The sequence below is a fragment of the Chromobacterium sp. INPA-IVC genome, from assembly GCF_059047085.1.
This window is the reverse complement of the sequence record NZ_JBTNLS010000006.1, coordinates 318,734-374,201: the sequence shown is the minus strand read 5'-3', so window position 1 is coordinate 374,201 and position 55,468 is coordinate 318,734. Positions and strand designations below refer to the sequence as shown.

At 62.8% G+C, this 55,468-nt stretch carries 55 protein-coding genes (2 of these 55 cut by a window edge); 23 read left to right on the top strand and 32 right to left on the bottom strand.

Features of this window, described 5'->3' with window-relative positions; translation table 11 throughout:
• Positions 1 to 749 carry the 5' portion of an MFS transporter gene (locus tag ACX17K_RS13535; protein ID WP_493775196.1) on the bottom strand. It extends 625 nt beyond the left edge of the window, so 749 of the gene's 1,374 nt are visible here — the first part of the coding sequence; it begins with the start codon at positions 747 to 749; the stop codon falls past the left edge of the window.
• A 104-nt stretch (positions 750 to 853) separates the two neighbouring features.
• On the opposite strand from ACX17K_RS13535, the gene ACX17K_RS13530 reads away from it, so the two are divergent.
• A complete protein-coding gene (locus ACX17K_RS13530) occupies positions 854 to 1,804 on the top strand; it encodes a LysR family transcriptional regulator (protein ID WP_493775195.1) in 951 nt (316 codons plus the stop codon).
• A complete protein-coding gene (locus ACX17K_RS13525; RefSeq protein WP_493775194.1) occupies positions 1,801 to 3,216 on the top strand; it encodes a cryptochrome/photolyase family protein in 1,416 nt (471 codons plus the stop codon). Before ACX17K_RS13530 ends, ACX17K_RS13525 begins: the two co-directional genes overlap by 4 nt.
• Here ACX17K_RS13525 and ACX17K_RS13520 read toward each other — a convergent pair.
• Entirely contained in the window at positions 3,206 to 4,030 is an 825-nt protein-coding gene (locus ACX17K_RS13520) for an AraC family transcriptional regulator (RefSeq protein WP_493775193.1), read from the bottom strand. The two genes, ACX17K_RS13525 and ACX17K_RS13520, sit on opposite strands and share 11 nt — an antisense overlap.
• Positions 4,031 to 4,126: 96 nt before the next feature.
• On the opposite strand from ACX17K_RS13520, the gene ACX17K_RS13515 reads away from it, so the two are divergent.
• From ACX17K_RS13515 to ACX17K_RS13500, 4 genes are all read left to right on the top strand, one after another.
• Positions 4,127 to 5,023, top strand: coding sequence for a DMT family transporter (locus tag ACX17K_RS13515; protein ID WP_493775192.1), 897 nt, complete (start codon positions 4,127 to 4,129; stop codon positions 5,021 to 5,023).
• 567 nt (positions 5,024 to 5,590) lie between these two features.
• Positions 5,591 to 7,237 carry an Nramp family divalent metal transporter gene (locus tag ACX17K_RS13510; protein ID WP_493775191.1) on the top strand — a complete coding sequence of 549 codons (1,647 nt, stop codon included), beginning with the start codon at positions 5,591 to 5,593 and terminating at the stop codon, positions 7,235 to 7,237.
• Between the two features lie 136 nt (positions 7,238 to 7,373).
• Positions 7,374 to 8,102, top strand: coding sequence for an MgtC/SapB family protein (locus tag ACX17K_RS13505; RefSeq protein ID WP_493775190.1), 729 nt, complete (start codon positions 7,374 to 7,376; stop codon positions 8,100 to 8,102).
• 233 nt (positions 8,103 to 8,335) lie between these two features.
• Positions 8,336 to 9,862 carry a fumarate hydratase gene (locus ACX17K_RS13500; RefSeq protein WP_493775189.1) on the top strand — a complete coding sequence of 509 codons (1,527 nt, stop codon included), beginning with the start codon at positions 8,336 to 8,338 and terminating at the stop codon, positions 9,860 to 9,862.
• A 49-nt stretch (positions 9,863 to 9,911) separates the two neighbouring features.
• Here ACX17K_RS13500 and ACX17K_RS13495 read toward each other — a convergent pair whose 3' ends face one another.
• Positions 9,912 to 11,762, bottom strand: coding sequence for a hypothetical protein (locus ACX17K_RS13495; RefSeq protein ID WP_493775188.1), 1,851 nt, complete (start codon positions 11,760 to 11,762; stop codon positions 9,912 to 9,914).
• 245 nt (positions 11,763 to 12,007) lie between these two features.
• Between ACX17K_RS13495 and ACX17K_RS13490 the strand changes: the two genes are divergently transcribed.
• Positions 12,008 to 12,778, top strand: a complete 771-nt coding sequence (locus tag ACX17K_RS13490; protein ID WP_493775187.1) for a class I SAM-dependent methyltransferase — start codon at positions 12,008 to 12,010, stop codon at positions 12,776 to 12,778.
• A gap of 61 nt (positions 12,779 to 12,839) precedes the next feature.
• Here the strand turns inward: ACX17K_RS13490 and ACX17K_RS13485 are convergent, their stop codons facing one another.
• From ACX17K_RS13485 to ACX17K_RS13470, 4 genes are read right to left on the bottom strand one after another with little or no spacing between them, the layout of a single operon-like run.
• Positions 12,840 to 13,253, bottom strand: a complete 414-nt coding sequence (locus tag ACX17K_RS13485) for a DUF2721 domain-containing protein (RefSeq protein WP_046157175.1) — start codon at positions 13,251 to 13,253, stop codon at positions 12,840 to 12,842.
• Positions 13,253 to 13,876, bottom strand: a complete 624-nt coding sequence (locus ACX17K_RS13480) for a L,D-transpeptidase family protein (RefSeq protein ID WP_493775186.1) — start codon at positions 13,874 to 13,876, stop codon at positions 13,253 to 13,255. Before ACX17K_RS13480 ends, ACX17K_RS13485 begins: the two co-directional genes overlap by 1 nt.
• 1 nt (position 13,877) lies before the next feature.
• The gene (gene tadA, locus ACX17K_RS13475; RefSeq protein ID WP_493775185.1) at positions 13,878 to 14,612 is read right to left on the bottom strand and encodes a tRNA adenosine(34) deaminase TadA; all 735 of its coding nucleotides are present in this window, start codon (positions 14,610 to 14,612) and stop codon (positions 13,878 to 13,880) included.
• On the bottom strand, positions 14,609 to 14,926 hold the full coding sequence (locus tag ACX17K_RS13470; RefSeq protein WP_493775184.1) for a hypothetical protein: 318 nt from the start codon (positions 14,924 to 14,926) through the stop codon (positions 14,609 to 14,611). The genes tadA and ACX17K_RS13470 overlap by 4 nt, the downstream gene beginning before the upstream one ends.
• A 94-nt stretch (positions 14,927 to 15,020) precedes the next feature.
• On the opposite strand from ACX17K_RS13470, the gene ACX17K_RS13465 reads away from it, so the two are divergent.
• On the top strand, positions 15,021 to 15,866 hold the full coding sequence (locus ACX17K_RS13465; RefSeq protein WP_493775183.1) for a hypothetical protein: 846 nt from the start codon (positions 15,021 to 15,023) through the stop codon (positions 15,864 to 15,866).
• A gap of 19 nt (positions 15,867 to 15,885) precedes the next feature.
• Here ACX17K_RS13465 and ACX17K_RS13460 read toward each other — a convergent pair whose 3' ends face one another.
• The 5 genes from ACX17K_RS13460 to ACX17K_RS13440 form a co-directional block, all read right to left on the bottom strand.
• A complete protein-coding gene (locus ACX17K_RS13460) occupies positions 15,886 to 16,155 on the bottom strand; it encodes a hypothetical protein (protein ID WP_343479634.1) in 270 nt (89 codons plus the stop codon).
• Positions 16,152 to 16,544, bottom strand: a complete 393-nt coding sequence (locus tag ACX17K_RS13455) for a phage holin family protein (RefSeq protein WP_493775182.1) — start codon at positions 16,542 to 16,544, stop codon at positions 16,152 to 16,154. Before ACX17K_RS13455 ends, ACX17K_RS13460 begins: the two co-directional genes overlap by 4 nt.
• A gap of 5 nt (positions 16,545 to 16,549) precedes the next feature.
• The gene (locus tag ACX17K_RS13450) at positions 16,550 to 16,864 is read right to left on the bottom strand and encodes an ElaB/YgaM/YqjD family protein (protein ID WP_021477747.1); all 315 of its coding nucleotides are present in this window, start codon (positions 16,862 to 16,864) and stop codon (positions 16,550 to 16,552) included.
• A gap of 117 nt (positions 16,865 to 16,981) precedes the next feature.
• Positions 16,982 to 18,286 (bottom strand): MFS transporter, encoded by a 1,305-nt coding sequence (locus ACX17K_RS13445; protein ID WP_493775181.1) that lies wholly within the window; start codon positions 18,284 to 18,286, stop codon positions 16,982 to 16,984.
• Between the two features lie 132 nt (positions 18,287 to 18,418).
• Positions 18,419 to 19,360, bottom strand: a complete 942-nt coding sequence (locus tag ACX17K_RS13440; RefSeq protein ID WP_493775180.1) for a LysR family transcriptional regulator — start codon at positions 19,358 to 19,360, stop codon at positions 18,419 to 18,421.
• Positions 19,361 to 19,500: 140 nt separating this feature from the next.
• Here ACX17K_RS13440 and ACX17K_RS13435 point away from each other — a divergent pair, with 140 nt between their 5' ends.
• Positions 19,501 to 21,000: an MFS transporter gene (locus tag ACX17K_RS13435; protein WP_493775179.1), complete on the top strand. Its 1,500-nt coding sequence runs from the start codon at positions 19,501 to 19,503 to the stop codon at positions 20,998 to 21,000.
• A gap of 42 nt (positions 21,001 to 21,042) precedes the next feature.
• Here ACX17K_RS13435 and ACX17K_RS13430 read toward each other — a convergent pair whose 3' ends face one another.
• The 6 genes from ACX17K_RS13430 to smpB form a co-directional block, all read right to left on the bottom strand.
• Positions 21,043 to 22,350: a sensor domain-containing diguanylate cyclase gene (locus ACX17K_RS13430; RefSeq protein ID WP_493775178.1), complete on the bottom strand. Its 1,308-nt coding sequence runs from the start codon at positions 22,348 to 22,350 to the stop codon at positions 21,043 to 21,045.
• A 2-nt stretch (positions 22,351 to 22,352) separates the two neighbouring features.
• A complete protein-coding gene (locus ACX17K_RS13425) occupies positions 22,353 to 23,270 on the bottom strand; it encodes a hypothetical protein (RefSeq protein ID WP_493775177.1) in 918 nt (305 codons plus the stop codon).
• A gap of 21 nt (positions 23,271 to 23,291) precedes the next feature.
• Positions 23,292 to 24,782 (bottom strand): 3-hydroxybutyrate oligomer hydrolase family protein, encoded by a 1,491-nt coding sequence (locus ACX17K_RS13420; RefSeq protein ID WP_493775176.1) that lies wholly within the window; start codon positions 24,780 to 24,782, stop codon positions 23,292 to 23,294.
• A 301-nt stretch (positions 24,783 to 25,083) separates the two neighbouring features.
• Positions 25,084 to 26,667 (bottom strand): glutamine-hydrolyzing GMP synthase, encoded by a 1,584-nt coding sequence (gene guaA / locus ACX17K_RS13415; protein WP_493775232.1) that lies wholly within the window; start codon positions 26,665 to 26,667, stop codon positions 25,084 to 25,086.
• Positions 26,668 to 26,739: 72 nt separating this feature from the next.
• A complete protein-coding gene (locus ACX17K_RS13410) occupies positions 26,740 to 27,093 on the bottom strand; it encodes a hypothetical protein (RefSeq protein WP_046157163.1) in 354 nt (117 codons plus the stop codon).
• On the bottom strand, positions 27,090 to 27,566 hold the full coding sequence (gene smpB, locus ACX17K_RS13405) for an SsrA-binding protein SmpB (RefSeq protein ID WP_268750400.1): 477 nt from the start codon (positions 27,564 to 27,566) through the stop codon (positions 27,090 to 27,092). The genes ACX17K_RS13410 and smpB overlap by 4 nt, the downstream gene beginning before the upstream one ends.
• Positions 27,567 to 27,743: 177 nt before the next feature.
• Here smpB and ACX17K_RS13400 point away from each other — a divergent pair, with 177 nt between their 5' ends.
• Positions 27,744 to 28,181: a type II toxin-antitoxin system RatA family toxin gene (locus tag ACX17K_RS13400; RefSeq protein WP_493775175.1), complete on the top strand. Its 438-nt coding sequence runs from the start codon at positions 27,744 to 27,746 to the stop codon at positions 28,179 to 28,181.
• 1 nt (position 28,182) lies between these two features.
• Positions 28,183 to 28,476 (top strand): RnfH family protein, encoded by a 294-nt coding sequence (locus ACX17K_RS13395; RefSeq protein WP_493775231.1) that lies wholly within the window; start codon positions 28,183 to 28,185, stop codon positions 28,474 to 28,476.
• Positions 28,477 to 28,542: 66 nt separating this feature from the next.
• Here the strand turns inward: ACX17K_RS13395 and ACX17K_RS13390 are convergent, their stop codons facing one another.
• From ACX17K_RS13390 to pyrG, 4 genes are all read right to left on the bottom strand, one after another.
• On the bottom strand, positions 28,543 to 30,315 hold the full coding sequence (locus tag ACX17K_RS13390) for a GGDEF domain-containing protein (protein WP_493775174.1): 1,773 nt from the start codon (positions 30,313 to 30,315) through the stop codon (positions 28,543 to 28,545).
• A 63-nt stretch (positions 30,316 to 30,378) separates the two neighbouring features.
• Positions 30,379 to 30,681 carry a cell division protein FtsB gene (ftsB, locus tag ACX17K_RS13385; RefSeq protein ID WP_493775173.1) on the bottom strand — a complete coding sequence of 101 codons (303 nt, stop codon included), beginning with the start codon at positions 30,679 to 30,681 and terminating at the stop codon, positions 30,379 to 30,381.
• Between the two features lie 4 nt (positions 30,682 to 30,685).
• Positions 30,686 to 31,969, bottom strand: a complete 1,284-nt coding sequence (eno, locus tag ACX17K_RS13380) for a phosphopyruvate hydratase (RefSeq protein ID WP_021477761.1) — start codon at positions 31,967 to 31,969, stop codon at positions 30,686 to 30,688.
• A gap of 156 nt (positions 31,970 to 32,125) precedes the next feature.
• Positions 32,126 to 33,766, bottom strand: a complete 1,641-nt coding sequence (gene pyrG / locus ACX17K_RS13375; protein ID WP_231152305.1) for a CTP synthase — start codon at positions 33,764 to 33,766, stop codon at positions 32,126 to 32,128.
• 280 nt (positions 33,767 to 34,046) lie between these two features.
• Here pyrG and rpmB point away from each other — a divergent pair, with 280 nt between their 5' ends.
• The gene (rpmB, locus tag ACX17K_RS13370) at positions 34,047 to 34,280 is read left to right on the top strand and encodes a 50S ribosomal protein L28 (protein ID WP_011137003.1); all 234 of its coding nucleotides are present in this window, start codon (positions 34,047 to 34,049) and stop codon (positions 34,278 to 34,280) included.
• Positions 34,281 to 34,314: 34 nt separating this feature from the next.
• Positions 34,315 to 34,470, top strand: a complete 156-nt coding sequence (gene rpmG / locus ACX17K_RS13365; RefSeq protein WP_017506994.1) for a 50S ribosomal protein L33 — start codon at positions 34,315 to 34,317, stop codon at positions 34,468 to 34,470.
• A gap of 139 nt (positions 34,471 to 34,609) precedes the next feature.
• Here rpmG and ACX17K_RS13360 read toward each other — a convergent pair whose 3' ends face one another.
• The 9 genes from ACX17K_RS13360 to ACX17K_RS13320 are packed head-to-tail and all read right to left on the bottom strand — an operon-like array spanning position 34,610 to position 43,017.
• Positions 34,610 to 35,491: a uracil-DNA glycosylase gene (locus ACX17K_RS13360; protein ID WP_493775172.1), complete on the bottom strand. Its 882-nt coding sequence runs from the start codon at positions 35,489 to 35,491 to the stop codon at positions 34,610 to 34,612.
• Entirely contained in the window at positions 35,488 to 35,931 is a 444-nt protein-coding gene (gene rimI, locus ACX17K_RS13355; protein ID WP_493775171.1) for a ribosomal protein S18-alanine N-acetyltransferase, read from the bottom strand. Before rimI ends, ACX17K_RS13360 begins: the two co-directional genes overlap by 4 nt.
• Positions 35,928 to 36,599, bottom strand: a complete 672-nt coding sequence (tsaB, locus tag ACX17K_RS13350) for a tRNA (adenosine(37)-N6)-threonylcarbamoyltransferase complex dimerization subunit type 1 TsaB (RefSeq protein ID WP_493775170.1) — start codon at positions 36,597 to 36,599, stop codon at positions 35,928 to 35,930. The genes rimI and tsaB overlap by 4 nt, the downstream gene beginning before the upstream one ends.
• Before the next feature lie 31 nt (positions 36,600 to 36,630).
• Positions 36,631 to 37,854, bottom strand: coding sequence for an EAL and HDOD domain-containing protein (locus tag ACX17K_RS13345; RefSeq protein WP_493775169.1), 1,224 nt, complete (start codon positions 37,852 to 37,854; stop codon positions 36,631 to 36,633).
• 16 nt (positions 37,855 to 37,870) lie between these two features.
• The gene (locus ACX17K_RS13340) at positions 37,871 to 39,784 is read right to left on the bottom strand and encodes a chemotaxis protein CheA (protein ID WP_493775168.1); all 1,914 of its coding nucleotides are present in this window, start codon (positions 39,782 to 39,784) and stop codon (positions 37,871 to 37,873) included.
• A gap of 42 nt (positions 39,785 to 39,826) precedes the next feature.
• A complete protein-coding gene (gene cheZ, locus ACX17K_RS13335; RefSeq protein WP_493775167.1) occupies positions 39,827 to 40,585 on the bottom strand; it encodes a protein phosphatase CheZ in 759 nt (252 codons plus the stop codon).
• Positions 40,586 to 40,635: 50 nt separating this feature from the next.
• Positions 40,636 to 41,031 carry a chemotaxis response regulator CheY gene (gene cheY / locus ACX17K_RS13330; RefSeq protein ID WP_021478560.1) on the bottom strand — a complete coding sequence of 132 codons (396 nt, stop codon included), beginning with the start codon at positions 41,029 to 41,031 and terminating at the stop codon, positions 40,636 to 40,638.
• Between the two features lie 51 nt (positions 41,032 to 41,082).
• Entirely contained in the window at positions 41,083 to 42,024 is a 942-nt protein-coding gene (locus tag ACX17K_RS13325) for a chemotaxis protein (protein WP_021478561.1), read from the bottom strand.
• Positions 42,025 to 42,063: 39 nt separating this feature from the next.
• Positions 42,064 to 43,017, bottom strand: a complete 954-nt coding sequence (locus tag ACX17K_RS13320) for a chemotaxis protein (protein WP_021478562.1) — start codon at positions 43,015 to 43,017, stop codon at positions 42,064 to 42,066.
• Between the two features lie 177 nt (positions 43,018 to 43,194).
• On the opposite strand from ACX17K_RS13320, the gene ACX17K_RS13315 reads away from it, so the two are divergent.
• The 9 genes from ACX17K_RS13315 to cheD all read left to right on the top strand — a co-directional run bounded on the left by ACX17K_RS13315 (position 43,195) and on the right by cheD (position 54,675).
• Positions 43,195 to 44,352 carry a sensor histidine kinase gene (locus ACX17K_RS13315; RefSeq protein ID WP_493775166.1) on the top strand — a complete coding sequence of 386 codons (1,158 nt, stop codon included), beginning with the start codon at positions 43,195 to 43,197 and terminating at the stop codon, positions 44,350 to 44,352.
• On the top strand, positions 44,289 to 44,732 hold the full coding sequence (locus ACX17K_RS13310) for an STAS domain-containing protein (protein ID WP_493775165.1): 444 nt from the start codon (positions 44,289 to 44,291) through the stop codon (positions 44,730 to 44,732). The genes ACX17K_RS13315 and ACX17K_RS13310 overlap by 64 nt, the downstream gene beginning before the upstream one ends.
• Positions 44,733 to 45,256: 524 nt before the next feature.
• Complete coding sequence (locus ACX17K_RS13305; protein WP_166437942.1) at positions 45,257 to 45,622, top strand: response regulator; 366 nt, start codon at positions 45,257 to 45,259, stop codon at positions 45,620 to 45,622.
• Positions 45,623 to 45,649: 27 nt separating this feature from the next.
• Positions 45,650 to 47,905, top strand: a complete 2,256-nt coding sequence (locus ACX17K_RS13300) for a chemotaxis protein CheW (RefSeq protein WP_493775164.1) — start codon at positions 45,650 to 45,652, stop codon at positions 47,903 to 47,905.
• Between the two features lie 16 nt (positions 47,906 to 47,921).
• On the top strand, positions 47,922 to 48,422 hold the full coding sequence (locus tag ACX17K_RS13295) for a chemotaxis protein CheW (protein WP_231152271.1): 501 nt from the start codon (positions 47,922 to 47,924) through the stop codon (positions 48,420 to 48,422).
• A gap of 27 nt (positions 48,423 to 48,449) precedes the next feature.
• Positions 48,450 to 52,079 (top strand): methyl-accepting chemotaxis protein, encoded by a 3,630-nt coding sequence (locus ACX17K_RS13290; RefSeq protein ID WP_493775163.1) that lies wholly within the window; start codon positions 48,450 to 48,452, stop codon positions 52,077 to 52,079.
• A 60-nt stretch (positions 52,080 to 52,139) separates the two neighbouring features.
• Entirely contained in the window at positions 52,140 to 52,994 is an 855-nt protein-coding gene (locus ACX17K_RS13285) for a CheR family methyltransferase (RefSeq protein ID WP_493775162.1), read from the top strand.
• On the top strand, positions 52,991 to 54,067 hold the full coding sequence (locus ACX17K_RS13280; RefSeq protein ID WP_493775161.1) for a protein-glutamate methylesterase/protein-glutamine glutaminase: 1,077 nt from the start codon (positions 52,991 to 52,993) through the stop codon (positions 54,065 to 54,067). The genes ACX17K_RS13285 and ACX17K_RS13280 overlap by 4 nt, the downstream gene beginning before the upstream one ends.
• The gene (gene cheD / locus ACX17K_RS13275) at positions 54,064 to 54,675 is read left to right on the top strand and encodes a chemoreceptor glutamine deamidase CheD (protein WP_493775160.1); all 612 of its coding nucleotides are present in this window, start codon (positions 54,064 to 54,066) and stop codon (positions 54,673 to 54,675) included. Before ACX17K_RS13280 ends, cheD begins: the two co-directional genes overlap by 4 nt.
• A gap of 67 nt (positions 54,676 to 54,742) precedes the next feature.
• Here cheD and fdxA read toward each other — a convergent pair whose 3' ends face one another.
• A complete protein-coding gene (fdxA, locus tag ACX17K_RS13270) occupies positions 54,743 to 55,066 on the bottom strand; it encodes a ferredoxin FdxA (protein ID WP_021478572.1) in 324 nt (107 codons plus the stop codon).
• 92 nt (positions 55,067 to 55,158) lie between these two features.
• Between fdxA and gluQRS the strand changes: the two genes are divergently transcribed.
• A protein-coding gene (gluQRS, locus tag ACX17K_RS13265; protein ID WP_493775159.1) for a tRNA glutamyl-Q(34) synthetase GluQRS crosses the window boundary here: on the top strand, positions 55,159 to 55,468 show its 5' end (the start). The gene runs 587 nt beyond the window's last position; 310 of the gene's 897 nt are visible here — the first part of the coding sequence; the start codon lies at positions 55,159 to 55,161; its stop codon lies beyond the right edge, outside the window.

The window sequence follows — 55,468 nt, the reverse complement described above, 5'->3', positions numbered from 1 at the left end:
AAAGCGGGCAGCAGGATGGCGGTCGCGAGTAGCGCATAGTCCACGTATTCGACTCTCGCCGCGTGTTCGCCGAGCAAGGTCAAGGCCAGAGCCAGGCTGCTCATCGCCGCCGTGCCCAGCAGCGCCGCCAGCCAGGGCAATGCTTGCGGAGCGCGACGGGCCGATCGCTCGTCCAGCCAGCGGCGGGCGCCCGCCATGCAGAGCAGGGCGATGGGCAGGTTGATGAAAAACACCAGCCGCCAGGAGGTGGCGACAAGCAAGCCGCCCAGCGCGACGCCCGCGACCAGGCCGGATGCGCCGACCGCGCCCCAGATGGCCAGCGCGCGCGTTCTTGGGGCGCCTTCGGCGAAGTTGAGCGAAATCAGCGCGATCAATGACGGCTGCAAAGCGGCGGCGGCCAAGCCCTGCAGGCCGCGCGCGGCCAGCAGAGGCGCGGCTGAAGCGGCAAGTCCGCCAAGCAAGGAAGCCGCGCCGAACAAGCCGCTGGCCCAGACGAAAACGCGAACCGGGCCGTAGCGGTCGCTCAAGCGGCCGCCCAGCAGCAAGAAGCCGGCGAACAGCAGCGCATAGGCCGACATCACCCATTGCGCCTCATTGGCGGCCAATTGCAATTGACGCGCCAGCGTCGGCAGCGCGACATACACGATGGAGTAGTCGAGCGCGATCATGAACTGGGTAAGCGATAGGGCGGCCAGTCCCCAGGCTGAAGAATGGGGAGGCGTTGCAGGCAGCGACAGGGAGCGGTCCATGATGGATATCCGTAATGTGGGAATGGCTGCACTGTATATTGTGTTTTATTGACTGATAATCCTGCTTTATGGAAACTGATAGTAGAGATTAAGTGGACAATTAAATGGAGCATTTCGCCGCGATACCCGTATTCGTCGCCGTGGTGGAGGCAGGCAGCTTTTCCGCCGCCGCAGCCAAGCTGGGCTTGACCAAATCCGCCGTCAGCAAGCGGGTGCAGCAATTGGAGGCGGGCTTGAATGTGCGGCTGCTGCAGCGCACGACCCGCAGCCTGAGCCTGACCGAGGCGGGAGAGCGCTATTACGACAGCGTGCGCCACGCGCTGGCCCTCGCCGTCGAGGCGGAGGAGGCGGCGGCCGGCCTGCAAAGCCAGGCCGCCGGTTTACTGCGCGTCAGCGCGCCGATGGCTTTCGGCCGGCTGCACCTATCGCCGCTGGTGCCGGAGTTTCTGCGCCGCCATCCCGGCATCGAGCTTGATCTGGCGATGGACGACCGCATGGTTGACCTGGTGGCCGATGGTTACGATCTGGCTGTGCGCATCGGCAATCTGCCGGACAACAGCATGGTGGCCCGCCGTCTAGCGCCGTGCCGGGTGTGGATGTGCGCGTCGCCGGACTATTTGGCGCAATTCGGCGAGCCTGGGCACCCGGCGGAGTTGGCCAACCATAACTGCATCGCCTATTCCTATTATCGCGGCGGCGCCAGCTGGCTGTTCCAGGGAGCGCAAGGCGAGATCCGCGTCCAGCCGCGCGGCAATTACCAGGTCAATAACAGCGAGGCGCGACGCGACGCGCTGCTGGCCGGCCTGGGCATCTGTGAAATGCCCACCTTCATCGTCGGGCCGGATCTGGCGGCAGGAAGGCTCAAGGCGGTGCTGACGGATTATCCTTTGCCCCGCCACGCCATCCATGCGGTGTATCCCGAGCGGCGGCGTCTGCCGGCCAAGGCGCGGGTCTTCATCGATTTTCTCGAAGAGAAGCTGGGCGGCGATCTGCCCTTGTGGGATCGCGGCCTGCCCGCATCTTTGCTGGCATTGCCAAATGGGAAACCGCTATGAGCAAGACTATAGGCAAAGCACTGGTCTGGCTGCGCCGTGACCTGCGGCTGGATGACCACGCCGCCTTCTACCACGCGCTGAAGCGCAGCGAGGCTGTGCTGCCGGTGTTCGTGTTCGATAGCTCGATACTGGACGCCTTGCCGCGCGACGACCGGCGCGTGGATTTCATCTGGCAGAGCGCGGCGGCGTTGAAGGCCGAGCTGAACCAGCTGGGCGGCGACCTGCTGGTTCGACAGGGGCTGCCTGTCGACGAGATTCCGCGGCTGGCGGCGGAGCTGGGCGCCGACGCGGTGTTCTGCAACCGCGACTACGAGCCGGCCGCCCGCGAGCGCGACGCCGAGGTGGCGCGGCGGCTGTCCGAGCGCGGCATCGCCTTCCACGACAGCAAAGATCAGGTGATTTTCGAGACCGACGAAGTCTTGACCGGCGCGGGCAAGCCGTTCTCGGTGTTCACGCCGTACAAGAACGCCTGGCTGAAGAAGCTGACGCCGTTCCACCTGCAGGCCTATCCGGCGCGGCGCTATCTGGACGCCTTGATGCCGCGCCGGCCGGAGGCGATGCCGTCGCTGGCCGGCATCGGCTTTGCTTCCAGCGATCTGGCCAGCCTGCCCATCCAGGCTGGCGCGACCGGGGCCGAGGCGCTGTTCGCCGATTTCGCCGGCCGCATCGAGCGCTACAAGACCCAGCGCGACTTTCCCGGCGTCAAGGGCGTGTCCTATCTCAGCGTCCATTTGCGCTTCGGCACCATTTCCATCCGTCAGCTGGCCGCCTATGCCTGGCACGATGGCGGCGAGGGCGCGATGACCTGGCTGAGCGAGCTGATCTGGCGCGACTTCTACCAGCAAGTGCTGTGGCATCGGCCGGATGTGGTGGAGCGCGCGTTCAAGCCGGAGTACGACGCGCTGCCTTTCCCCAATGACTCTGAATGGTTCGATGCCTGGCGCGAGGGCCGCACCGGCTACCCGCTGGTGGACGCGGCGATGCGCCAGCTGAACCGCAGCGGCTACATGCATAACCGCTTGCGGATGGTGGCGGCCAGCTTCCTGGTCAAGGATCTGCTGATCGACTGGCGCTGGGGCGAGCGTTATTTCGCCGAGAAACTGCTGGATTTCGATCTGGCGGCCAACAACGGCGGCTGGCAGTGGGCGGCCAGCACCGGCTGCGACGCCCAGCCTTACTTCCGCATCTTCAATCCGGTCAGCCAGAGCGAGAAGTTCGACCCGGACGGCCGCTTCATCCGCCGCTACGTGCCGGAGCTGGCGCGGCTGCCGGACAAGCTGATCCACGCGCCGTGGCTGGCCAAGCCGGAGCAACTGGCGGACGCAGGCGTGAAGCTTGGGCGCGACTACCCGCTGCCGGCGGTCGACCACGCGGTTCAGCGCGAGCTGGCGCTGGCCTTGTTCAAGCGTTGAATTCGTCCGGCCAGCCGCCGCTTTCCAGCAATTGGCGGCGGTAGCGCTCCGGTGAGTCGCCCAGCTGTTTCTGGAACATCGCGATGAAGGCCGACGGCGTGGCGTAGCCGAGACGCGCCGAGATGTTCTGCACGCTGTCGCCCTGTTTGAGTCCGGACAGCGCTTCCAGCAGGCGCGCCCGGCCGCGCCATTGGCCGAAGCTCATGCCCAGCTCGCGCTGGAACAGCCGCGCCAGCGTGCGCTCGGTGCTGAACACGCGCTCCGCCCAAGCCTTCAACGGCGTGGCGTCGGCCGGGTCCTGGCGGATCGCGTCCAGTATCGGCTGCAGCAGGCGCTGCCGGCTGTCGGGCAGGTAGCTGGCTTCGCGGCCGGATTGCAGGATGCGCTGGCACAGCAGCTCGGCCTGGCGAATGTCCCATGGCTCGGCCGGCACGGTGATCTGGCGCTGGCTGAAATCGTCCAGCAACGCCCGCACCAGCGGAGTCTGCTCCAGCAGGCAGGTGGAGGACGGCAACTGAGCGGCCACCCCGTCTCCGACGTAGATCGAGGTGTAGTGCATCGCCTGGTGGATGTAGGCGGCGTGCGGCTCGGCCGGCGGCGTCCAGAGCAGGTATTGCGCGGTGGCCACCACGCGTCGGTCGTCCAGCAGCAGTTCCATCATGCCCAGATTGATGCGGCTGAGCTGGCCCCAGCGGTGGCGATGGCGGGCGAACTCGCTCTTCGGCGTGAAGCGGTGGTAGCGGAATATCAGCGGCGCCGGCTCCAGCAGGCTCTGATCGCTGGCGAAGTAGCCGTCGTGGTTGTCGGCGTCCATATTGTCCGGTTTGCCCCAGTGATTTGTCCGTTTTGAATTATATGCTCCATAACGGACGAATCTAGAATGGATGGGATAAAGTCGAAGGAGGCTGTGATGGCCATGCTGTTTCCCCTGCTGGCGGTGCTGATCTGGGCCGCCAACACCATTGTTTCCAAGGCCGCCGCCCAAGTGCTGGACCCGGCTGCGATTTCCATTTACCGCTGGCTGCTGGCGGCGCTGGTGCTGACGCCGTTTTGCCTGCCCGCGCTGCGCCGCCGCGCCGCCGAGCTGAAGCCCTGGCTGGGCAAGCTGCTGGCGCTGGCGATGCTGGGCATGGTGATGTTCCAGTGCCTGGCCTACTACGCGGCGCACAGCACCAGCGCCACCAATATGGGCGTGATCACCGCGCTGGTGCCCTTGCTGGGCCTGTTGCTGAATGCCGCGGTGTTTCGCCAGAAGGTGAGCGGCCTGGCCTGGCTGGGCGTGGCGGTGTCGCTGTCCGGCGTGGTTTACCTGCTGGGCAAGGGCGATCCGACGAGCCTGCTGGCCAATGGCGTCAATACCGGCGACGCGTTGATTTTGGCCGGCGCCGCATCCTACGCGCTGTACGGCATCCTGCTGCGGCGCTGGGCGCCGCCGTTCGGCGCCTGGCTGAATCTGTATCTGCAGGCCAGCCTGGCGGTATTGCTGCTGCTGCCGTTGACGCTGACCGCGCAGAGCATGGCCATTCCGGCCAAGGGCATCGGCCTGGTGCTGTTCGCCGGCATTGGTTCTTCGCTGCTGGCGGCCTATCTGTGGATGCGCGGCATCCAGAGGCTGGGCAGCGAGCGCACCGCCATTTTCATGAACCTGCTGCCGCTGTTCACTGCGGTGCTGGCCAGCGTTTTGCTGGGCGAAACCATCCATCACTACCACTGGCTGGGCGGCGGCCTGATCCTGCTGGGCGTGGCGCTGGGGCAGGGCATGCTGAAGCTGGGCAGCGCGAAAAAGATGGCTTTTGTAAATAAATAACACAATCCATTAACAAAAATTTACCTGAGCGATGTGGCGTTTTATTGCGCTTATAGTGCGAGAGCGAAGGTAAATCCGTGTGTCGGATCGATGGCCGGCCATGTCGTGGCAGATAGCTGCGCATGGCCGTGTTGCGGCGCAAAAAGGCGTTGTCATGAGGCTATTGACGTTTATTTCGCGCCAGGATTACCATCGCGGCGTTTTCATAACTGGGGGCTGATGCCTTGGAAAGTTGCAGTAGTAGTTGGTTATCCACCGGGTCGTGCTGACCGGCAAAGGCATCGTCACCATTTCATTGGCCGCTGTCCTGCCGCGAGGCTAGACAGTGCGCATCCCAGGCTCGGCCACTCCGCCGCGGCCGCGTGCTTACCCCATATACCGTTACTGCTGATGACCGCGTACCGAACCCTGTCGGACGCCTAAATCAGGTTTGCGCATCTTCGCGTTTGCATACGCCCGGCGTTTGTCCGTCAGGCCGACGCAGCCGCGCTCATGCCCGCATGCCTTCGTTTGCTTGAAAAACGACGGGCGGTCCCCGCTTGCGCCGCCTGTTCGGAGACGATGACAATGACTAATAACGTCAAGAACGAAGCTGTACTCGACAGCGCCCACGTCGGAGACATCCGCGGCGCTTTCGGAACCATCCGCCATGGCGACGTGGCCGCCCGCAACAGCGTCTGGCAGCGGCTGCGCACGCTGCTGGCCATCCTGGGCCCCGGCCTGATCGTGATGGTCGGCGACAATGACGCCGGCGCCTTCAGCACTTATGCCCAAGCGGGCCAGAACTATGGCACCTCGCTGCTGTGGACGCTGATCTTGCTGATCCCGGTGCTGTACGTGAACCAGGAAATGGTGCTGCGCCTGGGCGCCGTCACCGGCGTCGGCCATGCCCGGCTGATCCTGGAGCGCTTCGGCAAATTCTGGGGCGCGTTCAGCGCCATCGACCTGTTCCTGCTGAACGCGCTGACCATCGTCACCGAATTCATCGGCATCACGCTGGCGCTGCAATATCTAGGGCTGCCCAAGGAGTGGGGCGTGGTCGCCGCCGCCTTGTTGGTGATGGCGGCCGCCAGTACCGGCGATTTCCGCCGCTTCGAGCGCTTCTCGATGATTCTGGTGGTGTTCAGCCTGCTCTTGGTGCCGGTGTTCATGATGGTGCACCCGCCGATGGAGCAGATCGGCCATGACTTGTTCGTGCCGGGCATGCCGGCGGGCGGCAAGCTGTCCGACGTGATGCTGCTGATCATCGGCATCGTCGGCACCACCGTGGCGCCGTGGCAGCTGTTCTTCCAGCAAAGCTACGTGATCGACAAGCGCATCACGCCGCGCTTCATCAAGTACGAGCGCGCCGATCTGTGGCTGGGCATCGTGCTGGTGCTGATCGGCGCCATCGCCATCATCGGCATGGCCGCCGCGCTGTTCGCCGGCAAGCCGGAATTCGGCAATTTCCAGGACGCCGGCGCGGTCGCTGCGGGCCTGGGGAAATACCACAGCCATCTGGCCGGCGTGCTGTTCGCGGTCGCGCTGATCGACGCCAGCCTGATCGGTGCCAGCGCGGTGTCGTTGTCCACCGCCTACGCGCTGGCCGACGTGCTGAACATGAAGCACTCGCTGCACCGAAAGCCGTCCGACGCCCGCGCCTTCTACCTGGTGTACTTCCTGCTGATCGCCGGGGCCGCCGCGCTGGTGCTGATTCCGGGTGTGCCGCTGGGCTTGCTGACCAACGCGGTGCAAACGCTGGCCGGCGTGTTGCTGCCGTCCGCCTCGGTCTTCCTGCTGCTGCTGTGCAACGACAAGGAAGTGCTGGGCCCATGGGTGAACGGCCGCTGGACCAATCTGTTCACCGGCCTGGTGGCGGCGGTGCTGGTGCTGTTGTCGGTGATCCTGACCGCTTCGGTGCTGTGGCCGGACATCTCCAGCCAGACCATCGTCAATGTACTGGTCGGCGGTGGCATCGTCGGGGGCATCGTGGTGATCGCCGCGCATGTCGTCAAGCTGCGCCGCGACGCCGAAACCGGCGCCGATCTGGCGGAAGAGGCCAAGCCGACCAAGCTGTACATGCACACCTGGCGCATGCCGCCGCTGGCTCAGTTGAAGCCGATGGTGCTATCGCGCAGCAACCGCATGTGGATGGCCGTGTTGCGCGGCTATCTGGTGGTGGCTGTCATCATGGTGGTGTACAAGGTGACGCAGGTCGCCTTGCTCGGCCACTGAGCGGCGGGTTAAGGTGGGGCCGGTGCCGCGTAAAAGCGGCGCCGGCTTTTGCCCTATTAGGGACCGGTGCATGGTGGCTTTCACGGAAAACCACCATGCATGTTCCTTATAAGAAACCGGATAACAAGGAGGACGCATGCATTACAACCTGCACAATATGTTCGAGCTGGATTGGTTCGGCTTGCTGCACTCGCTGATCTGCCTGGCGATGGCTTTCGTCTGCGGCACCGTGATCGGCCTGGAGCGTCAATACCGCCAGCGCACGGCCGGCTTGCGGACCAACGCGCTGGTGGCGGTCAGCGCCGCGGCTTTCGTCAATATGGCCTTGCAACTGGATGGCTCCGGCAGCGCGTCGAGGGTGGTGGCTTATGTGGTTTCGGGCGTCGGTTTCCTCGGCGCCGGGACCATCATGAAAGAGGGCTTGAATGTGCGCGGCCTGAACACCGCCGCCACGCTGTGGGGCTCGGCCGCCACCGGCGCTTGCGCCGGCGCCGGCATGCTGGGCCAGGCCATCCTGACCACGGTGTTCGTGCTGGCGGTGAACACGCTGCTGCGACCGGTGGTCAATTCCATCAACCGCCGTCCGATAGATGACGACGCCAGCGAAGTCACTTACCAGCTGTGCGTGATCTCCACCCGCGAAGAGCAGAAGCAGGCGCTGGCCCAAGTGGGCCAACTGCTGGAAAAGGCCAATTATCCGGTGGGGGATCTGGATGTCGAAGCCTTCGGCGACGATGAGGTGGAGATGACTGCCACTTTGTTGGCCACTTCGGTGGATTCGGACGAGCTGGACCGCATCGCCGCCGAGTTGGCGGCCAAGTCCTATATCAGCCAGGCTTACTGGAACACCAGCACCAGCGAGTGACGCAAGTTTTTTGGCATGAGCCGCCGCGGCCTTTGACCGCCGGCGGCTTTTTTGCGTCCGATGTCGGGCGGGATAGCCGGCCGCGCGCCTTGTCCGGGGTCAAAGTTCATGACAGACGGTGTTACAATCAACATTAGGTTTTTAGTTGCCGCAGGGCGTAGCCAGAATGAGGCGCCGGCGGCGGGGTAATCCACGGGCGGCCCCACCGGCGCCCGGTTTCTCGAGACAGCCTTATGACCATCATCCGCCAGGAAGACTTCATCCAGAGCATTGCCGATGCCTTCCAGTACATCAGTTGCTACCACCCTAAAGATTATATCGACGCGCTGTACCAGGCTTACCTGAACGAGGAGAGCGCCGCCGCCAAGGACGCGATGGCGCAGATCCTGGTCAACAGCCGCATGTGCGCCGAAGGCCGCCGCCCGATCTGCCAGGATACCGGCATCGCCGTGGTGTTCCTGAAAGTGGGCATGAAAGTGCAGTGGGACGCCCAGCTCAGCGTGCAGGAGATGGTCAACGAGGGCGTGCGCCGCGCCTACAACCATCCGGACAACAAGCTGCGCGCGTCCGTGCTGCTGGACCCGGCCGGCAAACGCCAGAACTCCAAGGACAACACGCCGGCCGTGGTGCACTTCGAGATCGTCGAAGGCGACCAGGTGGACGTGATCTGCGCGGCCAAGGGCGGCGGTTCCGAGAACAAGTCCAAGATGGTGATGCTCAACCCGTCGGACTCCATCGTCGACTGGGTGCTGAAAACGGTGCCGACCATGGGCGCCGGTTGGTGTCCGCCGGGCATCCTCGGCCTGGGCATCGGCGGTACGCCGGAAAAGGCGATGCTGCTGGCGAAAGAGTCGCTGATGGACCACGTCGACATCCACGAACTGAAGGCCAAGGCCGCTGCAGGCGAGGAGTTGTCCCGCGTCGAAGCGCTGCGTCTGGAGCTGTTCGAGAAGGTCAACGCGCTGGGCATCGGCGCGCAGGGCCTGGGCGGCCTGACCACGGTGCTGGACGTCAAGATCCTGGATTACCCGACCCACGCGGCATCCCTGCCGGTGGCGATGATCCCGAACTGCGCCGCTACCCGCCACATCCATTTCCACCTGGACGGCAACGGTCCGGCGCATCTGGAAACGCCTAGCCTGGAAGACTGGCCGGACATCACTTACGACCCGTCCAACGGCAAGCGCGTCGACCTGGACAAAATCACCAAGGAAGAAGTGGCCAGCTGGCAGCCGGGCGATGTGCTGCTGCTGAACGGCAAGATACTGACCGGCCGCGACGCCGCCCACAAGCGCATGGTGGACATGTTGAACAAGGGTGAGAAGCTGCCGGTGGACTTCACCAACCGCTTCATCTACTACGTCGGCCCGGTGGATCCGGTGCGCGAGGAAGTTGTCGGTCCGGCCGGCCCGACCACCGCCACCCGCATGGACAAGTTCACCCGCCAGATGCTGGAGCAGACCGGCTTGCTCGGCATGATAGGCAAGGCCGAGCGCGGCCCGGCGGCGATCGAGGCGATCAAGGACAACAAGGCGGTTTACCTGATGGCCGTCGGCGGTTCGGCCTACCTGGTATCCAAGGCGATCAAGGCGTCCAAGGTGGTGGGCTTCGCCGACCTGGGCATGGAGGCGATCTACGAATTCGAGGTCAAGGACATGCCGGTGACGGTGGCGGTGGATTCCTGTGGCACCTCGGTGCATAACACCGGCCCGGCGGAATGGCGGGTGAAAATCGGCAAGATTCCTGTCTCCATTGCTTGAGGCGTTTGATTGGAAAAACAGCCCGCGTTGCAAAACGCGGGCTGTTTTTTTACTTAGCTAGCCATAAGCTGGGAATGAAGTACAGTCCGGCTGCGCCTATGTAGCCGCAAGAATAGGAGTTGGGGGGGGAGGATGCATCGAATGGCGAGCCATTCGGGCAAGTGCTCCAGTTTTTTCCGTCTAGACTATATCTATTATTTACACCATTGTTATTGTACGTGAGATCTCCGGGGGCTGTAGTGAGTTTTATTCCGTCTTCGGTGTTGCTTTTCAGTACTAGCCAGTATATTTTCCCCTTTTCCAGCTTTATCCCATTGCTTCCCAAATAGAATTGAGGGCTGCTTTGAATAAAGCTTTTTTTGATTTCATTTTTTACCGATGGAGTGGGAGTTTCCCCAAATAAATTGATCTTGGAGTTGCTTGAAACAAGCTCTTGGCCAGGGGCTCCATTTGCATCGCTATAGATGGAGACGTTGAAGTCGCTTGCTTCTACAGCTTCCATTCCTAGGTATTTGGCATTGAAATCATAGTCTGACTTGAAGACTGTTGCCGCATATTTAAGACCAGTGCTTATAATGAAGTTTGGGCTCGTTGGCGATGACGAGTTGGTATTGTCGTACATCAATTGGGTTGCCTTGCTAGCAACTTTCCATAAGGTTCGTGTGCTGCCGGCTTGCAAGGTCGATTCGGTGATTTTGCCAAAGAATGGAGCGCTTGCCTGAATTTCAAACGTATCCCCGTCTTTTGCTGTAGTTGTGGATGAGGATATCGTTCCATTCTTAATCAGCGTAGTGCCGCCAGTTAAATTGACGGGAATGAATTTTCCTGCTCCAATTCCAGATATCTTGATCGAATTGCTTTTGTATACAGTTGTTGGGTCGGCATCCTGAATATCATTGAACCCGATGCCGGCAACTGGAACCAGCCGCCTTGGCAGTATGCCGCTATTGTCCTTGTCGACCCACTCTTCAAATTTGGGCGCGACCACCTTGATGCCGCGGCCGGCGTAATAGGTCTCAACGTTTCTTCTGATTGAATCCAGATCGATCTGAGTCGCGGCCAGTTTGAGTTGGTCATATAACGGTTGAGAGGAAAGCTTGCCTGTGCTGACCAACTCGCTGGCGATCGTGCTGATCAAATGGGATAGCTCCGCAGTTTCTGCCGACGGGTGAGACCAGCCATCAGGACCGGGCACCTTGTCGCGGTTTTGGGCAACTTTGGACAAGATGGCCGAGGTCGCCAACAGTATGGAATCCTGATCTGCCGTTCCATTGATGCGCATGTCAAACAGCGAGCCCAGATTATCCACTTTGCCGGCATCAATGCCGAATACCGCCAGCACTTCATTGCGAGATTGGCTGTAGGCGGTTTGATAGTCGCTGCCGCTAGCCATCAAGGTTTTCAGGCGAGGGGCTTGCAGCGTGGTCAGCAGGTTGATGGTCAGCGACTTGGATATGCTGAGGTCGGCCACAGCGTTCAGTGTGACTGGAGCGGTCGATAGTGTGCCGCTCAGTTCATTCATGTAATAACCGCTACCGGTCAGTTCGACCAGCTTGCTGTCCACGGAGCCAGGGATGCTGAAATTGCCCAGATCGTCGCTGGTCTGGGTCATATAGACCTTTCCGGTGGGGGATAGCTTGTCGTTCAGTTCGGAAATCCAGATCTGGGAGCCGAAGATGAACGGGCCTTTTTGAACCTGGCCGGCGACGCGGTATTGACTGGCCTGACCGCCTCCTTGGGATGGAGCGGAGCTGCTGCCGGAACCGCCGCCGCAGGCTGCCAGAATGCTGGCGGTCATGATTGGAAGGATTTTGCGTGCAAGTCTTGTCATGTGCGCACTTTCTTTCTGCGTTTCACGGAAAAATGCCGATATTGAAGGTATTTTTAATTTAAATGGCATTTATTATGCCATATTTAATTTTTTTTGGTCTATTTAGAACAAATAGCTTGCTGGCGAGTAAAAGATTCTGCTTGGGTGGCAAGTTAAGAGGATGGGATGGCGAGCGTGGTGTTGCATACAAGCGGCACAGATAGATCGTCTGCAGCATATTTTCGTTTTTTATCTTGCAAATCTTTGACTTACGGCATAAATACTGAAAATGTTCACGGCATTGTTTTAGTGTTTCTACCTAGCGAGTAATGAATATGGAACTCGGTTCCGTCGCCACCTTCGATCTGTACCCGGACCTGTATGCGCGCTTTCGCCCATCCTATCCGGAGGAACTGTACGATTGGCTGCTGCAACTGTGTCCGGGGCGCGGGCGCGCCTGGGACTGCGCGACCGGCAGCGGCCAGACCGCGGTGAGGCTGGGGGAGAGTTTCTCGCGCGTCGACGCCACCGACATCAGCTCGTCGCAGCTGTCGGCGGCCGAGCCGCATAATCAGGTGTATTACCGCGAGTGCCCGGCCGAGGTCACGCCATTCGACGACGATTGCTTCGACCTGATCTGCGTGTCGCAGGCGCTGCACTGGTTCCATCTGCCGTCGTTCTGGCCGGAGATGCAGAGGGTGCTGAAGCCGGGCGGCGTTTTCGCCGCCTGGGGCTACCATCATTGCGTGGTGTCGCCGGAGATCGACCGCGCCTGCAGCGTGCTGTGGTCGATCATCGAGCCGTTCTGGTCCAGCCGCTGCCAGCTGCTGTGGGACGACTTCCGCGGCAGCGGCTGCCCGTTGCCGCTGTTGAAAGCGCCCAGCTTCACCATCAGCAGCGACTGGACGCTGGATCATTTCCTGGGCTTTCTCAACACCACCTCGGCCAGCAAGCTGTGCAAGCAGGCGCTGGGCGAGAGCATCCTCGACGATTCCTGTCAGCGCATCACCCGGGCCTGGGGGCCGCGGAGCCAGGTGCGGCGCGTCGATCTGCCGCTGCACTTGATGGTGGCGCGCAAGGATGGCGCGGCTGGCCTGATCGGCTGAGCGAGTTCAATGGACGTAAAAAAGCGCCCGATCGCGGGCGCTTTTTCGTTTGCGGCGGGGGTCAGTGGCGGCGGTCGTATTCCGCCTGCAGGTCGGACAGCAGGATGTTGAGCGCGTCAGACGAACGCACCAGTTCCAGCAGCGACACCGCCAGCGAGGCGATCATGCACAGCAGGCTGGCGCCGAAGGTGACTTCCCCGGTCGCCTGCCAGCCGGTATAGATCTGGAACATCGCCACCGTGCACAGGAACAGGCTGGCGATGCCCATGAACTGCATCCACTTGATCAGCGTGATCCGGGTGCGCAGGTTGCCGATCTGGCGCAGGATTTTCGGGTCTTGGCTGTCGCGGTATTCCTCGTACAGGTTGCGGATGATGCCCGCCAGGCCGAGAAAGCGGTTGGTATAGGCCAAGAGCAGCAGCGAGACGGCGGGAAACAGCAGGGCCGGGGTGGCCAGGTTCAGTGCGGAGTGCATCAGGAGTTCTCGTCTATCCATACGTCGGTGCCGTTGGGCGCGGCATCGAACAATTCAATCACATCGCGGTTTTTCATGCGGACGCAGCCCAGCGAGCTGGGCCGGCCCCATGGTACATGATCGCCGGCGCCGTGGATGTAGATGGCGCGCTCGTAGCTGTCGACATTGCCGCCCTGGTTGAGGCCGGGTTCCTGGCCGCACAGCCACAGGATGCGGGTGAGGATCCAGTCCTTGTTCGGGTATTGCGCGTGCAGCTCGGGCGTGTATTTCCACGGCGTCACCTGGCGGCGGAAGATGATGGTGTTCTCCTCCGCGCCGCCGCCCAGCTTTTCGCACACGGCGTGCCAGCCGCGCGGCGTCTGGTAGCTGCCGCTGGTTTCGCCTACGCCGTTCTTCGCCGTCGACACCACGTATTCCTTCTGGACCCGTCCCCAATCGTCGAGCAGGCGCAGCGTCTGCGACTTGACGCCCACCCAGATCCAGGGCGAGCCGTAATGGCGGGGATTGGGATAGGTGGCTTGCAGCGGGCCTTCGGTCTGCGCCTGTAGGATAAACGCCGCGTCGTCGGCGGCCAGGCAGGGCTGTGCCAGGCAGGCCAGCAGGATGGCGAGTCTCGCGCGCATTTCATTCCTCCCCGGCGGATCGGCGCCGCTGGCGGAAGAAGGCGGACAACTGCTCCGCGCAAGCTTCCGCCTCCACGCCGCCGAACACCGCCGCATGGTGGTTGAGCCGGGCGTCGGCGAATAGATCGACCGTACTGCCAGCCGCGCCGGTTTTGGCGTCGGCGGCGCCGTAGATCACGCGGGCGATGCGCGCGTGCAGGATGGCGCCGCTGCACATCGGGCAGGGTTCCAGCGTCACGTACAGGTCGCAGCCGTCCAGCCGGTAGTTGCCCAGGCGCGCGGCGGCGTCGCGCAGCGCCTGCATTTCGGCATGCGCCGACGGATCGTGCCGGCCTATCGGCTGATTGTAGCCGCGGCCTATGATCTCGCCGTCCTTTACCACCAGCGCCCCCACCGGCACCTCGCCTTCGGCGGATGCTTGTTCGGCCAGCGCCCTGGCCATGCCCATGTAACGCCGGCGTTCTTCCCCGCGCGGGGGCAGGGCCACCGGGGGGTGGTCGGACAGCTGGCGCAGCAACGCAGCCTTGTCGCCTTCTGCCAGCTCCTGCCAATGCACGCCGCGGGCGGCGGCCTCCAGCGCGAACAGCAGACGGCGGGTCGCGGTGTGGCCTGCCGCTTTCAGCTGCAGAAAGGCGGTAACGGCGCCGCGAGCGAGCAGCTGCTGACGGGTATGGATGTCCAGCTCGGCCAGCCAGGCGATGGCGGCGGGAGGCAGCGGGGGGGAGGTGAGCGTCACGGGATCAGGCGGAGCGAGGGTTGCGGCAATACCGTCATTATCGCGTGTTTCCCGCCGTGAACCAAACCAGGGGGATAGCATCCAGGCCCGGTTCCGCTGAAATCATGCAGAGAAGGAGTTTTTATGCGCTTGTGGCTGATATTGGCATAAAGAAATCGCCGATGCTGACGATATGATTGGAAAACACCAGAAAGTCCGCCCATGTCCGTGATCTCATCTCCGCCAAGCTCCAGCATCTGGCGGCAAAGCCTTTCTCCGTCAGCGCTGTCCAATGGCGCGAGCCAGCCTTCTTCCCCCGCTTCTTCCGCCGTCAATGGCGACGCCGATGCGCAAAACCCGCTGCAGCCCAAGCTGCCGGATCCGCGCAGCGAGCTGCAAAAATCGTTGAACCAGGGTTTGCAGGACTATATGCAGAAGCTGAAAGTGGATCTGAACCGCCCGGCGAAGCGTCAGAGCAGCGAGGCCGACGCCATGCAGAAAGCCGTGCTCAAGCAGCGGGTGGAGGGGCTGCGCCGGATGATGATGATGTCGCACGACAAGGGCAGCTTGCGGGCGCTGGCTTCCGAGCTGGCTCGCTTGGCCAAGGAGTTGAAGGACTTGGTGGCGAGCATGAGCCAGAACGCGGCCGATAGCCAGATGACGGTGAGTGTCGGCGGCGATCAGGCGGCAGGCGATGCGGCATCGCCGGGGAGCGGCGCGGACGGAGTCGAGGGCGGGGGCGGCGTGGCATCGTCGTCTGCCGGAGAGGCGACATCTTCTGATGCGGGAGGGGACGCATCCTCCGGGACCGATGCGGCATCGACTGCGGCTGCCGCGCCGGACGCGAGCGGGACCGCCGCATCGGCGCAGCAGACAGGCAACGGCCAGAGCGCGGCAGATAGCCAGGCAAGCGATGCGAGCGCGAAGGAGCAAGGCGGTGGCGCCCAGCCTGGAGGCGACAGCCAGGCCCAGGCCGTCGATCCCCGCGCGGCGCAGCAGAGCTCGCAGTCTGGCGGAAAGGGCAATCAGGGGGTGGGGGACCCGGATATTCAGGAAATGGTGTTGACGCTGAAAATGGTCAAGGAGTTCATCAAGCAGCAGATGCAGCAGATGAAAGACAAGCGGGAAACGCAGGATGATGTGCAGAGCGCGGAAAAGGCGCTGGGCGATGTCGACAAGATACTCAAGGGCGGGCCCGAGGCGGCGGAGGCGATGGGGGAGCAGATGAACGTCAACATCAGCGATGTCGCCAGCAACATCAATGTGACCGCCTGAGTCTCGGACGTGGCGGGCTTCAGCGCGCGAAGGCGCGCCGGACAAGCCGCCAGACTACCCATAGCCGGGCGCCGCCTTGCAGCCAGCGGCGCAGGCGCGGATTCGGCAACAATTTGCCCAGCGTTTCCAGCGTCGAACCGAACCAGCCTTCGCGCCACAAGGAGAAGCCTGAGCCGGCCAGCCGCATCGGCTGGAGCAGCCTTTCCTTCTCCAGCTTCAGTTTGATGCGCAGGGCTTCGCCCTTCATCACCAGCAGCTGTTTCTTCAGTTCCCGGTCCTGCGGCGTCACGCGCGCTCCCCGCCAGGGCCCAAGGCTGTCCAGTCTTTCCGGATTTCCTCTAGAGTGGTTGAGAACGGCGCGGATTGCCGCCTCAGGCGCCGGCGCAAGCCCAGCAGCAGCGCGATGCCGCCGCCGCACAACAGCAGGGCGAGGCCGGCCATGACGGCGATCCGCCACTCCTGCGGCGTCAGGGCCCACAGAGCCAGCACGGCGGCGATCAGGCCGCAACCCAGCAGAACCAAGCCCAGCATGCCCTGCAGCAGATTGCCGACGATCTCGTCCTTCAGCTCCTGGGCTTCCAGCGTCAGCAGCTCGGCGCGAGTCAGGAACAGCGACGCCAAGCCGCCCGCGAACGAGCGCAGGGTGCCGGGGCGGGGGGCTTGGGCGGGATCGGACATGGGGCTCAGCGACGGGAGACCAGCATGCCCAGCAGGAAGGCGACGCCGGCGGCGATGCCGATCGATTTCCATGGATTGTCGTGGACGTACTGGTCGGTGGCCTTGGCGGCTTCCTTGGCCTTGCCTACCACGGCGACTTCGGCGTCGCGCAGCTTGGCCTTGGCGGTGCCCAGCTTGTCGGAGAGGCGCTTGCGCAGCTCCTTGGCGTGCTGGCTGCCATCATCGACGGTAGAGTTGATCAATTCCTCGGTGCTGTTCAGCACTTGGCGCACATCATCCAGCAATTGCTCTTTTTCCTTGGCGCTAGCGGCGGTGGACATGACTACCTCCTGGCGAATATTGAAAATAAAGCGATCCGGCGCGACGCGGCATGGCCCGCCGCGCCGAAGTCCAAGCTAACAGGCCGGCGTGGCCGAGTCAAACCGCCGCGCGGCGGTCTACCCATGTTGGTAGAGCGCGTCGTCCAGCGAAGGTTCCTGCGGGCTTTGGGCCGCGCGGACGCAGAGCAGTCCGGTCAGCGCCATCGCCGCGCAGTAGAACACGCAGATCCATGGGCTCCACGGAATGGCGGCGATCAGCAGCAGCGGGGTGGCGCTGGCCCAGACTGAATAAGCGACGTTGTAGGTGAAGGAGATGCCGGATACCCTGACCTCGGCCGGGAACATGGCCACCATGATGGACGGCACCACGCCGACGATGCCGCAGCACAGGCCGGCGAAGGCGTAGGCGAGGCCCGGCCAGCCCCAGCCGGCGATCAGGTCGGCGTACAGCGCGGCGATGCCTACCGGCAGCAGCAGGCTGTAGAGAATCAGGCTGCGGCGCTGGCCGATGCGGTCGCATATGTGGCCGGCGATCACGCAGCCGATGTTGAGAAACACGATGCCCACGCTGCTGAGCGCGAACGCGCGGTCGGCGTGCATGCCGAAGCGTTGCTGCAGCAAGGTGGGCGTCACCACCACCAGCACCACCACCGCTGAAGTGAGCACGCAGGTCAGCACCGCTGCCGGCAGCAGGGTGTGTTTGTGACGGCGCAGCACATCGACCAGCGGATACGCGGCGCGTTCGTCCTGGCGCTCGCGCATCGACAGGAACACCGGCGTTTCGCTCAGCCAGCGCCGCAGCCAGACGCCCAGCAGGCCGAACGGCCCGCCCAGCAGGAAGGGGATGCGCCAGCCGTAGTCCAGCATTTCCTGCGGCGTGAACACGCGCGCCAGCAGCGTGGCGGTCAGCGCGCCCAACAGATAGCCGAAGGTCAGGCCGGCCTGCAGCACGCCCAGCGCGTAGCCGCGGCGGCCGCGCGGCGCGTGTTCGGCGACGAAGGACCAGGCGCTGGGCACTTCGCCGCCCACCGCCGCGCCTTGCAGGATGCGCAGCGACAACAGCAATAGCGGCGCCAGGATGCCGATGTCGGCATAAGTGGGCATCAGGCCGATCAGCAGACAGGGGCCGGCCATCATCAGGATGGTCAGGCTGAACACGCGTTTGCGGCCCAGGCGGTCGGCGAAGTGGGCCATCAGGATGCCGCCCAGCGGCCGAGCCAGATAACCGGTGGCGAAGATGCCGAAGGTTTGCAGCAGCCTCAGCCATTCCGGCATGTCGGGCGGGAAGAACAGTTTGCTCAGCGTGGTGGCGAAGAAGGCGAAGATGATGAAATCGTAGATTTCCAGCGCGCCGCCCAGCGCGGCCAGGCCCAGGGTCTGGTAGTCGGCGCGGGTGAGCGGGGTGGATCGGGAGTCAGTCATGGATCAATCACGGAGTGCTTGGGATGCCTGTTCGGCGGCATCGCTATGGTAAAGAGCGAGCCAGGCCTTGGCCGGAGGCTCGTTCGCGCATGGCCGCCAGTTTAGCGCGGGAATCGCATCCTGCGGGAATAATCATATTCTGTTTGCATTTTTCGTCCGAGTAAAATCAGGTTCATCCCGCAGGGCGGGCAGCAGGTGTTCCGCGATGAAGTCGATGAACACCCGCTGTTTGGGCGGCAGATGGCGGCTGGCGGGCCAGACGGCGGTGAACTTGCCCTGTTCCGTCGCGCAATCTTCCAGCACGGTCTGCAGGCGGCCATCCGCCAATTCGCGGCGGATCGCGAAGTCGGGCAGCCAGGCGATGCCCAGGCCGTCGCAGGCGGCGGCGATCAGCGCTTCTATGCTGTTGCAGCTGAGAAAGGCGTTCGGCCGAGGCGATCCAGGAGGCGCGCGCAATACCCAGGGCTGCAATTGTCCGTTGTAGGGAAAGCGATAGCGCAGGCAGGGGTGGGCCTGCAAGTCGTCTGGCCGCTGCGGCGCGCCGCGTTGGCGGAAATAGGCGGGCGAGCCCACCAGCGCGAAGCGGAACGGCCCCAGTAGCCGCGCCTGCAGCCTGGAGTCGTCCAGTTCGCCGCTGCGCACCGCCACGTCGACGCCTTCCGCCACCAGGTCCACCATGCGGTCGCTGAAGTCCAGTTCCAGCGAGATTTCAGGATAACGGGCATGGAATTCGGGCAGCAGCGGCGACAGCATGCGGTGGCCGATCAGCGGCAAGCTGACTTTCAGGCGGCCGCGCGGCGCGGCGGCGCTATGCGCAAGTTCCGCCGAGGCCTCGTCCAGTTCCGCCAGGATGCGGCGGCTGCGTTCGAACAGCAACAGCCCTTCCTGAGTCAGGTGGATGCGGCGGGTGCTGCGGTGGAATAGCCGCGCCGAGAGCTTGTCCTCCAGCCGGCTGACGCTTTTGCTGACGGCCGAGGCCGAAATGCCCAAGCGCTCGCCGGCGGCGACGAAGCTGCCCAGCTCCGCCGCGCGGACGAAGGCCAGCAGGCCGCTCAAGCTGTCCATGCCGTTCATGCCGCGCCTCCTTTACTGACAAAATTTCATTAATAAGATGACATTGTGCCTGTTTTCCCATGTAATTGCCCTGCCTATCATTTGCCGGATCAAAAACCGCGCTTGGCGATGGCCGCGCGCTGGATGTAAAGGAGAGGCGAATGCAAAGGAAGCAAATGGAATGGCACGGCGGGAAATGGTCGGTGCTGGCGGCGGTATGTCTGGCCGCGCTGGCGTTGCCGTGGAGTTTTGTCGGCGGCGCGGTGGCGACGCCGGCTATCGGACGGGCTTTGGGCGGCAGTCCGCAGGCGCTGGGCTGGGTGACCAGCGCCTTCATGCTGAGTTTCGGCAGCTGCCTGATGGCCGCCGGCGCGCTGGCCGATCAGTATGGCCGCAAACGCCTGTTCGGCGTCGGCATCGGCTTGTTCGCGGCGTCGTCGCTGGCCATCAGCCTGGCGCCGGACTTGTGGTGGCTGAATGGCTTGCGCGCCGCGCAGGGGCTGGCCGCCGCCGCGGCGATGGCCGGCGGTTCGGCGGCATTGGCGCAGGAATACGAGGGGGAGGCGAGGACGCGCGCTTTCAGCCTGCTGGGCACGACTTTCGGCCTGGGACTGGCCTTCGGCCCCCTGTTGTCCGGCTGCCTGATCCAATGGCTGAGCTGGCGCGCCATCTTCGCCTGCGGCGCGGCTATCGGCGCGGCGGCGCTGTTGCTGGCGCTGCCGCGCATGCGCGAATCGCGCGATCCGGATGCGGCGGGGCTGGACTGGCTTGGCGCAGCCAGCTTCACAGCGATGCTGGCCTTGTTCACGACGGCGCTGCTGCAGGGACCGCAGCTGGGGTGGCGCAGCCTGCCGGTGCTGGCGTTGCTGGCCGGTTCGTTGGTCTTGCTGCTGGCTTTCATCTGGATCGAGCAGAGCGTCGCGCGGCCGATGCTGGATCTGTCGCTGTTCCGTTATCCCGCCTTTGTCGGCGTGCAATGCCTGCCGCTGGCCACCAGTTACTGCTATGTGGCATTGCTGGTGCTGCTGCCCTTGCGCTTCATCGGCGTCGATGGGCAAGGGGAGGCCGAGGCGGGCTTGTGGATGCTGGCGCTGTCGGCGCCGATGCTGGCGATGCCGTCTCTGGCCGTATGGCTGACGCGCTGGCGTTCCGCCGCATCTATTTCAGCAGCGGGCCTGCTGATTGCGGCGGTTGGCCTGGCTTGCCTCAGCCAGGCCCCGGCAGGCTCGTCTTTCATGCTGCTGGCGCTGCTATTGATCGGCAGCGGCAGCGGACTGCCTTGGGGGCTGATGGATGGCTTGTCGGTCAGCGTGGTGCCGAAGGAGCGCGCCGGCATGGCCAGCGGCATCTTCAGCACCACGCGAGTGGCGGGCGAGGGCATGGCGCTGGCGGCCATCGGCGCATTGATGGCCGGTTTCACCGCCAAGGCGCTGGCTGACGTTGGTCTGGGCGCATCGATGGCCGCCGCGCAGCGGCTGGCCTCCGGCAACCTGGCCCAGGCTCACGCCTTGCTGCCGATGGCGGATATCGGCAAGCTGGCGCAAGCGTATCACTGGGCTTTCCAGCAATTGCTGCATCTATTGATCGCCTTGACGCTGTTGTCGGCGTTGATGGTGCTGGCTTTATTGAGGCGCGGGAGCGGAAAGGCGCGTTTGGCCTAGAGGAGTGGGCAATGAAAAACGCCCCCCGAATTTCCTTCAGGCTCAGCTGACGATATCCGGGGCTTCCGCACAGACTCTGTTGCGCCCGCCCTCCTTGGCCTGATACAGGGCTTCATCTGCCCGCTGCACCAGATCGTCCGCTGTTTCTCCCTCGCGCAGAACCGCGACGCCGAAGCTGCTGGTCTTGCTGCCAATCTCGGCGAAGGTGTGCGCTTGCACACTGGCGCGCAAGTGCTCGGCCAGGCGCAAGGCCTGTTCCAGGGTGGTCTGAGGGCAAAGAATCAGGAACTCTTCGCCACCCCAACGGCCCACGGTGTCGGTCGCTCGCACCGCGCGGCTCAAGATGCCGGTGAATTCCCGAAGCAGGGCGTCCCCAACCAGATGCCCGCGGCTGTCGTTGACCGACTTGAATTTGTCGATGTCGGCCAGGATCACGGCAAGCGGGCGACTATCCAGATCGGCCAGCGCCATGGCGCTCTTGAAAACCTCGTCCAGGCCCCGGCGGTTGACCGCGCCGGTCAGCTTGTCGGTTATGGCCAACTGGGCTAGCTGCCGATGAGCTTCGAGCAGCTCGGCTGTTCGCTGCGCGACCTCCTGGCTCAGAATCTCGTTGTGGCGCACCTGGAATTCGTGCGCCGTTTGGAGTCGGCCATAGGCATCGTTGAGCCTGTCGACCAGCACGCTCAGCTCATCCTGCGGCCCCCGCGGGCCCCGGCGCAGCACAAAGGGAGTGAAACTCTTCCCGGGTTCGAAGGACTTGGCGAACTCCGCCATCTGCGTCAAATGTCGTGTGATCATCCATGAGATCAGCAAGAGAATGCTGATCGAAGTCACCAGCGACTTGCCGCTCTGCGTCGCCAGCACAATGCCAATGCGATCAAGGGTGCGGCTATAGAGGGTGTGCAGATTGGGCGCAATGTAGATCTTGCCAACGACCACCCCGTTGCGTTGCAAGACGTACTCGAAGCGCCTCTCCGCGTCAGCATCAACCTGTCCGGTCGTCAGCACGGCCGATTGGCTGGGGCCGTAGTGGATCGTGGCGCCAGCGACCCAGGGGGAATGACCGATGCCGTCGAGCTGCACCTGCATGCCGGCGACGTTGAAGTTCCAGGCCGCATCGGCAAGGCCTGGCAACTGGCTCTGCTCGATGTAGCGCATGCCCTGCTCGAGTTCGGACACATCGCGTCGGTAGTCGAAGAACAACTGTACCGAGGTCGCGATCAGCGCCGCCGTCGTGCTGATGCAGAGGATCCAGATCAGCATGCGCAGCGCCAGTCCGCGCGGCGCAATGAAAATCAAAAAGAAATTGCGCAATCGGGCGCTATCCCTGGCCTGGCGATTCGCATCCATGCTTAGTTGGCCTGCCTGCGGAACGGCGAATAGCGGGCGTAGACTTCCTCGTAGCGTTTGGCGGCTTCCGGATCAAGCAAACGGGCTTCCGCCTCTATCCACGGAGGACGCTTGCCAGCCTTGGCAACGATCTCATTGACCCGTTTGACTATCTTTCGTCCCCACGGTCCCTTGGTGCAAGCCGCATACCCGAGCGTGTATTGAGGGTGGCCAGCGATGGGGAAGTAAACAAATTTGACTGATGCGGGCAGTTTCAAATGCCTGGCGAACCAATAGACCTCGTCCGGATAGGCGATGATGTAGTCCACCCACCCGCTGGCCAACTGGCTGAAAGGCGCTACGTCGTCGGCACTGGTCTGAAGGATGTTCTTTTGTCCGGCCGCCGCCGTGAAAGCTGACAGAACTACAGGCGGGTAGCCCCGCATCTCTTGGCGGACGGTAGTCAATGACAGGTCATGCATCAGCCGGGCGATGTCCATGGCCCCGTCAGCATTGCGATAGGCGGTCAGGCGGGCCGCCCGATCCGATCTCATAACGACGTAATACGGCAGCACGAATTCGACCGGCTTGCTGAATTCCATATACGCTTCGCGCTCGATCGTCTTGAGCAGGCTAGGCTGGCAAACGTGCTGGCCCTGCTTCATCAGGCCGGAGACGCGCGCCAGGCTGGCGCGTTCGATCACGCTGTTGTACTCGGGCGTGCGCTCAATGAAATATCGCAGAAACACGTCAGCGTAGCCCTGGCCCTTGTCGGGGCCGTCGGTGATGGTGACCGGTGGATTGCCCGGCATTTGCCATCTGATGGTGTTGTCGTCGGCCCGAGCGTTGGCGCTCATCATCAGATGGCACAGCGCCATCCCTGCGCCAACGAGCGTCCAGGAAGAGGCGGTCTTCATCTTCCCGACGGTGGCTTGCAACATTTCCGTATCCCTTTCAATACACTAGCGATCGCGCCTGTGGTTCCTGGCCGGCTCGATGGGTTCCAGCAAATTCGGGCAGTGTCCCAGCTGTGCTGGCGCATCGCTGATCGCCCCGCCGCGAGCGACGCACTGGTCGGGCGGGAGCGGCGTTTTCTGTTCGACAAAGCGGACAAGCAGATCGAAGGCATGCTGCGCGTGCGGCTCGATCAACTCAAGCTGAGGGAAGAGGGTGGCGTAGCTCTCGACGTGATTGCCGTTCTGGATTTCGTAGAGCCGATAGGCTTGGGCGTGCTCGCCGCCTTCCGCGGCAACCTGCCGCGCATAGGCTCGCGCATGGTGGTCGATGGGCAGCAACGCATCCATGGTGCCGGCGACCGTGATCAGCGGACGCTTGATCTTGCCGTCGGTGGCGATGGCCGCCACATTGTTTCCGACCGTCGAGGCGGACAGCCGCGCCAAGTAGTTGTACCTGCCGGGCCCGGCGCCATAGGTGTCGTAGCCAGGATCCAGGCGCTTTTGCCATTGGCACTGCGTGGGCTTCCAGAATGAGTCGGCGTGCTTGCTCCATAGCGAGACCGGGCCGTTTTCCGTGTCTTGGACGAGATCGGGCGGATAGCCGGCCGCAAGGATGTTCAACGCGGCGGTGCTCGTCGGGGAGAAGTCTGAGGCGAGATAGTCGGGGTAGTTGAGGATCGCCGGGGGCAAGTCAGTCAGCAGGCTTGGCCCGCGGAGATCGACGAAAGTGCCTGCCCACTCCACGCCGCCGTCGAAGTATTCCGGCGCGGTTTCGATCGCGCGGCGCACTTGATAGCCGCCGTTTGACGTGCCGACCGCATAGGTATAGCGCGGCTTGCGGCCATACTGCGCCTCTACGCCGCGGCGCGCCAAGTCAGAGGCCATCACCATGAAGTCACGCCAGCGGGTGAATTCCTGGCCAGGATCGTCGTCGTAGTAATGGACATAGCTTGGCTTATCCGGAGGGCCGGTTCGGCAGGCCAGCGGATCCTCCGCTGTGCTCGCGTACGCGCTGAGCACGCCCTTGTTTTGCGACGCATAGGCATAGCCCTTCTGCAGCACGTAATCGCTCCAGACGAAGTCGCCGTTGAACTCGCTGCGAGCGCCGGAAGCGCCGGCCACGACAAGGCGGCCGTTCCAGTCCTTGGGCAGCCGCAGCAGGAAGCGCGCCTGCCCCAGCGGATCCTTGGCGAAGCGGGCCTGAATCTGCACACCGGGGACCGCCTTCTTGATTGGCGGCCTGCTGGCGGCATCCGCCACGAGTATGTCGCGGTCGGCCTGCGGCATGAACGCCAAGTGCGGCAGGCCGGGCAGCGAGTCGTTGGCCGGAGTGGTGTTGGGATTGCGGGTTGTCAGATCGGGGCTTTCGACGCAACTGGCGTCGGCGAGTTGCGAGTCCAATTTCCGGAGCAGGCGTTCGCAGGCGCTCCGCTCATCAGCAGCGGCCGCGCCAGAAAGGATCAGCAGGGCAAGGACAGCGGCCGTCGATTTCCACATGACTCGTTTCCTTGGTTTGATGTTTCAGTAGCCGGCTTGGCCGTAATCGCTCGGCAACCCAACAGGCACGCAATGCCATTGGTGATGCAGAATAACTGAATCGTTTGTCCTTTCCTAGACGCCTCACGAGCCTCACGCCAGGTCCTGCAAGGAGGCGTCATGAGCAAACCGCAGTCTCCCCCGACTCAAGCGTGTCTGGAGAAGCGGGGACGATTCAGATATTGCCAAACGGAAAAACAAAAAAGCCCGCAATCATGCGGGCTTGTGTGTGTTTTGGCGCCTGTAGGCGCCAGACGTCAGATCATTCCCACTCAATCGTCGCCGGCGGCTTGCCGCTCACATCGTAGACCACGCGGTTGATGCCGCGCACTTCGTTGATGATGCGGTTGGACGCGCGGCCCAGCAGGCTGTACGGCAGCTCGGCCCAGTGGGCGGTCATGAAGTCGCTGGTCACCACGGCGCGCAGCGCGACGACGTAATCGTAAGTGCGGCCGTCGCCCATCACGCCGACGGATTTCACCGGCAGGAACACGGCGAAGGCCTGGCTGGTCAGCTCGTACCAGTTCTTGCCGGTCTTCTCGTCCACGGTGTTGCGCAGCTCTTCGATGAAGATGGCGTCGGCCTGGCGCAGCAGGTCGGCGTATTCCTTCTTCACTTCGCCGAGGATGCGCACGCCCAGGCCCGGGCCCGGGAAGGGGTGGCGGTAGACCATGTCGTGCGGCAGGCCGAGCGCCACGCCCAGCTGGCGCACTTCGTCCTTGAACAGCTCGCGCAGCGGCTCGAGCAGCTTCAGGTTCATGTCTTCCGGCAGGCCGCCCACATTGTGGTGGCTCTTGATGGTGTGCGCCTTCTTGGTCTTGGCGCCGGCCGATTCGATCACGTCCGGGTAGATGGTGCCCTGGGCCAGCCACTTGGCGTTGGTCAGCTTGCCGGATTCGCGGTCGAAGACTTCGATGAATTCGGCGCCGATGATCTTGCGCTTCTTCTCCGGGTCGGACTCGCCGGCCAGCTTGGTCATGAAGTCGGCCTCGGCCTGCACATGGACCACCTTGACGCCCAGGTTCTGGGCGAACATTTCCATCACCATCTTGCCTTCGTTCAGGCGCAGCAGGCCGTGGTCGACGAAGACGCAGGTCAGTTGGTCGCCGATGGCGCGATGGATCAGGGCGGCGGCCACGGAGGAGTCCACGCCGCCGGACAGGCCAAGGATGACTTCTTCGTCGCCGACTTGGTCGCGGATCTTCTTCACCGCTTCGTCGATGTAGTTGGGCATGGTCCAGCTGGGTTTGCAGCCGGCCACGTGCAGCACGAAGCGGTGGATCATCTCGGTGCCGCGCTTGGTGTGGGTGACTTCCGGGTGGAACTGCACGCCGTAGAAGCCGCGGGTCTCGTCGGCCATCGCCGCGTACGGGCAGGACGGGGTTTCGGCGATCACCTGGAAGCCGGCCGGCAGCGCGGTGACTTTGTCGCCGTGGCTCATCCAGACGTCGAGGAAGCCGTTGCCGGCGTCGTCGATCTGGTCTTGCAGGCCTTCCAGCAGCTTGGAGTGGTGGCGGGCCTTGATCTGGGCGTAGCCGAACTCGCGCTTGTCGCCGCTTTCCACCTTGCCGCCCAGGGTCTGGGCCATGAACTGCATGCCGTAGCAGATGCCCAGCACCGGCACGCCCAGCTCGAACAGCTTGGGGTCGGCCTGGTAGTCGGATTCGTACACCGAGTTCGGGCCGCCGGACAGGATGATGGCCTTGGGCGCGAAGGCCTTGATCTCTTCGATGGGCATGTCGAAAGAATGAAGCTCACAGTAAACGTGAGCTTCGCGTACGCGGCGGGCGATCAGCTGGGTGACCTGGGAGCCGAAGTCGAGAATGAGGATCTTGTCCATGCCTATCCTTGAAAAGTAATGCAGGCCGTTAAGGCCATTATCGTCAATGCTAAAAATAATTCCGTGGTTTCCGGGCGCTCAGTCTTCGCTGGGCGGCAGCCGGCGCGGCGGTTCCGAGCGCTCCGGCACGCGGTCGCTGCGGGCGGCCAGCAGCAACACGCCCATCAGCACCATGCCCAGCGCCACGAAGTGGGTGGCGCGCAGGCCGAGCTGGTCTATCGCGTAGACGCTGGCGCCGGCATAGGCCAGCATCGGGCTGGTGACCAGCGTGGACTTGTTGAAACCGTCCAGCGCGAATAGCAACACGCCCGCCGCGAACAGCAGCAGGGCGAGCAGGGTGGAGGTGTTGGGCAGCAGGGCGGTGCTTTTCAGCAGCCATACGCTGCCGACGCAGATCAGGGCGATGGGCAGGGCGGCGCCGCGCTTCATCATGCCGCGCCTCGCTGATTCTTCATCACGCGCTGCTTCTCGCGCTGCCATTCGCGGTCTTTTTCGGTGTCGCGCTTGTCATGCAGCTTCTTGCCTTTGGCCAGGCCGACTTCGGCCTTCACATTGCCTTTGGCGTAGTGCAGATCCAGCGCCATCATGGTGTAGCCGGCGCGTTCCACCTTGCCGATGAAGCGGTTGATCTGTTCTTGCGACATCAGCAGCTTGCGCGGACGCACCGGGTCCGGGTTGACGTGGGTGGAGGCGGATTGCAGCGGAGTGATGTGGCAGCCGATCAGCCAGAAGGCGCCGTTTTTCCAGTCGACGTAGCTTTCCTTCAACTGGACGCGGCCGGCGCGGATGGCCTTGACTTCCCACCCTTCCAGCACAAGCCCGGCCTCGAGTTTTTCCTCGATGAAGTAGTCGTGGAAAGCCTTGCGGTTCTGGATGATGCTCATGTGTGGCGGGTTCCTTTGAATCCGGCATTGTATCAGAAGCCGGGCCGCAACCAAAATCGTGTCTTTTCAGTGGCTTGATGTGAAAGGACTTGGCCGCGGGCGCGTCGTGAAGCCCGGACGGGCGGCAGTAGGCGCTTTTTGCTAGAATTGCGGCTTGATTGTCAGTTTCGAGACCCCGGCCGCGCCGGGTTTTTGCCGATGCAGCTTGTCGAAAAGAGCGTCCTGGTGGCGCATACCCCGGCGCAGATGTACGCGCTGGTGGACGATATCGAACACTACAGCCGTTTCCTTCCCTGGTGCGGCAAGGCCGAGGTGCTGTCGCGCGATGGCGGCCAGGTGGTGGCCAGCCTGCATATCGATTACCTGAAGGTGCGCCAGCACTTCACCACCCGCAACCATAACGCCGAGAACGAATCGATTCGGATGGAGCTGGTGGATGGGCCGTTCGAATCGCTGGAAGGCGTGTGGCGCTTCAAGCCGCTTGGGGAGTTCGGTTGCAAGATCGAGTTCAGCCTGCGCTACCAGTTCTCCAGCCGCATTCTGGAAAAGCTGATCGGGCCGGTGTTCGGCCATATTTCCGGCACCTTGGTGGATGCCTTCATCAAGGAAGCGGACAGGATCTACGGCGATGACTGAGATGCTGAGCGTGGAAGTGGCTTATGCCAGGCCGGATCGGCAATGGCTGGTGGCGGTGAGCGTGCCGGCCGGGACGTCCGCGTTGGATGCGGTGCGCGCGTCAGGCATCTTGGAGGCGTGCACGGAGCTGGACGAGGCGGCGCTGAAGCTGGGCGTGTTCGGCAAGGCCGTCAAGCCTGATGCCGTCTTGCGCGAGAATGATCGGGTGGAGGTTTACCGACCGTTGCTGGCCGATCCCAAAGAGGTGCGCAGGCAGCGCGCCGAGGCGGGCAAGAAGATGAAGAAGGGCGGTTGAGCCCGGCGGACGGAAATAAAAAAGGATGGCCTGGACGCCATCCTTTTTTTATTGGCCAGCGGTTGGTCAGCCTGGCATGTCCTCGGCCGAACAGACGCGGTTCTTGCCGTTGATCTTGGCCTGGTACATCGCGTGGTCGGCGCGTTCCAGCACGTCGGCCTCCTGCTCGCCCAGGTGCCAGCGGGCGACGCCGGCGCTGAAGGTGATCAAGAGCTTGTCGTTGTTGGCCAGGAAGAAGGTTTTGGTCAGCTCGCGCTGCAGCCGCTGCACGGCTTGCACCGCTTCGGTTTCCGGCGTATCCGGCATCAGGATCACGAATTCCTCGCCGCCGAAGCGGGCGACGATGTCTGCAGGACGCAAGGTGAGCTTGATGGTGTCCACCAGATATTTCAGCGCGTCGTCGCCGGCCAGATGGCCGTAGCGGTCGTTCAATTGCTTGAAGTTGTCGACGTCGATCAGCGCGACCGACAGCGGCGCGGCGGTGCGTTCGGCGCGGCCGATTTCGCGCTGGAAGTACTCGGCCAGGCCGCGGCGGTTGTAGGCGCCGGTCAACTGGTCTTCCTTCACCTTGGCGCTGGCGGCCTCCAGCGCGGTTTCCAGCTCGCTGATGCGGTGCTCGGCCGCTTCCACCTGCTCCTTGGCGGAGACCAGCTCGTCGCGGGAGCGGGTCAGATCCAGCTGCATGATGGATGTGTCCTCCATCAGCGAGCCGATGATGCCGCTCAGTTCGTCGACATCGGGCATCTGTTTCAGCTTCTCGCTGTGGGCCTGGATCTTGCCGTGGAATTCGTCGGTGCTGTCGGTCATCATCGCCAGCCGGCTGACGAAGCGGTCCAGCAAGGCCCGCAGCGAACTCGCGGCTTCGTCCAGCGAGGTTTTCAGCATGCCCTGCTTGCGGATCACCTCTTTCAGGCTGGTTTCCAGCTGGTAGATCTGCTGCATCGACAGCGGCTCGTGCGACAGGATTTCCTGCAGCGAACCGACTTGGCCGAGCAGATATTCGTCGGAGCGATTCAGCTCGGCGACGTTGTCCAGCATCAGCTTGAGCAGGTTGGCGAGGCCGGTGGCCAGGCGCCCCTCCTGCTGGGATTGCAGTTCCAGCTTGATCATGAATGCCCTGAGCTTGGGCATGAATACGTTCAGGCTGGCGTCGTCGGCGATGCCGTCCAGCTCCTGCAGCAGCGTCTCCAGGCCGTCCACCAGATCGGGGTAGTCGGCCAGGCGTGGCTCCAGGCCATGCTTGAGCGCGAAGGACAGCGTGCGTTGCCATGCTTGCCAGCTGCTTGTGGTCTCGGCGGGCTGCTCGTTGCCATCCTGCGAGGGCTGGGGGTCTGGCGGGGGAAGGTCTCGGCTGGACGGCGCGGCGTTCCAGTTTTGCAGCAGGGCGACCAGTTTCTGATTGAGTTCTTCGGGCTGGTTGCCGTAATTGATCAGCACCCGCTCCAGCGTGCTTTGCTTGTGATGCTGGGGGAGGTCGGGCTGGCGCAGATCCCAGCTCTTGACCAGGGTCTGGATCAGCTGGCCCCAGCTTTGCGTCAGCTGTTGCGCGGAGAAGATGCCGCGCAGGAAATCGATGATCAGCTGGGGCGCTTGCTCCCAGCGGTTTTCATCCAGCACCTGGCGCAGGCGGGTCAGGGTGACCTTGGCCTGGACATTGTCCTGGGGCAGCGTTTCCAGAGCCCGCAACAGCAACACGGCCAGTTTGTTGTCGCGCCCGATGGGGGTTTGCGTCAACTCATGGTAGACCCGCTCGAAGTTTTCAGGTGTCGGAAGCAGCTTGCGCATGGACAGCTGCTTCAGGGTTTCTCTTGCCACTTCGATGGGATTCTGTGTCGTCATTGCCCAAACCTTGGTGCTTTTAAGGCGGCCTGCCATCATCGGTCGTCAGTGGGTGAGTGTACGTTATCGACGGTTCGCCGGAGAGGGCGACTTGCTGGGGTCCAGCAACTGGAAAAACACCTCGCCGTTGCGAATCATGCCAAGTTCGTTCCTAGCTCTTTCCTCGATCGCGTCACTGCCTTGTTTCAGATCGCGTACTTCTGCATCCAGGGCGGCGTTGCGGGCGACCAGCTTTTGGGTGGTCGCCCGTTGTTCCTGCAGCTGCTTGTCCAGCTGCCAGACCCTGAGCCAACTGCCCTTGCCGAACCAAAGCGGCCATTGCAGGGCGAGGATCACGGTTACCAGGGTCACGGTCAGCCAGCGCATGCAATTACTTCAGATGGTAAAAAGCGGCACGGCCGGGGTAGTGGGCGGCGTCGCCCAGTTCTTCCTCGATGCGCAGCAGTTGGTTGTACTTGGCCATGCGGTCCGAGCGCGACAGCGAGCCGGTCTTGATCTGCATGCAGTTGGTGGCGACTGCGAGGTCGGCAATGGTGCTGTCCTCGGTTTCGCCGGAGCGGTGGCTCATAACGCAGGTATAGCGGGAACGCTTGGCCAGATCAACTGCTTTCAGGGTTTCCGACAGCGTGCCGATCTGGTTCACCTTCACCAGCAGCGAGTTGGCTACGCCCTTGGCGATGCCGTCCGCCAGGATTTTGGGGTTGGTGACGAATACGTCGTCGCCGACGATCTGCACTGTCTGGCCCAGGCGTTCGGTCAGCAGTTTCCAGCCAGCCCAGTCCTGTTCCGCCATGCCGTCTTCGATCGAGATGATCGGGTACTTGTCAGCCAGGTTTTCCAGGTAGTCGGCGAACTCTTCCGAGCTCAGCGACAGTTTTTCCGCGGTGAGATGGTACTTGCCGTCGCGGAAGAATTCCGAAGCTGCGCAGTCCAGCGCGATCATCACGTCCTGGCCGGCCACGTAGCCTGCCGCGTCGACGGCTTCCAGGATCAGCTTGATCGCGTCTTCGTGGCTTTCCAGGTTCGGGGCGAAGCCGCCTTCGTCGCCGACGGTGGTGGCGTAGCCGTGGCGGTCGCAGATCTTCTTCAGATGATGGAAGATCTCGGCGCCCATGCGCAGCGCTTCGCGGAAGGTTTGCGCGCCCACCGGGATGATCATGAATTCCTGGATATCCAGGGTGTTGTTGGCGTGTTCGCCGCCGTTGATGACGTTCATCATCGGCACCGGCAGCGCCATCGGGCCGGCGCCGCCCAGGTAGCGGTACAGCGGCAGGCCGGCGTCTTCGGCGGCGGCGCGGGCCACGGCCATGGAGACGGCCAGCATGGCGTTGGCGCCGAGGCGGGACTTGGTCTCGGTGCCGTCGAGTTCGATCAGGGTTTTGTCGATGAAGGTCTGGTCGGAGGCGTCCAGGCCGATGATGGCTTCGCAAATCTCGGTGTTGATGTTGTCAACGGCCTTCAGCACGCCCTTGCCCAGGTAGCGGCTCTTGTCGCCATCGCGCAGTTCCAGGGCTTCCCGGGTGCCGGTGGAGGCGCCGGACGGCACCGCCGCGCGGCCCATGACGCCGGATTCCAGCAGCACGTCCGCTTCCACGGTCGGATTGCCGCGGGAGTCCAGGATTTCGCGAGCTACCACGTCAACGATCGAACTCATTGTCTTTCCCTTCATAGCTTTCAGTTGAACTTGCAGAGGGCGGCCCGCCCGACGGATCGGGCGGACATTACCAGCTGTGTATTACAGCGAGCGCTCAGCTTGGGATTGTGCCGCGCACGCTCGTCCGGCGCATTGAGCGTGGTCAGCAACTGCCAATCAGTTGGCTTGCTTGTCGGCCTGGTGAGCCAGCGCGGCCTTCACGTAGGCGATGAACAGCGGGTGGCCGTCACGCGGAGTGGAGGTGAATTCCGGGTGGAACTGACAGGCGAAGAACCAGCGGTGGCCCGTCAGCTCGATGGTCTCGACCAGCTTTTCATGGCCGGCGGAGCGGCCGCTGATGGTCAGGCCAGCCTGTTCCAGGCGCTGGATGTAGTAGTTGTTGACCTCGTAGCGGTGGCGGTGGCGCTCGGTGATTTCGGCGCTGCCGTACACGCGCGCGGCCAGGGAGCCGTCAACCAGGTCGCACTGCTGGCCGCCCAGGCGCATGGTGCCGCCCATATTGGAGTTCTCGTCGCGTTTTTCGATCTTGCCGTCGTGGTTCACCCACTCGTCGATCAGCGCCACCACCGGGAAGTTGGTGTCGAGGTCGAACTCGGTGGAGTTGGCGCCGGCCATGCCGGCCACGTCGCGCGCGTATTCGATCAGCGCGATCTGCATGCCCAGGCAGATGCCCAGGTAGGGGATGTCGTTCTCGCGGGCGAACTTCACCGCCTTGATCTTGCCTTCCACGCCGCGCTTGCCGAAGCCGCCCGGGACCAGGATGGCGTCCATGTCGCGCAGCGATTCGGCGCCGTCGCGCTCGATCTCTTCCGAGTCGACGTAGATGATGTCGACCTTGGTGCGGGTGTGGATGCCGGCATGCTTCAGCGCTTCGGTCAGCGACTTGTACGACTCGGTCAGGTCCACATACTTGCCCACCATTGCGATCTTGATCGCGTGGTCAGGCTTTTCGATCGCGTCGATGATGCCTTCCCAGGCGGACAGGTCGGCCTTGGGCAGATCCAGTTGCAGCTGTTCGGCGATGATGTCGTCGATGCCTTGGCCGTGCAGCATGGCCGGCACTTTGTAGATGGAGTCGGAGTCGTAGCAGCCGATCACCGCGTTCTCTTCCACATTGCAGAACAGCGCGATCTTGCGTTTTTCGTCTTCCGGCAGCTCGCGGTCCATCCGGCACAGCAGGATATCCGGCTGGATGCCGATCTCGCGCAGCTCTTTCACCGAGTGCTGGGTAGGCTTGGTCTTGATTTCGCCGGCGGTGGCGATGTAGGGCACGTAGGACAGATGCACGTACAGCGTGTTCTTGCGGCCGTGGTTGGAGCGCATCTGGCGGATGGCTTCCAGGAAGGGCAGCGATTCGATGTCGCCCACGGTGCCGCCGATCTCGACGATGGCGACGTCGGCGTCAGCCGCGCCTTCGCCCATCTTCAGCTTGATTTCGTCGGTGATGTGCGGGATCACCTGGACGGTGCCGCCCAGGTAGTCGCCGCGGCGTTCCTTGGTGATGACCGATTCGTACACCTGGCCAGTGGTGAAGTTGTTGCTCTTCTTCATCTTGGCGTGGATGAAGCGTTCGTAATGGCCGAGGTCGAGGTCGGTTTCCGCGCCGTCTTCGGTGACGAACACTTCGCCGTGCTGGAAGGGGCTCATGGTGCCCGGGTCGACATTGATGTAGGGGTCGAGCTTCAGCATGGTGACTTTCAGCCCGCGGGATTCGAGGATCGCGGCGATGGACGCAGCGGCAATGCCCTTGCCCAGGGAGGACACCACGCCACCGGTTACGAAGATGTACTTGGTCATGAGATTACGGCTCTGTGGGAATCCGGGATTTTACCCTGAAATCGAACGAAGTTGAATCACTTGCTGCATCTTGTTGCCGCCCTCGGTCGGCGCAGAATGCAACACTCACTATAGACACACGGCGATAAAGCTCGCGCGGCTGTGGTGAATCCGTTACAATGCCCGCCGACTGTTTCATTATGAGAGAGCGCCCGTCAACGCGTCGGGTGCTCGTTCCGCTTGAATTACTGGCTTTTTATATGTTATAAAGCCAGCTTTTACCGGTTTTGGGAGTTTAACCATGGCGCGTGTTTGCAAAGTCACCGGCAAGCGTCCGATGACCGGGAACAACGTTTCCCACGCCAATAACAAGACTAAACGTCGTTTCCTGCCGAACCTGCAATATCGCAAGTTCTGGGTGGAAAGCGAAAACCGCTGGGTGCGCCTGCGCGTATCCAACGCTGCACTGCGTACCATCGACAAGGTGGGCATTGATGTAGTGCTGGCTGATCTGCGCGCTCGCGGCGAGATCTAAGCGGTCAACCAGATAAAGCACTGAGGTATACATCATGCGCGATAAGATCAAGCTGGAATCCACTGCTGGTACCGGCCACTTCTACACCACCACCAAGAACAAGCGCACCATGCCGGAAAAGATGGAGATCAAGAAGTTTGATCCCGTCGCCCGCAAGCACGTTCTGTACAAGGAAACCAAGCTGAAATAAGCTGGTTTTCTGGTTGGTAAAGAGCCCTTCTCTGGTGCACGGAGAAGGGTTTTTTGTTTGTCCAGCCGGCGGTTTTGCCGGCAGTGCGCGAAAAAAGCCAGTCATGCGACTGGCTTTTTTCATTGGGCAGCGGGTTTTGTCAGGATTCGGCCTGGCGGAAGATTTTTCTCGCCAACAGCAGATCCTGCCAGGCCTTGGCCTTGTCCGGCTGGTTGCGCAGCAGGTAGGCGGGGTGGTAGCTGACCACCAGCGGCACGCCCTGGTAACGATGCGTCTTGCCGCGCAACCGGCCGATGGAGTCCTCGGTTTCCAGCAGCGTCTGGGCGGCGAACCGGCCCAGCGCGATGATCAGCGTCGGCTGGATATGACGGATCTGTTGCAGCAAATAGCCGTTGCAAGCGGCGATTTCGTCCGGGGCTGGATTGCGGTTGCCCGGCGGGCGGCATTTGAGCACGTTGGCGATATAGACGTCCTGGTCACGGTCCAGCCCGGCCGCGGATAGCATGTTGTCCAGCAGCTGGCCTGCGCGGCCGACGAAGGGCAGGCCCTGGCGGTCTTCGTTCTCACCCGGCGCTTCGCCTATCAGCATCCAGCGCGCCTGGGGATTGCCGCGGCCGAATACCGTCTGTGTGCGGGTTTCGCACAGGCGGCACTCCTGGCAGTCGGCCACTTTGCGTTGCAGCAGGGGCCAGTCCACCAGGGCGAGTTCGGCGCTCACCTCGGCGCGCAGCGGCTCGGCGGTGGGCGTGGGTTCGACGGACTTCGGGATGGTGGACGCCGGAGCGGGAGCCTGCGCTGCGATCTGCGGCGCTGCCGGCGGCGCAATCAATTCTGCGCGGTGTGCCGGAAGGGATTCGGACGGGACCGCTGCCATGGCCATGGCGGGTGGCTCGGTTTGTGCGGCGTCTGTTTGCAGCGACTGGCGCAGCAGTTGCGCCGGGTGCTGCTCGAACCATCCTGCGCGGGGTTGCCAGGCCGGTCCCAGGCCCATTTCCTGTTGCTGCAGGCTGGCGCGGCTCATAGCGATGCCTCCATCAGGATCGCGTGCTCGCGGCCGCCGCTGACGGGGTAGTAGTTCTTGCGCAGCCCGCACTGGCGGAAGCCGCAGCGCTGGTAGAGCTTGCGGGCCGGCGCATTGCTTTCCCGTACCTCCAGAAACAGCCTGTGGCAGCAATCGTCGCGCAGATTCTGCAGCATGGACTGCATCAGTTGCAGTCCAAAGCCTCGGCCCTGGTGTTCTTTGGCGATGACGATGTTGAGGATTTCCGCCTCGTCCAGCACGCGCATGATCAGCGCGAAGCCCATCAGCGAGCCGTCGTCGCCGAACAGGCCGTAGCAGGGGTAGCCGGCGGCCAGGCTGTCCCGGTACAGGCCGACTCGCCACGGGTGCGGCGTCGCCTGTTGTTCCAGGTCGGCCAGCTGCTGCGGATCCGTGGGGCGGAAGAGGCGGACCGTATTCATCGGTTGCGCGCCTGCTGTTGTTCGATCGAAGTCAGCGCCACCTTGTTGCGCACGTAGAGCAGCTCGGCCTCGCGCGGATGGCGGGCGGGGTAGCGGCCGCTTTCCGCCAGCCGGATATAGGCGGCGGCGTGGGGGCGGGGATGGGGCGACAGCGGCAGGCGCTCCCGGGCGTCGGCCAGCAGCTGGGGGTAGTTGTCGAAGCCGTCGCCGGCAAGCATGGCGACGTTTTCGGGCAGCGACACGTCTTCGGGCGAGACGACAGCGATCGGGCTGAGCCGCTCCCAGTCAGATCCGACGCGGTAGAGCGCGCTGTATACCTGCTGCATGCGGGCGTCGAAGCAGACCTGCACCAGTCCTTCGCCGGCCTGCCAGGCCAGATTGTCCAGCGTGGGGATGGCGGTGACGGACAGGTCGGCGGAGTAGGCCAGGCCCTGGGCGACGCCGCAGGCGATGCGCAGGCCGGTGAACGAGCCCGGACCCTGTCCGAATACGATGCCGTCCAGCGACGACAGCGCGACGCCGGCTTCGGCGAGCAGGCGCGACACCTCCGGCAGCGTGCGCTCGGCGTGCTTTTGCGCGACGCATTCGTGGAAGACCAGCGTTTCCGTTTCCAGGCTCAGCGCCAGGGAAAGATAGGTGGTGGAGGTGTCTAGGGCTAACAGTTTCATTGGGCTTGATGCAACCTTGCAAGGCTGGGAATTATAAGCCCAGTTCCTCGACCCAGGCGAGCGCGGAGATGTGGGCCTGGTTCAGCTGTTCGCTGGACAGGCCCAGCTGGTCGCATAATTGCGGCACGCCGTCCAGTTCCCCGTCCTCGCAGGCGCGGGCCAGCTTAAGGTAGAGGCTGATCGCGCCGCGCTCGTGAAGCAGGGCGTCCATGACTTGAAGCGGAAGCTGCAGGTGCTCGATGATCTTGTCCATCGGCATGTCGAACAGCACGTCCAGCAAGCTGAACAGGCCGACGATGAATAGGTTGTCGTTGACGTCGTGGCGCTCGCCCAGCTCGACGCCCAGCAGCTCCATGAAGCGGCCGCGGGTGATGGCGGTCTTTTGCAGGGCTGGCGGGGCGTTGTTGTCGTCGGAGGCGGTCACCAGCAGCAAGGTCAGCCAGCGGTAGAGCTTCTGGTAACCCAGAACGGTCACGGCATGAGAAAAGGAGCTGATCGTGGTATTGAGGCCGGCGGCGGCGGAGTTGACATAGCGCAGCAGCTTGTAGGATAGCGCGACGTCGCGTTTGAGCACCTGTTCGATGTCGCGGATGTCGGCGTCTATGCGCAGCAGGTTCAGCAGCTCCAGCGTGTTGCTGAAGGCGGGATGGATCACTTTCGCCGCCAGCGTTTCGGGACGGGCGAAGTAATAGCCTTGAAAGCCGTCCATGCCCAGCTCTTTGCACAGATGGAACTGGGCGTGGGTTTCCACTCGTTCGGCGATGCGGATCAGCGGATAGCTGCGCAGGCGCGCGGCCAGCATCTGGAAGCGGGTGGTGTCCTGGCTCTGAATATCCAGCTTGACGTAGTTGGCGAGCTCCAGAAAAGCGGCGGCCGGGGATTCGAAGCTGAAATCGTCCAGCGCGATGCCGAAGCCCATCGAGCGCAGATGGCGCGCGCGGGACAGCAGCTCATTGCTGGGAACGATGCGGGGCGACAGATCCAGAATGATGCGGCGAGGCGGCAGCAGCTCCAGAAAGTCGCTATTGAGCATGGCTTCGCCGACGTTGATGAAGGCCAGCTTGTTGCCGATCAGCCAGCTGGTGCCCATATTGTTGAGCGTGTTGACCAGCACGTCGGTGTCGGCCTGGAGCTCTGTGTGGCGGCCGACGCCGACGGCATCCCCGTTGGGACGAAAAAGCAGCTCATAACCTATGAGCTGCTGGTTGCGGTTCAGTACCGGCTGCCTTCCGATGAAGGCGGTGTTGGTGGTCATCACTGCACCCTGTGTTTTAGGTGGCAATCATATCCGTCGTCCGCGCCTGGGTATTGTTGTTCTCGCTGGAGGCGAGAAGATCTTCCATGTCGAGCACCAGCACGACGGAGCCGTCGCCGGACAGGGTGGCGCCGGCCACGCCTTTCGGGCGGATATTCTGCAACGGCTTGATCACCACGTCGTCACGGCCGACAAAAGAGTCGATTGCCAGAATGAAGGATTTTTCCGCGGACTGCATTAGCACGCCGAAGTAAGGTTTCTGGGTGGGCTCCCAGCTCAGCAGGCTGGCCAGCGTTTTCAACGGCAGGATTTCGTCGCGCACCACGATGGTGGGCTTGCCCGACACTTCCTGGATCGCATTGCCGTCGATGGTGATGATTTCGCGAACCATCGCCAGCGGCACGGCGAACGGCTGGTTGCAGGCGCGGACCACCAGCACGGGCAGGATGGCCAGCGTCAGCGGCAGCGAGATGCTGATGCGGGTGCCTTCGCCCGCCGCCGAGCTGATGTCGATCCGGCCATTCAGTTTCTGGATGTTGGTGCGGACCACGTCCATGCCGACGCCGCGGCCGGATACGCTGGAAATCTGGTCCTTGGTGGAGAAGCCGGGCAGGAATATCAGCTGCAGGCACTGCTTCTCGTCCAGGGTGTTGGCGGTCTCCTGATCGATCAGCCCCTTCTCGATTGCCTTGCGGCGCAACGCGTCCGGGTTCATGCCCTTGCCGTCGTCGGTGATCTCGATCAGGATGTGGTCGCCCACTTGTTCTGCGGTCAGTTGAACCAGAGCTTGCGGCTTTTTGCCGGAGGCGATGCGGTCTTCCGGCGATTCGATGCCATGGTCGACCGCGTTGCGGACCAAGTGGACCAGCGGATCATTCAGATCCTCGATCATGGTCTTGTCGAGCTCGGTTTCCTCGCCGGACAACACCAGCTCTACCTCTTTGCCCAGTTGGCGGGCCAAGTCGCGCGCCAAGCGCGGGTATTTCTGGAATAGGCGGCCGATCGGCTGCATGCGGGTCTTCATCACCGCGTTCTGCAGGTCTCCGACCAGAAGGTCCAGCTGGCTGATGGCTTCGTCCAGCGAGCGCAGCGTGTTGGTGTCGCGGTTGCCTTGCAAAATCTCAGTGCGCAGCGTGGTCAGGCGGTTTTTGGTCAGGCCGATTTCGCCGGACAGGTTCAGCACCATGTCCAGGCGCACGGTATCGATGCGGATGGTGTTTTCCTGCGGGCCGCTGGCGGCCGGGCCGCCGCCGGTTTTGGCGGGGGCGGGCTTGGGCGCGGGTTTTGCGACCGCAGGCGGCTGGGCTGCGGGCGCCGGAGCCGCTGCGGCCGGGGCGGCCGGGGCGGCCGGGGCGGCCGGGGCGGCGGCAGGCGCCGGGGCAGCGGGTGCCGCTGCAGGAGCGGCGGAGGCTGGAGCCACGGCCTGATACAGTTGATTCCAGTCGGGACCGTTGCCGGCGGGGGGCGCAGCGGCCGGGGCGGCAGCGGCAGGGGGCGCGACGGCGGCGGGTTCGGCCGGGGCTTCCGCCGCGAGCGGTTGGCCGGCCAGCGCGGCGTCAAGCGCGGCGAGCACGCGGGCGTCCGCGTCGCCGGGCATCAAGCCTTGGCCCAGCGTGCCGAACATGTCGCGGACAATGCCGGTGGCGTCGAGAATCACATCCATCACTTCCGACGTGATGTGCATTTCTCCGTTGCGCAACTTGTCGAACAGGTTTTCCGTGCGGTGGCACAAATTCACCATCGGAATGACGTTGAGGAAACCTGCGCCGCCCTTGATGGTATGGAAGCCGCGGAAGATGTCATTGAGCAGAGCCTTGTCTTCCGGGCGCTTTTCAAGTTCGACCAGCTTGTTGTCCACATCGGACAGGAGGTCGGTAGACTCCATCAGGAAGTCACCTAGCAACTCTTCCATGCCGCCAAATTCGCTCATTTTTCCACCCCACGCGTTCTGCGTTGTCTTGCTTGCGTTGCTTTAGAAGCCCAGGCTTTCCAGCAGGTCGTCCACTTGCTGCTGGCTGTTTACCACATCGGTCCTGCCTTCCGGATTGATGACCGGGCCGTTGAGCAGGCTGGTATTCAGCTCTCCCTTCTTTTCATCGGGGGAGAACTCGATCAGGAAGCTGACCAACTCGGTTTCCAGGATTTTGACCATGCCCATCATTTTCTTGATCACTTGACCCGTCAGATCCTGAAAATCCTGAGCCATGACGATTTCAAGCAATTGGGCATTGGTAGCCTGGGTTTGATTGGGCACGTCTTTCAGATATTGCTGGGTTTCCGCTGCCAGATTCTTGAATTCTTCAATGCTCAGCAGATTGGCGAACAGTTTTTCCCAGCGCTCGCTCAGCGCCGTAGCCTGGCTTTCCAGCGTGTCCTGGAATGGCTTGGCGATATCGGTAGCGTTCAGCACGCGTTCTGCCGAGTTTTCGGTCAGCGTGGCGATGTAGGCCAGGCGGTCCTTCGCGTCGGGAATGGTTTCAGCTACTTTTTCCAGCGACTTGTCGTAGCCCAGATCGCGCAGGGCGTCGTGCATCTTGCGGGTCATCTGTCCGATATGTTCATACATTGTCGAAGGACTGGTCTCGCTTGAGAACAATTTGGCGCCAGCCTCTTCGCCCGCAGGTGCGGCGGCGGCAGACGGCTCGGGCTCGCTATCTTGCTGTTGGGCGATGCTGTCGAACAGCGCCTCCAGTTCCGGCGAGTCTCCGTTCTCCATAATATGGTCCGGCACGTTCAATCCTCCTCAATGCAAATGCGGGCAGCTTTGTGCGATGCTGACGCTCAGGCTGGCTTGTTCATGTTCTGGAAGATTTTGCTCATCTTCTCTTCCATGGTGGCCGCGGTGAACGGTTTTACGATGTAGCCGCTGGCACCAGCCATGGCCGCCTCGATGATGTTTTCTCTTTTGGCCTCGGCGGTGATCATCATGAACGGCAGATGCTTCAGTTGGGGGTCCGCCCGCACTGCTTTGAGGAGCTCGATGCCCGTCATGTTGGGCATGTTCCAGTCGGAGACGACGAAGTCGAAGCTTTGGGTTTTCAGCTTATGCAGCGCGACCTGGCCGTCTTCGGCCTCGTCGACGTTGGTAAAACCCAACTCTTTCAGCAGGTTGCGGACGATTCTGCGCATGGTGGAGAAGTCGTCCACGACCAGGAATCGCATATTCTTGTCTGACATCGAGGTATATCCTGAATTATCTATGTTCCATCAAGGCGCACATTGTAGCGACTACCTTTGCAGGAATGGAATCAAAGTTTCTGCCAGTACGCCCGGGTCGAACTTGGCAACGTAGGAATCCACCCCGACACTGGAGCCCATCGCGCGGTTGGCGTTGGACGACAGCGACGAGTGCATGATCACCGGAATGCCCTTGAAGCGCTGATCGGATTTGATCAGCTTGGTCAAGACGTAGCCGTCCATTTCCGGCATCTCCGCATCGACCAGAATGATTTTCAGGTAGTCGTGCAGGCATTCTCCATCGGCCCAGTTTCGGCCAGCCAGCACCTGCAGGCGATCCCAGGCTTCGCGGCCGTTGGTCGCCTGCTGGAATTTGATGCCCATCTTTTCCAGCACGCCGGTGATTTCCTTGCGGGCCACCACCGAGTCGTCGACGAAGAAGATGTACTGGTCGGTTTCCAGCTGGGCGGTGGGCACATCGGGCAGCCGTGGCTCGCCGACCACGCTGGCCAGGATCTGCTCGACGTCCAGAATGGAAACCAGTTTGCCATTTTCCAGTTCGGTAACCGCTGTGATCAGGGTTTGATTGGTGCCGGCCGCCGCCATGATGTTCTCCGGCGCCCGCACCTTGTCCCAGTCGACGCGGATGATGCGGTCGACAGAGTCCACCAGAAACGCCTGGGTGCTCTTGTTGAACTCAGTGACGATCATCGTGTCGAACTTGCTGCCGCCGTGGTCATGGCCGATGAATTTGGCCAGCGAGATCACCGGGATGATATTGCCGCGCAACGACAGCACGCCCTCCACTCCGAACGGCATATTGGGCGTCTTGGTGATGGTCGGCGTCTGCGAGACCTCGCGCACCTTGAACACATTGATGCCGAATGTTTCGCGCGTTCCCAGCGAGAACAGCAGAATCTCCATCTTGTTGGAGCCGGCTAGCTTGGTCCTGGCGTCAACACTGGCGAGCAAGGAGGCGTCGGTGCTAGGCATGTCGTATCCCTATCCCTTGAAAATCTTGAAGAAGGCCTGTTAGTTGCTGGGTTCCAGTTTCAGCATCTGGCGCAGCTTGCTGGCGAGCTTCTGCGGTTCGAACTTCGATACGTAGGCGTCTACACCCACGGATTCGCCCAGCTTCTGGTTGGACGAACCGGAAAGCGATGAGTGCATCAGCACCGGAATGCCGGCGAAACGCGGGTCGCTCTTGATCATCTTGGTCAGCATATAGCCGTCCATCTCAGGCATTTCCACGTCGGTCAGCACCAAGTGCAGCTCGTCGGACAACTTGCGTCCGGCGGCTTCCGCTTGCTGGGCCATTTTCTGCAGGTCCTCCCAGCCGCGCATGCCGTTGATCGCCGAGGTATAGCGAATGTTCATCACTTCCAGCGTGCGTTCGATCTGCTTGCGGGCGACAGCGCTGTCGTCGGCGAAGAAGATGCGGCGGTCTTCCTTGACCGGCTCAATATTGATGAAGCTGTGGCCGTCGTCGATGATGCTGGTTTCCGCCAGCACCTTTTCCACGTCCATCATCATCACCAGCGTGCCGTTGTCCAGCTCGGTGACGGCTGTCACCAAGCCGGCCATGCGGTTGGTGATCATGTCCGGCGGCACGCGCATCGCAGACCAGTCCAGACGCAGAATGGTGTCCACCGCTTCGACCAGAAAACCCTGGGTATGGCCGTTGTACTCGGTGACGATCATGATTTCCGGCCGATTGCTGGTCACGATACCGGAGTATTTGGCCAAGTCGATCACGGGAACCAGCGCGCCACGCAGGCTGACCATGCCTTCCACTGAAGAGGGCATTTCCGGAGCGGAGGTGATCTCCGGGGTGCGCATCACTTCGCGGACCTTGAATACGTTGATACCAAAAATTTCTTTTCGACCGGTGCGCTGGTCGTGCCCCAAGGAAAACAGAAGGATTTCCAGCTTGTTGGTGCCTGCCAGTTTGGTTCTGGCGTCGATTTTTTTGAGAAGCTCTGACACAGAAACCTCCACAGCATCTTTTGGAATGGCGCACTACTTCCCTTTATACGCCAGATATTGGTTTTTCCCGTTTTTTTTTGCTCTTGGCGACGTCAACTGCATGTTGGCGCGCTATGGGCTGATCATTATCATACCGTTTAAGTGGTTTTTACAAATGACAGTGAAGCGATGCCTACTATGGTTTCAAGCCTGAAGGATCAGCAGCAGCTCGAGGCCGCGTTCGAGCAATTCAATGCGGTTTCCAGTCAACTCATTGATGCATATAGACAACTTGAGGTTCAGGTCAATGTTTTGAACGCGCAGCTGGATGAGGCGAACAGTCAGTTGCGAAAACAGCGCGACGAGAACGCCGAACTCGCCGAACGACTGGCGTCGCTGCTCAAAATGCTGCCGGCAGGCGTGGTGGAGCTATCGCCGGAGGGCAAGGTGATCGCCGAGAATCTGGCGGCGGAATCGCTGCTAAGTGGTTGTTATATCGGAGAGGAGTGGGAAACTCTGCTGGGGCGCTTGCTTAATCAGGAAGCCGATGGCAGCTTCGCGCTGGGGGGAGATGGCGAGTCCAGGCGTTTGACGCTGCAGTATCAGGATCTGCCGGCATCGGGCGGGCGGATTGTGCTTATTCACGACGTGACCCGGCTGCATCAACTCAATAGCGAGCTTGCCCAGCAGCAGAATCTGGCGTCGATGGGCAGCATGGCGGCATCGCTGGCGCATCAGCTGCGCACGCCGCTGGCCAGCGCGATGTTGTATACGGCCAACTTGAAGCAGGATATTCCCCGTCCGGAAGACCGGGCGCGTTTTGTCGACAAGAGCCTGGCGCGCATGCGGGCGCTGGAAGGGCTGATTCAGAACATGCTGGGGTTCGTGCGCGGCCAGGTTTCGTCGCTGGAGACGGCGAAAGTGGCTCCGCTGCTGGAGGACGTTTGCGCGGTGCTGGCGCCGCAGTGTCATGACAAAGGTGTGTTTTTTGATTGCAATCTATCCGCCGACTCTGCCATAACGGTCTTGATAGACCGCAAGGCGTTGCAGGGGGCGTTGATCAATCTGCTGGAGAATGCTTTGCAGTTTGCGCCGCCGGGAGGACGGGTGGGCCTGGCGGTGGCGCCGGATGGCGATGACGTCGTATTCTGCGTAGACGATGATGGCCCGGGGGTGGACGACGCGGTGCGAGAGAGGATTTTCGAACCGTTCTTCACCCAGCGGCCCGGCGGAACAGGCCTGGGGCTGGCGATCGTGAAGAAGGTGGCTGAAGAGCTGGGGGGAAGTGTACGTTGTTACAACAAGGTGGCGGGCGGAGCCTGTTTCGAATTGAGGCTGCCGGCATCTCCGGCGTGACGCCGGATGCGGCGGAGGCGTCCGTTCAATTTGTCAGCGAACCTATGGAAAGCCGAGGACCAGTGATGAGACCGATAGTCAAAGTCGAGGGGAGTGTCGGGAAGATGGTGCTGATTGGGCAGTTTGATTTCAACCTGCACAAGGAATTCCGCCAAGCCAGCCAAGAGTTGCTGGATACCCCAGATGTTCAGGAAATCCAGGTCGATTTCGATCAGGTGCCGTTTCTTGACAGCTCCGCGTTGGGCATGCTGCTGCTGCTGAAGGAGCGGGCCGCGGGGCAGAAGAAAACGATGGTTCTGGTCAATTGCCGGGAGGCGGTGATGCAGGTTTTCGAGATCGCCTGCTTCAACAAGATGTTCACGATTCGGCCCGCTGCCTGAGCATGAGCACTGCTTGCGCCGCCGTCGGCATGCTTGCGCGGCGCGCGAGCGTTTCTTCCAAGTGTTAGTCCGGTTCGGACGCGAGGCCCGGAGCGCTTTACTGACGCAGCCGAAGCGCTCTTCCGGCAGCGCGCTTGCGGCTTTCGTTTTTGCCGGGGATGTCTTTTGCCTGCCGCTGTGGCATGCGCTCTACGCAAAACGCTTGATTTTCAGCGCGCGCCGCTTGATTCGCCAGCATTTATGGTTGATCACGTAATTAAAGGCGGCAATGGGCAGGATGCGCCCGCCTATCCGGCCATGGCTGTGGATGGCTGGGCCATCTCAATGGCGCTTGGCCGATTTTCCTTTGAATATTGATGACGTTGCGCTGGCCTCCCCGCTTGTTTGAGCTGTGGGGGCGGCCATCTGCTCCCGGACTGGGGACGATCCCGATGCTTGATCGCGTCGGCATGGTTGGTCCGTTGGAGGCCATGTGTGTGGAGCCATGTATATGTCAACAGGAGTCTCTCGATCACGGGAACGCCATGTCTAAGAAAATTCTCACGGTGGACGATTCCGCGTCGATTCGCCAAATGGTCAGTTTCACGCTAAAGAGTGCAGGCTACGACGTGGCGGAAGCTGCCGACGGCAACGCCGGCTTGAGCAAGGCGCAGGGCATGCAGTTCGACCTGGTTCTTACCGACCAGAACATGCCGGGCATGGATGGACTGACGCTGATCCGTTCGCTGCGCAAGCAACCCTCCTACAACGCCACCCCCATTCTGATGTTGACTACCGAGTCCAGCGACCAGATGAAGGCGCTGGGCAGAGCCGCGGGCGCCTCAGGCTGGCTGGTCAAGCCATTCGATCCGCAAAAGCTGCTGGACGTCGTGAAGCGCCTGGTCGGCTAACGCGGCGATCGCCAAGAGGGGACGATTGTGACGATCGATATGTCCCAGTTTCACCAGGTATTTTTCGACGAGGCGGAGGAACATCTGGCCACGATGGAGTCGCTTCTTTTAGCGATGGATGTGGCTCAGCCGGAACAAGAAGATCTTCATGCGATATTCCGCGCCGCCCATTCGATCAAGGGCGGCGCCGCTACTTTCGGCTTCACCGAAATGGCCGAACTGACCCATGTGCTGGAAAACCTGCTGGACAGGGTGCGCAAAGGCGCGATGGGGCTGACCGCGCAGATGGTGGATGCCTTTCTGCAGGCGAAAGACGCGCTGCAGGCGATGCTAGCCGCGTACAAGAACGGCGAGGCGCTGGACGGAGAGCTGCGGGAGGAGATCCAGCGGCGGCTGGAGGAAATCGAAAGCCAGGCGACGGACTGCGGAGCCCTGGCGCCGGAGCCGGATGTTTCCCTGGAGGCGGAGTCGCTGTGGACGCTGTTTCTCGAATTGACGCCCGCCGCCGGCCAGGATATCCGTCCTCTGCTGGCGAACCTGGCGGCGCAGGGCGATCTGACCATCGTGCAGGAGGGCCGGCTGGATGACGAGCTGCCCTGGGTGGCGGTGTTCACTTCGTCTTTGGCCGCGGACGAGGTCGCCGAGTCGCTGGCGTTCACGCTGGCGGCGGAACAGTTCAGGGTCAGCGTGGACCGCGGCGGCGAAGGCGGGGACGCATACGGCTTTTTCCTGCCGGACGACCGAGTGGAGCCGGGCGGGCGCGGGATGTCGGGACGCGTTTCCTATATGGATGACGATGGCGGCTTCGGCTTGTTCGAGCCGTTGCCCGGGCAGAGCGCGCCAGGCGAGGATGCCGGATCGCGGAGGCTGGCGCAGATGGAGCGCGATGGCAGCTTCGGTTTGTTCGAACCGCTGGCCGGCCCGGAGGGAGGCGGGGAGAAGGATGTAGAGGGCGATGGCTTCGGCTTGTTCGGCGGCGCGCCTGGCGTGGGCGCCGCGAAGGAGCCGGATGCCGCATCGCCGGAAGCGAAACCGGCCGCGGCGGCGCGGCCGCTGCCGGACAAGGGCGCCGCCGCGGCGGGCGAGAATTCGATCCGGGTCAATATCGAGAAAGTCGACATGCTGCTGAACCTGGTGGGCGAGCTGGTGATCACCCAGTCCATGCTGATGCAGTCCGGCAGCGCGCTGGACCCGGTGGAGCATGAGCGCCTGCTCAACGGCATCGGTTCGCTGCAGCGCAACTCGCGCGAACTGCAGGAGGCGGTGATGTCGATCCGCATGACGCCGATCGCCTTCGTGTTCAATCGTTTTCCGCGCGTGGTCCGCGATCTGGCGGGCAAGCTGGGGAAGCAGATCGATCTGAAAATGGTGGGCGAGAACACCGAGCTGGACAAAGGCTTCATCGAAAAGCTATCCGATCCCTTGACCCACTTGGTGCGCAACAGTCTGGACCATGGCATCGAGCCGCCGGACGCTCGGGTGGCCAAGGGCAAGCCGCCGGTCGGCCGGCTGACGCTGCGCGCCTTTCATCAAGGCGGCAGCATCGTGATCGAGGTCAGCGACGACGGCGCGGGACTCAACCGCGAACGCATCCTGGTCAAGGCGCGCGAGCGCGGCATGCCGGTGGGCGACAATATGTCCGATGCCGAAGTGTGGGGACTGATCTTCGAGGCCGGCTTTTCCACCGCGGCCGAGGTGACCGACGTGTCCGGCCGCGGCGTGGGCATGGACGTGGTCAAGCGCAATATCCAGAACATGGGCGGCCGGATCGAGATCGACTCCATGGCCGACGTCGGCACCACGATGAGCATACGCCTGCCATTGACGCTGGCGATCATGGACGGCATGTCGGTGAGGGTGGGGCACGAGATCTATGTGCTGCCGCTGGGCTTCATCCTAGAGTCGCTGCAGCCGGAGCCGGCGGCGATCAAGACGGTGGCCGGGCGCGGCGAGGTGGTGCACATCCGCGGCGAATACCTGCCCATCGTAGCGCTGGGGCGGTATTTCAATGTGGGCACGGCCAGGCAGCGGGCTGACGAGGGCATCCTGGTGATCGTGGAGGCGTCAGGCGCCAGGGTGGCCTTGCTGGTGGATGATCTGATCGGGCAGCAGCAGTTCGTGGTGAAGAATCTGGAAACCAACTACCGCAAGGTGGACGGCTTGTCCGGCGCCACGATACTGGGGGATGGGCAGGTGGCGCTGATCCTCGACATTTCCACCATCGCCCGCAGCAATGGCGGCCCGCGCGGATCGGCCGCGCAGATGGCGGCCATCGTCGAATGACAGCCGGAGACGCGACATGCAACTGGACAATCTGAGCGATGCCCAGGCGAGGGGCGAGGGAGCCAGGGAACTGCTGGTGTTCACGCTGGGCAACGAAGAGTACGGGCTGGACATCCTCAAGGTGCAGGAGATACGCGGTTACGACACGGTCACCCGCATCGCCAACGCGCCGGAGTTCATCAAGGGCGTGATCAATCTGCGCGGCAGCATCGTGCCCATCGTCGATCTGCGCCTCAAGTTCGGGCTGGGCGAGCCGCATTACAACGAATTCACCGTGGTGATCATCCTCAATATCGGCAAGCGCACGGTCGGCATCGTGGTGGACGGCGTGTCCGACGTGATCCAGCTGGGCGAGGAGGCGATGCGCGCGCCGCCGGAGTTCGGCTCGACCGTCGATACCGCCTATATCGAGGGGCTGGGCACGGTGGGGGAGCAGATGATCATCGTTGTCGATATCGAGCGTCTGATGCGCAGCGAGGAAATGGCGCTGACCGACGAAGTGGCTGCCCGGGCCTGAAGCCGGGTACCGAGTAGGGAGGAGAGCATGAGCGACATCAAGTTGAAGCAGCAGTTGACGCTGGGTATCGGCTTGCTGATGGTGGCGATGGCGGCCGCCCTGTATCTCGCCCAGGCGCAGCTGCATCGCCTGCAGGGCGCAGCCGACGATCTGGCCGGCGGCCAGGCGGCCCGGATCAGCCAGTTGGCGCTGGCCGGCCAGGCCCAGCAGGCATCGCAGCTGCTGGTGCGGCAGCTGGGCGGCCTGCTGCCCGAGGCCGCGCTGGCGGCGCAGCGCGCGGCTCAAACGCCGCTGGACAATGCTCTGGACGGCGTGACCGGGCGTCTCAACAGTCTGTCGGCGCACGCCTCGGCCGACGCCAAGGCGCGGCTGGACGCGGCCCGCAATCTCGACGGCCCGCTGCGCAACCAGATCGCAGCCTATCGCCAGTTGCTGGCGGGCGGAAAGACGGCGGAGGCGAGCGGCTACCTGTCGACCGCGCTGTGGCCGGCGGCGCTCAAGTATCAAGACGCCATCGCCCAGTACGCCCGTTTCGAAGGCGAGCAGGCGGCGAACGCCGCGCCCGAGGACGGCGCCGTTTCCGCCGGGATGATAAGCAATGAGCTGATCAGCATGGGCGCGGCGCTGTTGTTGCTGGCCGCCGCGCTGGCCTGGCTGTTGCGCCGCGCGCTGGACCGCCAGTTCGGCGGCGATCCGCAATTGCTGGCCGCCGTGCTGCGCGAGCTGGCCAACGGTGAGGTGCGTACCGAGTTTCGGGTGCGGCCGGACGATCGGAGCAGCCTGCTGGCCTGTCTGGCCGAGGTGGTCGCGTATGCCCGGGAAAACCTGAGAGTGCGCAACGCGCTGGATGTCTGCACCACTAATGTGATGATCGCCGACGACAGCCACCAGGTGGTGTATGCGAACCGCGCGGTGCTGGACATGTTCCAGCAGGCGGAGTCCGACATCCGCCAGGAGTTGCCGCAGTTTTCCGCCCGGGCCATCCTGGGCAGCAATATCGACAATTTCCATCGCAATCCCTCGTATCAGCGCGGGGTGCTGCAGCAGCTGGACGGCACCCATCGGGGCACCATCAGGGTGGGCGGACGCACCTTCAGCCTAGTGCTGACGCCTATCCGCGACGGCCAGAACCGCAAATTGGGCTCGGTGGTGGAGTGGCTGGACACCACTCGGGAACTGGAGTTGAAGGCCGCGGAGGAGGCCCGCCTCGCCGCCGACCGGCGCGCGGCCGCGGAAAACGCCCGCATCCGCAGCGCGCTGGATGTCTGCACCACCAATGTGATGATCGCCGATGAGGACCACTGCATCATCTACACCAACCAGTCGGTGCTGAAAATGTTCCAGCAGGCGGAGGCGGATATCCGCCGCGACATCCCCCGCTTCTCGGTCGCCGGGTTGATCGGCAGCAATATCGATGATTTCCACAAGAACCCGTCGTACCAGCGGGGCCTGCTGCAGCAGGTGAGGGAGACCCACCGCTCGTCCATCACCGTCGGCGGGCGCACCTTCGGCCTGATTCTGACGCCCATCGTGGGTTCAAGGGGAGAGCGTCTGGGAGACGTGGTGGAGTGGCAGGACAACACCGAAATGCTCAGGCTGAAGCGCGAGGCCGACCAGCGCGCCGACAAGGAAAGCAAGCTGGCGGCGGAGAACGCCCGTATCCGCAGCGCGCTGGACGTGTGCACCACCAATGTGATGATCGCGGACGAGACCCATCACATCATCTACGCCAACCAGGCGGTGCTGAGCATGTTCCAGCAGGCGGAAGCCGACATCCGGCGCGAAATTCCCCGCTTCTCGGCAGCCGGGCTGCTGGGCGGCAAGATAGACGAATTCCACAAGAATCCATCTTACCAGCACGGCGTGCTGCAGCAGGTCAGAAGCACGCACCGCTCGTCCATCGTGGTCGGCGGACGGACTTTCAGCCTGATCCTGTCGCCCATCGTCAACGCACAGGGAGAGAGGCTGGGCGCGGTGGTCGAGTGGCAGGACAACACCGAGGCCTTGCGGCTGCAGGCCGAGGCGGATGCCAGGGCGGTCGAGGCGGCCCGCGTCGCAGGCGAGAACGCGCGCATCCGCAGCGCGCTCGACAACTGCACCACCAATGTGATGATCGCCGACAACACGCGCAAGATCATCTACATGAATCACAGCGTGACCGACATGCTGCGCGGGGTGGAGTCGGATTTGCGCAAGGCGCTGCCCAATTTCGACGTGCGCCGGCTGTTAGGCGCCAGCATCGACGAATTCCATAAGAGCCCGGCCCATCAGCGCGAGTTGCTGGCCAATTTGCGCTCCACCTATCGCACTGAAATCCAGGTGGCGGGCCGAACCTTCTCGCTGGTGGCCAATCCGGTGTTCGACGCCGACGGCGAGCGCCTGGGATCGGTGGTGGAGTGGAAGGATCGCACCGCCGAGGTGGATATCGAGCGCGAGGTGTCGGAGATCGTCAGAGCCGCGTCGGCGGGCGAGTTCGGCAAGCGCATCGAGTCGGAGGGCAAGCAGGGCTTCTTCCGCCTGCTTGGCGAGGGCATCAACCAGTTGCTGGATGTCACCAGCCGCGGCCTGAACGATATCGCCAATGTGCTGGGCGCGCTGGCTGGCGGCGATCTGACCAAGACCATCAGCTCCGACTATGACGGCCTGTTCGGCCAATTGAAGACGGACAGCAACGCCACGGTTGAACGTTTGCTGGAGATCGTCACCAACATCAAGGACTCCACCGACGCGATCAACACCGCGGCCAAGGAAATCGCAGCCGGCAACTCCAATCTGTCCAACCGCACTGAACAGCAAGCGGCCAGCCTGGAGCAGACGGCCTCCAGCATGGAGGAGATCACCAGCACCGTTAAACAGAACGCGGAAAACGCCAGAAAGGCCAATTCGCTGGCCACCGGCGCGTCGGATATCGCCGCGCGGGGCGGCAAGGTGGTTGGCGACGTGGTATCGACGATGAACGAGATCAACGAGAGCGCGAAGAAGATCGTCGACATCATCAGCGTGATCGACGGCATCGCCTTCCAGACCAATATCCTGGCGCTGAACGCCGCGGTGGAGGCCGCGCGGGCCGGCGAGCAGGGCCGCGGTTTCGCGGTGGTGGCGAGCGAGGTGCGGAACCTGGCCCAGCGTTCCGCGGCCGCGGCCAAGGAGATCAAGTCGCTGATCGGCAACTCGGTGGACAAGGTGGAGTCAGGCAGCCGGCTGGTGGACGAGGCCGGCCGCACGATGAACGAGATCGTGGTGTCGATCCGCCGCGTCGCCGACATCATGAGCGATATTTCGGCGGCGTCGATGGAGCAGAGCTCGGGCATCGAGCAAGTCAACCTCGCGGTCACCCAGATGGATGAGAACACCCAGAAAAACGCGGCGCTGGTCGAGCAGGCGGCGGCGGCTGCGGAGTCGCTGGAGGAGCAGGCCCGTTATCTGTCCGACGCGGTGGCGGTGTTCAAGCTGGACGACAAGCCATTGCACGGCAAGCCGCCTGCCGCGCCCAGGCTGGTCTCGCGCCCGGCGGGCGGGGCGCTGTCGCAGATAGGTTTGGCCGGCGCGGCGGAGCGCAAAGCCGGCCAGCATCCGGGCCGCTACCAGGTCAAGCCCAAGACGATCGAACCCATCCTGCCGCAAAAAGATGGCGAAGACGGTTGGGAGGAGTTCTGAGAGCAGGCTGGAAATGGGACGCGCGGCCGCCCGGATGGGGGCCGCGCCAGGGGGTGCGGCATGGCCGACGAAACGGAACTCAAGTTCACCCGCAACGACTTCAAGCGGGTTCGCGAGATGATCTATCAGCGGGTGGGCATTTCGCTCAGCGATTCCAAGACCCATATGGCGTACGCCCGGCTGTCCAAGCGGGTGCGCTCGCGCGGGCTGCGCAGTTTTTCCGACTACCTGGACTTGCTGCAGCACAGCGAGGAAAGCGACGAGTGGCAAGGCTTCATCAATGCGTTGACCACCAATCTGACCTCGTTCTTCCGCGAGTCCCATCATTTCGACATGTTGCGCGAGCACGCCAGGGCGCGCCGGAAGCCCGGCGAAACGTTCCGGGTATGGAGCGCGGCGTCGTCCACCGGGGAGGAGCCATACTCGATCGCCATCACCTTGCTCGAGCTGTGGCGGGAGGCCGGCGGCGGGGCCTTCCAGCTGCTGGCGTCCGATATCGATACCAATGTGTTGCAGCAGGCGGCGCACGGCGTCTATGCCAGAGATCGGGCCGAGAAGGTGTCCGGCGCCCAGCTTCAGCGATATTTCGACAAGGGCGTGGGCCGCAACGAGGGCATGATCCGGCTCAAGCGGCAGGTGCGGGAGGCGGTGTCCTTCTTCCAGTTCAACCTGGTGGCGCCAAGCTGGCCGGACATCGGCCGCTTTGACGTGATCTTCTGCCGCAATGTGATGATCTATTTCGACAAGCCCACCCAGGCCGGCATTCTGAACCGGATGGCCGGCTGCCTGCGGCCGGATGGATTGCTGATGCTCGGGCACTCGGAAAACATCACGCACCTGACCGACGCCTATGCCGGCTGCGGCAGAACCACCTATCGGCTGGCGCGCCCCGGCGGGGAAGAGGAGGGCGGATGAGCGCTGCGGGCAGGAAGATAAGGGTGGTGGTGGTCGACGATTCGGCGTTGGTGCGCAGCTTGCTGACCGCCATCGTCAACGAGGCGCCGGACATGGAAGTGGTGGCGACGGCGGCCGATCCCATCATTGCCCGGGAGAAGATACGGGAAACCAATCCCGACGTGGTGACGCTGGATGTGGAAATGCCGCGGATGGACGGACTGGAGTTCCTGCGCCGCCTGATGCGGCTGAGGCCGACGCCGGTGCTGATGATCTCGTCCTTTACCGATGCGGGATCGGAAACCACGCTCGCAGCGCTCGAGATCGGCGCCGTCGATTTCATCCACAAGCCGGCCAACGACATCGCGCGGCATATGCAGGAGTACGCGGAGGACATACGCGAGAAGCTCAGGGCGGCCGCCGAGGCCAGGTTGAGGCAGCCAAGCCGATTCCTTCAGCCGAGATCGGCAAGGAGGATGGGCGTGGCCGCGCCGCTGAGGAAGGACGCTCTGGTATTCGTCGGCGCTTCTACCGGAGGAACGGAGGCGATCAAGGACTTTCTGATGGGCATGCCGGCCGATGGTCCGCCGATTCTGATCGTCCAGCACATGCCCGAGCACTTTACCTTCACTTTCGCGATGCGCCTGGACAGGCTGTGCCCGATACGGGTGAAGGAGGCTGAGGAGGGAGAGGCGGTGAGGCCGGGTGTCGCCTATATCGCGCCGGGCCATTCCCATATGCGGGTGGCGCCGGCGGCCGGCGGCGGCTACCGGATCGCGCTGGACCAGGGGGAAAAGGTCAATCGCCACCGCCCGGCGGTGGATCCCTTGTTCGAGTCCGCGGCCAGGCTGTTGGGCAAGCAGGCCATCGGCGTGATTCTCACCGGCATGGGTAAGGACGGCGCGGAAGGCTTGTTGCAGATGCGTCACGCCGGCGCCGCCACCTTCGGACAGGATGAAGCCAGCTGCGTGGTGTACGGCATGCCGCGCGAGGCGTTCAAGATCGGCGCGGTGATGCATGTGCATCCTTTGAATCGGCTGGCGGAAAAAGTGGTCGAGTGCCTGCAGGGGCATGCTGAAGGGGCGATTACATGAATCATGCCGATACGGTAGACGGCAATAATCGCCAGTATTACGACAAACATTTCCAGATCATGGCGGTCAAGGTGTTTCCCGGCGAGTTCCACGCCACCAACCAGCCCAAGCTGCTGATGACGCTGCTGGGTTCCTGCGTGGCGGTATGCCTGAGCGACCGCCTGTCCGGCGTGGCCGGCATGAACCACTTCCTGCTGCCCGAAGGCTCGCTGGATCTGGGTTCCGGCGCGTCCGCGGCCCGCTTCGGCGTCAACGCGATGGAGTTGCTGATCACCGACATGCAAAAACTGGGCGCGATGCGCAACCGGCTGGAGGCCAAGATCTTCGGGGCCGGCAATGTGCTGGACGGCATGACGATGGTGAGGGTGGGGGAGCGCAACAGCCATTTTATCCGCAGTTACCTGGCCAACGAGCAGATTCCCGTTCTGGCCGAGGATCTGCTGGGCGAATGCGCGCGCAAGGTGTATTTCTTCACCGCGACCGGCAAGGTGCTGATCAAGAAACTGAAGCGCACCAGCGCGGCGATCAAGCAGGAGCAGCCGTACCGCGGCCGCATCGTGGAGCAGAACGAAGGCGCCAAAACCGGCGACATCGATCTTTTCATCTAGGCAGCCGAGCGGGCCGGAAACAAAAAAGCGGCCGAAAGGCCGCTTCTGGTTTTGGCCGGGAGGCGGGCTAGCGCTCCAGGTGGGGCAGCTTGTCTTTCACGTCGGCCCAGTCGGCGTGGTCGGGCAGCGGATCGATGCGCTCGACGATGCTCGGCCAATTCTTGGCCAGTTCCGCGTTCAGCGCGATGAATCCTTGCTGGTCCTTGGGCACGTCGTCTTCCGCGTAGATGGCGCTGACGGGGCATTCGGGCACGCACAGCGAGCAGTCTATGCATTCATCCGGGTCTATCGCCAGGAAGTTGGGGCCTTCGCGGAAGCAGTCGACCGGGCAGACCTCCACGCAGTCGGTGTATTTGCATTTGATACAGGCATCGGTTACAACGTACGCCATTCGTGTATCCTCAGTAAGGCTGGATCGTGATTCGGGATAATCGTCATTTTAGCGGTAAATTTCCTTTCTGACGCGCCGGCAAATTCCTCAAGATGTCCAATGCTACCTACCGGGGCCGTTTCGCCCCCAGTCCCACCGGCCTGTTGCACGCGGGCTCGCTCAGCACCGCCGTCGGCAGCTATCTGGAAGCGCGCAGCCGCGGCGGCGAATGGCTGCTGCGGATGGAAGACCTGGACCCTCCGCGCGAGGTGCCGGGCGCAGCCGACGACATTCTGCGCACGCTGGAGGCTTTCGGCTTCGAGTGGGACGGGGAGATGGTCTACCAGAGCCGCCGCCATGATTTGTACCGCGCGGCGCTGGAGCGACTGATCGCTTCCGGCCATGCCTATGCCTGCTGCTGCA

Coding starts and splice junctions, on each gene's coding strand:
- ACX17K_RS13530 (WP_493775195.1), top strand. CDS start 854: ATGGAGCATTTCGCCGCGATACCCGTATTCGTCGCCGTGGTGGAGGCA.
- ACX17K_RS13525 (WP_493775194.1), top strand. CDS start 1,801: ATGAGCAAGACTATAGGCAAAGCACTGGTCTGGCTGCGCCGTGACCTG.
- ACX17K_RS13520 (WP_493775193.1), bottom strand. CDS start 4,030: ATGGACGCCGACAACCACGACGGCTACTTCGCCAGCGATCAGAGCCTG.
- ACX17K_RS13515 (WP_493775192.1), top strand. CDS start 4,127: ATGGCCATGCTGTTTCCCCTGCTGGCGGTGCTGATCTGGGCCGCCAAC.
- ACX17K_RS13510 (WP_493775191.1), top strand. CDS start 5,591: ATGACTAATAACGTCAAGAACGAAGCTGTACTCGACAGCGCCCACGTC.
- ACX17K_RS13505 (WP_493775190.1), top strand. CDS start 7,374: ATGCATTACAACCTGCACAATATGTTCGAGCTGGATTGGTTCGGCTTG.
- ACX17K_RS13500 (WP_493775189.1), top strand. CDS start 8,336: ATGACCATCATCCGCCAGGAAGACTTCATCCAGAGCATTGCCGATGCC.
- ACX17K_RS13495 (WP_493775188.1), bottom strand. CDS start 11,762: ATGCCATTTAAATTAAAAATACCTTCAATATCGGCATTTTTCCGTGAA.
- ACX17K_RS13490 (WP_493775187.1), top strand. CDS start 12,008: ATGGAACTCGGTTCCGTCGCCACCTTCGATCTGTACCCGGACCTGTAT.
- ACX17K_RS13485 (WP_046157175.1), bottom strand. CDS start 13,253: ATGCACTCCGCACTGAACCTGGCCACCCCGGCCCTGCTGTTTCCCGCC.
- ACX17K_RS13480 (WP_493775186.1), bottom strand. CDS start 13,876: ATGCGCGCGAGACTCGCCATCCTGCTGGCCTGCCTGGCACAGCCCTGC.
- ACX17K_RS13465 (WP_493775183.1), top strand. CDS start 15,021: ATGCAGAAGCTGAAAGTGGATCTGAACCGCCCGGCGAAGCGTCAGAGC.
- ACX17K_RS13455 (WP_493775182.1), bottom strand. CDS start 16,544: ATGTCCGATCCCGCCCAAGCCCCCCGCCCCGGCACCCTGCGCTCGTTC.
- ACX17K_RS13450 (WP_021477747.1), bottom strand. CDS start 16,864: ATGTCCACCGCCGCTAGCGCCAAGGAAAAAGAGCAATTGCTGGATGAT.
- ACX17K_RS13445 (WP_493775181.1), bottom strand. CDS start 18,286: ATGACTGACTCCCGATCCACCCCGCTCACCCGCGCCGACTACCAGACC.
- ACX17K_RS13440 (WP_493775180.1), bottom strand. CDS start 19,360: ATGAACGGCATGGACAGCTTGAGCGGCCTGCTGGCCTTCGTCCGCGCG.
- ACX17K_RS13435 (WP_493775179.1), top strand. CDS start 19,501: ATGCAAAGGAAGCAAATGGAATGGCACGGCGGGAAATGGTCGGTGCTG.
- ACX17K_RS13430 (WP_493775178.1), bottom strand. CDS start 22,350: ATGGATGCGAATCGCCAGGCCAGGGATAGCGCCCGATTGCGCAATTTC.
- ACX17K_RS13425 (WP_493775177.1), bottom strand. CDS start 23,270: ATGTTGCAAGCCACCGTCGGGAAGATGAAGACCGCCTCTTCCTGGACG.
- ACX17K_RS13420 (WP_493775176.1), bottom strand. CDS start 24,782: ATGTGGAAATCGACGGCCGCTGTCCTTGCCCTGCTGATCCTTTCTGGC.
- ACX17K_RS13410 (WP_046157163.1), bottom strand. CDS start 27,093: ATGATGAAGCGCGGCGCCGCCCTGCCCATCGCCCTGATCTGCGTCGGC.
- ACX17K_RS13400 (WP_493775175.1), top strand. CDS start 27,744: ATGCAGCTTGTCGAAAAGAGCGTCCTGGTGGCGCATACCCCGGCGCAG.
- ACX17K_RS13395 (WP_493775231.1), top strand. CDS start 28,183: ATGCTGAGCGTGGAAGTGGCTTATGCCAGGCCGGATCGGCAATGGCTG.
- ACX17K_RS13390 (WP_493775174.1), bottom strand. CDS start 30,315: ATGACGACACAGAATCCCATCGAAGTGGCAAGAGAAACCCTGAAGCAG.
- ftsB (WP_493775173.1), bottom strand. CDS start 30,681: ATGCGCTGGCTGACCGTGACCCTGGTAACCGTGATCCTCGCCCTGCAA.
- eno (WP_021477761.1), bottom strand. CDS start 31,969: ATGAGTTCGATCGTTGACGTGGTAGCTCGCGAAATCCTGGACTCCCGC.
- pyrG (WP_231152305.1), bottom strand. CDS start 33,766: ATGACCAAGTACATCTTCGTAACCGGTGGCGTGGTGTCCTCCCTGGGC.
- rpmB (WP_011137003.1), top strand. CDS start 34,047: ATGGCGCGTGTTTGCAAAGTCACCGGCAAGCGTCCGATGACCGGGAAC.
- rpmG (WP_017506994.1), top strand. CDS start 34,315: ATGCGCGATAAGATCAAGCTGGAATCCACTGCTGGTACCGGCCACTTC.
- ACX17K_RS13360 (WP_493775172.1), bottom strand. CDS start 35,491: ATGAGCCGCGCCAGCCTGCAGCAACAGGAAATGGGCCTGGGACCGGCC.
- rimI (WP_493775171.1), bottom strand. CDS start 35,931: ATGAATACGGTCCGCCTCTTCCGCCCCACGGATCCGCAGCAGCTGGCC.
- tsaB (WP_493775170.1), bottom strand. CDS start 36,599: ATGAAACTGTTAGCCCTAGACACCTCCACCACCTATCTTTCCCTGGCG.
- ACX17K_RS13345 (WP_493775169.1), bottom strand. CDS start 37,854: ATGACCACCAACACCGCCTTCATCGGAAGGCAGCCGGTACTGAACCGC.
- ACX17K_RS13340 (WP_493775168.1), bottom strand. CDS start 39,784: ATGAGCGAATTTGGCGGCATGGAAGAGTTGCTAGGTGACTTCCTGATG.
- cheY (WP_021478560.1), bottom strand. CDS start 41,031: ATGTCAGACAAGAATATGCGATTCCTGGTCGTGGACGACTTCTCCACC.
- ACX17K_RS13325 (WP_021478561.1), bottom strand. CDS start 42,024: ATGCCTAGCACCGACGCCTCCTTGCTCGCCAGTGTTGACGCCAGGACC.
- ACX17K_RS13315 (WP_493775166.1), top strand. CDS start 43,195: ATGGTTTCAAGCCTGAAGGATCAGCAGCAGCTCGAGGCCGCGTTCGAG.
- ACX17K_RS13305 (WP_166437942.1), top strand. CDS start 45,257: ATGTCTAAGAAAATTCTCACGGTGGACGATTCCGCGTCGATTCGCCAA.
- ACX17K_RS13295 (WP_231152271.1), top strand. CDS start 47,922: ATGCAACTGGACAATCTGAGCGATGCCCAGGCGAGGGGCGAGGGAGCC.
- ACX17K_RS13290 (WP_493775163.1), top strand. CDS start 48,450: ATGAGCGACATCAAGTTGAAGCAGCAGTTGACGCTGGGTATCGGCTTG.
- ACX17K_RS13285 (WP_493775162.1), top strand. CDS start 52,140: ATGGCCGACGAAACGGAACTCAAGTTCACCCGCAACGACTTCAAGCGG.
- ACX17K_RS13280 (WP_493775161.1), top strand. CDS start 52,991: ATGAGCGCTGCGGGCAGGAAGATAAGGGTGGTGGTGGTCGACGATTCG.
- cheD (WP_493775160.1), top strand. CDS start 54,064: ATGAATCATGCCGATACGGTAGACGGCAATAATCGCCAGTATTACGAC.
- fdxA (WP_021478572.1), bottom strand. CDS start 55,066: ATGGCGTACGTTGTAACCGATGCCTGTATCAAATGCAAATACACCGAC.